Origin of the sequence: Rhodococcus tibetensis (assembly GCF_024438035.1) — a bacterium.
In the GTDB taxonomy this organism is placed as follows: domain Bacteria; phylum Actinomycetota; class Actinomycetes; order Mycobacteriales; family Mycobacteriaceae; genus Rhodococcus_F; species Rhodococcus_F tibetensis.
On record NZ_JANFQF010000003.1, the window covers coordinates 173,014 to 230,684 of the forward strand.

54 protein-coding genes (1 of these 54 running past the window's edge) are annotated in these 57,671 nt (G+C 67.0%); 13 read left to right on the plus strand and 41 right to left on the minus strand.

Translation table 11 applies throughout. The annotated features are described in order from the left end of the window. The 5 genes in view from mptB to NOF53_RS05000 are tightly spaced (at most 45 nt apart) and all read left to right on the plus strand, a layout consistent with a single transcriptional unit that may run on beyond the window. A protein-coding gene (mptB, locus tag NOF53_RS04980; RefSeq protein ID WP_255966050.1) for a polyprenol phosphomannose-dependent alpha 1,6 mannosyltransferase MptB crosses the window boundary here: on the plus strand, nucleotides 1-551 show its end. It extends 1,252 nt beyond the left edge of the window; 551 of the gene's 1,803 nt are visible here — the last part of the coding sequence; the start codon falls outside the window, past its left edge; the stop codon is at nucleotides 549-551. Between the two features lie 6 nt (nucleotides 552-557). Beyond that, complete coding sequence (locus tag NOF53_RS04985) at nucleotides 558-1,496, plus strand: ABC transporter ATP-binding protein (protein ID WP_255966052.1); 939 nt, start codon at nucleotides 558-560, stop codon at nucleotides 1,494-1,496. Beyond that, nucleotides 1,493-2,293 carry an ABC transporter permease gene (locus tag NOF53_RS04990; protein ID WP_255966054.1) on the plus strand — a complete coding sequence of 267 codons (801 nt, stop codon included), beginning with the start codon at nucleotides 1,493-1,495 and terminating at the stop codon, nucleotides 2,291-2,293. The genes NOF53_RS04985 and NOF53_RS04990 overlap by 4 nt, the downstream gene beginning before the upstream one ends. After that, nucleotides 2,293-3,738 carry a hypothetical protein gene (locus NOF53_RS04995; RefSeq protein ID WP_255966262.1) on the plus strand — a complete coding sequence of 482 codons (1,446 nt, stop codon included), beginning with the start codon at nucleotides 2,293-2,295 and terminating at the stop codon, nucleotides 3,736-3,738. The genes NOF53_RS04990 and NOF53_RS04995 overlap by 1 nt, the downstream gene beginning before the upstream one ends. Before the next feature lie 45 nt (nucleotides 3,739-3,783). After that, on the plus strand, nucleotides 3,784-4,746 hold the full coding sequence (locus NOF53_RS05000) for a COX15/CtaA family protein (RefSeq protein ID WP_255966056.1): 963 nt from the start codon (nucleotides 3,784-3,786) through the stop codon (nucleotides 4,744-4,746). Here the strand turns inward: NOF53_RS05000 and NOF53_RS05005 are convergent. After that, entirely contained in the window at nucleotides 4,743-5,108 is a 366-nt protein-coding gene (locus NOF53_RS05005) for a hypothetical protein (RefSeq protein WP_255966058.1), read from the minus strand. The genes NOF53_RS05000 and NOF53_RS05005 overlap by 4 nt on opposite strands. A gap of 75 nt (nucleotides 5,109-5,183) precedes the next feature. On the opposite strand from NOF53_RS05005, the gene NOF53_RS05010 reads away from it, so the two are divergent. After that, nucleotides 5,184-6,149: a quinone oxidoreductase family protein gene (locus NOF53_RS05010; RefSeq protein WP_255966060.1), complete on the plus strand. Its 966-nt coding sequence runs from the start codon at nucleotides 5,184-5,186 to the stop codon at nucleotides 6,147-6,149. 10 nt (nucleotides 6,150-6,159) lie between these two features. Here the strand turns inward: NOF53_RS05010 and NOF53_RS05015 are convergent, their stop codons facing one another. Beyond that, nucleotides 6,160-7,143, minus strand: a complete 984-nt coding sequence (locus NOF53_RS05015; protein WP_255966062.1) for a heme o synthase — start codon at nucleotides 7,141-7,143, stop codon at nucleotides 6,160-6,162. 215 nt (nucleotides 7,144-7,358) lie between these two features. Here NOF53_RS05015 and tkt point away from each other — a divergent pair, with 215 nt between their 5' ends. Genes tkt through pgl form a run of 5 tightly spaced genes read left to right on the plus strand, consistent with a single transcriptional unit; the run spans nucleotide 7,359 to nucleotide 13,794 of the window. Then, nucleotides 7,359-9,467, plus strand: a complete 2,109-nt coding sequence (gene tkt / locus NOF53_RS05020; RefSeq protein WP_255966064.1) for a transketolase — start codon at nucleotides 7,359-7,361, stop codon at nucleotides 9,465-9,467. A 6-nt stretch (nucleotides 9,468-9,473) separates the two neighbouring features. After that, nucleotides 9,474-10,598: a transaldolase gene (gene tal, locus NOF53_RS05025; protein WP_255966065.1), complete on the plus strand. Its 1,125-nt coding sequence runs from the start codon at nucleotides 9,474-9,476 to the stop codon at nucleotides 10,596-10,598. 3 nt (nucleotides 10,599-10,601) lie between these two features. Beyond that, nucleotides 10,602-12,146: a glucose-6-phosphate dehydrogenase gene (gene zwf / locus NOF53_RS05030; RefSeq protein WP_255966067.1), complete on the plus strand. Its 1,545-nt coding sequence runs from the start codon at nucleotides 10,602-10,604 to the stop codon at nucleotides 12,144-12,146. Next, nucleotides 12,147-13,058 carry a glucose-6-phosphate dehydrogenase assembly protein OpcA gene (gene opcA, locus NOF53_RS05035; protein ID WP_255966069.1) on the plus strand — a complete coding sequence of 304 codons (912 nt, stop codon included), beginning with the start codon at nucleotides 12,147-12,149 and terminating at the stop codon, nucleotides 13,056-13,058. After that, nucleotides 13,051-13,794 (plus strand): 6-phosphogluconolactonase, encoded by a 744-nt coding sequence (pgl, locus tag NOF53_RS05040; RefSeq protein ID WP_255966070.1) that lies wholly within the window; start codon nucleotides 13,051-13,053, stop codon nucleotides 13,792-13,794. The genes opcA and pgl overlap by 8 nt, the downstream gene beginning before the upstream one ends. A gap of 319 nt (nucleotides 13,795-14,113) precedes the next feature. Here the strand turns inward: pgl and ppc are convergent, their stop codons facing one another. The 15 genes from ppc to rpe all read right to left on the minus strand — a co-directional run bounded on the left by ppc (nucleotide 14,114) and on the right by rpe (nucleotide 30,451). Further along, nucleotides 14,114-16,876: a phosphoenolpyruvate carboxylase gene (gene ppc, locus NOF53_RS05045; RefSeq protein WP_255966072.1), complete on the minus strand. Its 2,763-nt coding sequence runs from the start codon at nucleotides 16,874-16,876 to the stop codon at nucleotides 14,114-14,116. A gap of 91 nt (nucleotides 16,877-16,967) precedes the next feature. Further along, nucleotides 16,968-17,201: a preprotein translocase subunit SecG gene (gene secG / locus NOF53_RS05050; RefSeq protein ID WP_109330234.1), complete on the minus strand. Its 234-nt coding sequence runs from the start codon at nucleotides 17,199-17,201 to the stop codon at nucleotides 16,968-16,970. A 125-nt stretch (nucleotides 17,202-17,326) separates the two neighbouring features. Beyond that, a complete protein-coding gene (tpiA, locus tag NOF53_RS05055; RefSeq protein WP_255966074.1) occupies nucleotides 17,327-18,112 on the minus strand; it encodes a triose-phosphate isomerase in 786 nt (261 codons plus the stop codon). Further along, on the minus strand, nucleotides 18,112-19,323 hold the full coding sequence (locus NOF53_RS05060; RefSeq protein WP_255966076.1) for a phosphoglycerate kinase: 1,212 nt from the start codon (nucleotides 19,321-19,323) through the stop codon (nucleotides 18,112-18,114). Before NOF53_RS05060 ends, tpiA begins: the two co-directional genes overlap by 1 nt. 17 nt (nucleotides 19,324-19,340) lie before the next feature. After that, nucleotides 19,341-20,360 carry a type I glyceraldehyde-3-phosphate dehydrogenase gene (gene gap / locus NOF53_RS05065; RefSeq protein ID WP_255966078.1) on the minus strand — a complete coding sequence of 340 codons (1,020 nt, stop codon included), beginning with the start codon at nucleotides 20,358-20,360 and terminating at the stop codon, nucleotides 19,341-19,343. 212 nt (nucleotides 20,361-20,572) lie between these two features. Then, nucleotides 20,573-21,556 carry a DNA-binding protein WhiA gene (gene whiA, locus NOF53_RS05070; protein WP_109330242.1) on the minus strand — a complete coding sequence of 328 codons (984 nt, stop codon included), beginning with the start codon at nucleotides 21,554-21,556 and terminating at the stop codon, nucleotides 20,573-20,575. Continuing rightward, on the minus strand, nucleotides 21,547-22,572 hold the full coding sequence (locus NOF53_RS05075; protein ID WP_255966079.1) for a gluconeogenesis factor YvcK family protein: 1,026 nt from the start codon (nucleotides 22,570-22,572) through the stop codon (nucleotides 21,547-21,549). The genes whiA and NOF53_RS05075 overlap by 10 nt, the downstream gene beginning before the upstream one ends. Beyond that, nucleotides 22,569-23,435, minus strand: a complete 867-nt coding sequence (rapZ, locus tag NOF53_RS05080; RefSeq protein WP_255966264.1) for an RNase adapter RapZ — start codon at nucleotides 23,433-23,435, stop codon at nucleotides 22,569-22,571. The genes NOF53_RS05075 and rapZ overlap by 4 nt, the downstream gene beginning before the upstream one ends. Nucleotides 23,436-23,479: 44 nt before the next feature. Next, complete coding sequence (uvrC, locus tag NOF53_RS05085; RefSeq protein WP_255966081.1) at nucleotides 23,480-25,702, minus strand: excinuclease ABC subunit UvrC; 2,223 nt, start codon at nucleotides 25,700-25,702, stop codon at nucleotides 23,480-23,482. A gap of 65 nt (nucleotides 25,703-25,767) precedes the next feature. Then, entirely contained in the window at nucleotides 25,768-26,217 is a 450-nt protein-coding gene (locus NOF53_RS05090; protein ID WP_255966082.1) for a PH domain-containing protein, read from the minus strand. Next, nucleotides 26,214-26,711, minus strand: coding sequence for a 6,7-dimethyl-8-ribityllumazine synthase (ribH, locus tag NOF53_RS05095; protein WP_255966084.1), 498 nt, complete (start codon nucleotides 26,709-26,711; stop codon nucleotides 26,214-26,216). Before ribH ends, NOF53_RS05090 begins: the two co-directional genes overlap by 4 nt. Further along, nucleotides 26,708-27,961: a bifunctional 3,4-dihydroxy-2-butanone-4-phosphate synthase/GTP cyclohydrolase II gene (locus tag NOF53_RS05100; RefSeq protein WP_255966086.1), complete on the minus strand. Its 1,254-nt coding sequence runs from the start codon at nucleotides 27,959-27,961 to the stop codon at nucleotides 26,708-26,710. The genes ribH and NOF53_RS05100 overlap by 4 nt, the downstream gene beginning before the upstream one ends. 80 nt (nucleotides 27,962-28,041) lie before the next feature. Continuing rightward, nucleotides 28,042-28,650 (minus strand): riboflavin synthase, encoded by a 609-nt coding sequence (locus NOF53_RS05105; protein WP_255966088.1) that lies wholly within the window; start codon nucleotides 28,648-28,650, stop codon nucleotides 28,042-28,044. Between the two features lie 46 nt (nucleotides 28,651-28,696). After that, on the minus strand, nucleotides 28,697-29,752 hold the full coding sequence (gene ribD, locus NOF53_RS05110) for a bifunctional diaminohydroxyphosphoribosylaminopyrimidine deaminase/5-amino-6-(5-phosphoribosylamino)uracil reductase RibD (RefSeq protein WP_255966090.1): 1,056 nt from the start codon (nucleotides 29,750-29,752) through the stop codon (nucleotides 28,697-28,699). 15 nt (nucleotides 29,753-29,767) lie between these two features. After that, nucleotides 29,768-30,451, minus strand: coding sequence for a ribulose-phosphate 3-epimerase (rpe, locus tag NOF53_RS05115; RefSeq protein WP_255966092.1), 684 nt, complete (start codon nucleotides 30,449-30,451; stop codon nucleotides 29,768-29,770). A 98-nt stretch (nucleotides 30,452-30,549) separates the two neighbouring features. Between rpe and NOF53_RS05120 the strand changes: the two genes are divergently transcribed. Next, nucleotides 30,550-30,888 carry an MmcQ/YjbR family DNA-binding protein gene (locus NOF53_RS05120; protein WP_255966094.1) on the plus strand — a complete coding sequence of 113 codons (339 nt, stop codon included), beginning with the start codon at nucleotides 30,550-30,552 and terminating at the stop codon, nucleotides 30,886-30,888. 177 nt (nucleotides 30,889-31,065) lie between these two features. On the opposite strand, the gene NOF53_RS05125 is transcribed toward NOF53_RS05120, so the two are convergent. The 21 genes from NOF53_RS05125 to NOF53_RS05225 all read right to left on the minus strand — a co-directional run bounded on the left by NOF53_RS05125 (nucleotide 31,066) and on the right by NOF53_RS05225 (nucleotide 53,773). After that, nucleotides 31,066-31,923, minus strand: coding sequence for a mycofactocin-coupled SDR family oxidoreductase (locus NOF53_RS05125; RefSeq protein WP_255966095.1), 858 nt, complete (start codon nucleotides 31,921-31,923; stop codon nucleotides 31,066-31,068). A 105-nt stretch (nucleotides 31,924-32,028) separates the two neighbouring features. Further along, a complete protein-coding gene (locus NOF53_RS05130; protein WP_255966097.1) occupies nucleotides 32,029-33,462 on the minus strand; it encodes an RsmB/NOP family class I SAM-dependent RNA methyltransferase in 1,434 nt (477 codons plus the stop codon). Then, complete coding sequence (fmt, locus tag NOF53_RS05135) at nucleotides 33,459-34,382, minus strand: methionyl-tRNA formyltransferase (RefSeq protein WP_255966099.1); 924 nt, start codon at nucleotides 34,380-34,382, stop codon at nucleotides 33,459-33,461. Before fmt ends, NOF53_RS05130 begins: the two co-directional genes overlap by 4 nt. Before the next feature lie 197 nt (nucleotides 34,383-34,579). After that, nucleotides 34,580-35,557, minus strand: coding sequence for an esterase/lipase family protein (locus NOF53_RS05140; protein ID WP_255966101.1), 978 nt, complete (start codon nucleotides 35,555-35,557; stop codon nucleotides 34,580-34,582). Nucleotides 35,558-35,655: 98 nt separating this feature from the next. Continuing rightward, nucleotides 35,656-36,312 (minus strand): PadR family transcriptional regulator, encoded by a 657-nt coding sequence (locus NOF53_RS05145; protein WP_255966103.1) that lies wholly within the window; start codon nucleotides 36,310-36,312, stop codon nucleotides 35,656-35,658. Between the two features lie 88 nt (nucleotides 36,313-36,400). Continuing rightward, on the minus strand, nucleotides 36,401-38,419 hold the full coding sequence (locus NOF53_RS05150; RefSeq protein ID WP_255966104.1) for a primosomal protein N': 2,019 nt from the start codon (nucleotides 38,417-38,419) through the stop codon (nucleotides 36,401-36,403). Between the two features lie 46 nt (nucleotides 38,420-38,465). Further along, nucleotides 38,466-39,680 carry a methionine adenosyltransferase gene (metK, locus tag NOF53_RS05155; protein WP_255966106.1) on the minus strand — a complete coding sequence of 405 codons (1,215 nt, stop codon included), beginning with the start codon at nucleotides 39,678-39,680 and terminating at the stop codon, nucleotides 38,466-38,468. Between the two features lie 136 nt (nucleotides 39,681-39,816). After that, on the minus strand, nucleotides 39,817-41,121 hold the full coding sequence (coaBC, locus tag NOF53_RS05160; RefSeq protein ID WP_255966108.1) for a bifunctional phosphopantothenoylcysteine decarboxylase/phosphopantothenate--cysteine ligase CoaBC: 1,305 nt from the start codon (nucleotides 41,119-41,121) through the stop codon (nucleotides 39,817-39,819). Nucleotides 41,122-41,135: 14 nt separating this feature from the next. Continuing rightward, nucleotides 41,136-41,441: a DNA-directed RNA polymerase subunit omega gene (rpoZ, locus tag NOF53_RS05165; RefSeq protein WP_213571968.1), complete on the minus strand. Its 306-nt coding sequence runs from the start codon at nucleotides 41,439-41,441 to the stop codon at nucleotides 41,136-41,138. 49 nt (nucleotides 41,442-41,490) lie between these two features. Further along, the gene (gene gmk / locus NOF53_RS05170) at nucleotides 41,491-42,105 is read right to left on the minus strand and encodes a guanylate kinase (RefSeq protein ID WP_255966111.1); all 615 of its coding nucleotides are present in this window, start codon (nucleotides 42,103-42,105) and stop codon (nucleotides 41,491-41,493) included. Nucleotides 42,106-42,113: 8 nt separating this feature from the next. Continuing rightward, on the minus strand, nucleotides 42,114-42,434 hold the full coding sequence (gene mihF / locus NOF53_RS05175) for an integration host factor, actinobacterial type (protein ID WP_005262298.1): 321 nt from the start codon (nucleotides 42,432-42,434) through the stop codon (nucleotides 42,114-42,116). A 126-nt stretch (nucleotides 42,435-42,560) separates the two neighbouring features. Then, entirely contained in the window at nucleotides 42,561-43,400 is an 840-nt protein-coding gene (gene pyrF / locus NOF53_RS05180; RefSeq protein ID WP_255966113.1) for an orotidine-5'-phosphate decarboxylase, read from the minus strand. Next, nucleotides 43,397-46,765 carry a carbamoyl-phosphate synthase large subunit gene (gene carB / locus NOF53_RS05185; protein WP_255966115.1) on the minus strand — a complete coding sequence of 1,123 codons (3,369 nt, stop codon included), beginning with the start codon at nucleotides 46,763-46,765 and terminating at the stop codon, nucleotides 43,397-43,399. Before carB ends, pyrF begins: the two co-directional genes overlap by 4 nt. Continuing rightward, nucleotides 46,765-47,925: a glutamine-hydrolyzing carbamoyl-phosphate synthase small subunit gene (carA, locus tag NOF53_RS05190; RefSeq protein WP_255966117.1), complete on the minus strand. Its 1,161-nt coding sequence runs from the start codon at nucleotides 47,923-47,925 to the stop codon at nucleotides 46,765-46,767. Before carA ends, carB begins: the two co-directional genes overlap by 1 nt. Next, on the minus strand, nucleotides 47,922-48,482 hold the full coding sequence (locus NOF53_RS05195) for a PH-like domain-containing protein (protein ID WP_255966119.1): 561 nt from the start codon (nucleotides 48,480-48,482) through the stop codon (nucleotides 47,922-47,924). The genes carA and NOF53_RS05195 overlap by 4 nt, the downstream gene beginning before the upstream one ends. Continuing rightward, the gene (locus NOF53_RS05200) at nucleotides 48,482-49,825 is read right to left on the minus strand and encodes a dihydroorotase (protein ID WP_255966120.1); all 1,344 of its coding nucleotides are present in this window, start codon (nucleotides 49,823-49,825) and stop codon (nucleotides 48,482-48,484) included. The genes NOF53_RS05195 and NOF53_RS05200 overlap by 1 nt, the downstream gene beginning before the upstream one ends. Next, nucleotides 49,822-50,766, minus strand: a complete 945-nt coding sequence (locus NOF53_RS05205) for an aspartate carbamoyltransferase catalytic subunit (RefSeq protein WP_255966122.1) — start codon at nucleotides 50,764-50,766, stop codon at nucleotides 49,822-49,824. The genes NOF53_RS05200 and NOF53_RS05205 overlap by 4 nt, the downstream gene beginning before the upstream one ends. Continuing rightward, nucleotides 50,767-51,396, minus strand: a complete 630-nt coding sequence (gene pyrR / locus NOF53_RS05210) for a bifunctional pyr operon transcriptional regulator/uracil phosphoribosyltransferase PyrR (protein WP_255966124.1) — start codon at nucleotides 51,394-51,396, stop codon at nucleotides 50,767-50,769. It abuts the gene before it with no gap. Between the two features lie 165 nt (nucleotides 51,397-51,561). Next, entirely contained in the window at nucleotides 51,562-52,071 is a 510-nt protein-coding gene (gene nusB / locus NOF53_RS05215; protein ID WP_255966126.1) for a transcription antitermination factor NusB, read from the minus strand. Then, nucleotides 52,072-52,635 (minus strand): elongation factor P, encoded by a 564-nt coding sequence (gene efp, locus NOF53_RS05220; RefSeq protein WP_255966127.1) that lies wholly within the window; start codon nucleotides 52,633-52,635, stop codon nucleotides 52,072-52,074. Nucleotides 52,636-52,669: 34 nt separating this feature from the next. Beyond that, on the minus strand, nucleotides 52,670-53,773 hold the full coding sequence (locus NOF53_RS05225) for an aminopeptidase P family protein (protein WP_255966129.1): 1,104 nt from the start codon (nucleotides 53,771-53,773) through the stop codon (nucleotides 52,670-52,672). A gap of 157 nt (nucleotides 53,774-53,930) precedes the next feature. On the opposite strand from NOF53_RS05225, the gene NOF53_RS05230 reads away from it, so the two are divergent. Further along, on the plus strand, nucleotides 53,931-54,677 hold the full coding sequence (locus NOF53_RS05230; protein WP_255966131.1) for a B-4DMT family transporter: 747 nt from the start codon (nucleotides 53,931-53,933) through the stop codon (nucleotides 54,675-54,677). 78 nt (nucleotides 54,678-54,755) lie between these two features. On the opposite strand, the gene aroB is transcribed toward NOF53_RS05230, so the two are convergent. The 3 genes from aroB to aroC form a co-directional block, all read right to left on the minus strand. Then, a complete protein-coding gene (gene aroB / locus NOF53_RS05235; protein ID WP_255966266.1) occupies nucleotides 54,756-55,868 on the minus strand; it encodes a 3-dehydroquinate synthase in 1,113 nt (370 codons plus the stop codon). 65 nt (nucleotides 55,869-55,933) lie between these two features. Continuing rightward, a complete protein-coding gene (locus NOF53_RS05240) occupies nucleotides 55,934-56,440 on the minus strand; it encodes a shikimate kinase (protein WP_255966133.1) in 507 nt (168 codons plus the stop codon). 38 nt (nucleotides 56,441-56,478) lie between these two features. Further along, a complete protein-coding gene (aroC, locus tag NOF53_RS05245) occupies nucleotides 56,479-57,666 on the minus strand; it encodes a chorismate synthase (RefSeq protein WP_255966134.1) in 1,188 nt (395 codons plus the stop codon). Nucleotides 57,667-57,671 lie beyond the last annotated feature (5 nt).

The following is a 57,671-nucleotide window of genomic DNA, read 5'->3' on the forward strand; positions in this document are numbered from 1 at the left end:
TCGGCACCGGACTCGCCGGGGTCCTCCTCGGCCTCGGCGACCACACGACTGCGGTGTTGAGTCTGACCCGGCCGATCGCGTCGGTGGTAGCTGCGTTCATCACGCTCCGCATGCTGGTGGCGGTCCTCATGGGACGCATTCACCCGGTCGGTGCGCTCGGTGTGTCGCTCGGCGCGGTGGTCCTGCTTTTTCCGGTGGTTCAGCCCTGGTATCTCCTGTGGGCAGTCCTCCCGCTCGCGGCGTGGGCGACGGCCCCCGCCTTCCGAGTGCCTGCCATCGCATTCTCCTCGGTGGTCAGCGTCATCCTGATGCCCAACGGCGGCGAGTACCAACCGTTCGTCATCGTGCAGGCCGCCATCGCGACGATCTTCACGGCGGGAACCCTGATCGTGATCACCCGCAATCGGCTTCCCTGGCGCGTCGGGACGGAACCCGCACCCACCGCAGCCGCAGCCGCAGCCGCAGCCGACACACCCTCGCAGCCCGCCGGAGACCCGGACGCCGAAAGCCGGGGCACCGGCCGGGTCACACCAGGCCAAGGCTTACGCTGATTCCCCGTGACCTCGCGAACGCCCGGATCGGCGCAACCCGCTGTACGCCTGGAAGGCGTGGTGAAGACCTTCGACGGCGTGCGAGCAGTGGACAACCTCGATCTGATCGTCGAACAGGCACAGGTCGTGGCGTTGCTCGGTCCGAATGGGGCAGGCAAGACCACCACCGTCGAGATGTGTGAGGGCTTCGTCCGGCCCGACAGTGGAATTGTCCGAGTACTCGGTCTCGACCCGATCGCCGACGCGGGGAAAGTCCGCGCCCGCATCGGGGTGATGCTCCAGGGCGGGGGCGCCTACCCCGGGTCGCGGGCCGGGGAGATGCTCGACCTCGTCGCCGCATACTCCGCCGATCCGCTCGACCCCGACTGGCTCTTGCGCAGCCTGGGGCTCGAGGAATCACGTCGTACCCCGTACCGCAGGTTGTCGGGCGGCCAGCAGCAACGACTGTCCCTGGCGTGCGCTCTGGTCGGTCGCCCCGAACTGGTATTCCTCGACGAACCGACCGCCGGACTCGACGCGCAGGCCAGGCTGATGGTGTGGGAACTGATCGACGCTCTGCGCCGGGACGGAGTCGGTGTGCTGCTGACGACGCACGTCATGAACGAAGCCGAGGAGCTCGCGGATCAACTCGTGATCATCGATCACGGGTCGGTCGTGGCGTCCGGCACTCCGAATGAGGTCACCAGTCGCGGCGCCGAGGGTCAACTCCGGCTCACCGCGCCTCCTGGTCTCGACACCGCCCGGCTCGTACTTCCGGACACGTTCCGCGTCTTCGAATCCACTCCCGGGACCTACCTCATCGAGGGTCCGATCGATCCCGTTGTAGTGGCCGCGGTCGCCTCCTGGTGTGCTGATCTCGATGCACTGATTTCCGACATCCGCGTCGACCAGCGCAGTCTCGAGGACGTGTTCCTCGAACTCACCGGCCGGGAACTGAGGGGATGACCATGAGTTCGAGCGACCGCCTGACGGATAACCGGTTCGCGCCGGGCACCTTCTCCCCAGATCCCCGTCCCAGCGCCGCCGCAGTCATGCTCCGGGCGCAGACCTTTCTCGAACTGAAGCTGCTGCTGCGCAACGGCGAACAGCTCCTGCTGACGATGTTCATCCCGATCACCTTGCTGGTCGGGCTGTGCCTGCTGCCCATCGGCGACCTCGGAGCGACCCGGGTCGACAAGGTGGTCCCTGCGGTGATGATGGTGGCCGTCATGTCCACCGCCTTCACAGGCCAGGCCATCGCTGTCGGCTTCGATCGACGCTACGGCGCCCTCAAACGGCTGGGCGCCACTCCCCTGCCGACCTGGGGAATCATCGCAGGAAAGAGCGCCGCCGTCGTCCTCGTCGTGGCCCTCCAGTCGGTCTTGCTGGGTGTGATCGGCGTGGCGCTCGGATGGCGGCCGAACCTGTGGGGTCTGGCTCTCGGTGCAGTGGTCATCGCGCTCGGCACGGTGACCTTCGCCGCCATGGGTCTGCTCCTGGGCGGAACGCTGCGGGCCGAAATAGTTCTCGCGTTGGCCAACATTCTGTGGTTCGTCATGGTCGGCGTGGGAAGCGTCGTCTTCGTCACCGGCGAGCTCTCCGCCTTCCTGCACACAGGCGCTCGGCTCATTCCGTCCGGGGCACTCGCACTCGCGTTGGACGCCGCGCTCGAGGGGTCGATCGACGTGCTCAGCGTCGTCGTTCTCCTGGTATGGGGCGTCGCGGCCGGAGCTCTCGCAGCGAGGACGTTCCGATTCACGTGATGATCCCGCTCCGTACCTCCGGTCGCCGACGTTCCGCGGTCACCGTTTTCGCAGTGCTGTGTGCGCTGCTGACCTGGTGTGCTGTTCCCGTCTCTGCCGCACCTCAGTGGGGGCCGCCCGCACCACCGAATCCGTATCTGGGCCCCCCAGGCACCTCGACCATGCATGGTGATGCGGGTTCCACCGACGTCACCCCGCTTCCCGGCCCCGGCACGGGGCCGCACTCCCTCTCCGCGTATCCGCTGGTGTCGGCGTGCCCGACACTGCTCCAAGGTTCGGACCGGCTCGTCGTCGCACTGTGCACCGCCGTGGCCGGGCAGGTTCCCACCGCCCACCTCATCGACCCGGCGGCGCCCGCTGCACCGTTCGGTCGCTCGCTTGCGCGTGTCGAACTCGCGAAGGGCAGCCTCCTCGGCGGTGTGTACGCGTTCCTCGACAACGACAATCGACTGGTCGTGGTCGACGGTAACCGGCAACTGTTGAGGCTGGGCCACTCGAAGGATTCCGCGGGTACTTGGCGGCTGACCGTCGACTCGACTGTCGACCTGTCCGGCAGCGTCCCTCCAGGCGACAATGTGACCGGCTTGACACCCGATTGGAACGGCAACGTCTGGTTCGCCACCGCAGGCGGAGTCATCGGCGCGGTCGACCGCACAGGCGTCGCCCACGCGCGCCCACTTCCCGCCGGCGAACAGGTACACAACAGCATTTCCAGTTCCCCGGCAGGAACCGCCGTCGCTACCACACACGCCCTCTACCAGTTGTCGCTCAGGGGCAACGACATTCACCTCGACTGGCGGCGCGACTACGACCGCGGAGGCGCCCGCAATCCGGGCCAGCTCAGCTGGGGTACCGGTTCCACGCCCACCTACTTCGGGCCGTCGACCGGTAGCGATTTCGTCGCGATCGTGGACAACGCCCAGCCCCGCGCGAACCTGCGCGTGTTCCACACCGAGTCCGGGGAAGAAGTCTGCACCGTGCCTGTGCTGACCGATCCCGGCGGGAGCGAGAACTCTCCGGTCGGCGTCGGCAACTCGGTGTACGTTGCCGGAACCTATGGCTACCCGTATCCGGCCGTTCCCGAGGGCGCGGGTCCGGCGGGCCCCGCAAGCGCACCCTTCGACGGCGGCATGACCCGGGTCGACATCGATCCCATCGGATGTCACGAGGTGTGGAGCAACGACGTCCGCAGCGCGGCGGTCCCCCGCCTGTCGACCGGCGACGGGCACCTGTACACGGTGATCCGGGAAGGCCCCGCGGTCGCCACACCGTTCGACGGCTTCGCCTTCGCCGTGATCGATCCCGCCGACGGGTCGATCGAGCACACCAGCCCCCTGCCGGGAACGGCCGTCAACGACACCCTGCAGATGTCCGGTCTCGTCACCGACACCGGCGACTTCTGGCAAGGCACCGTCACGGGCATCCTCCGGATTCGCGCGGAGTAGTCCCCAACGACAGCGTGTAGTTGACCGCCCTCTACCATCGACAGCGTGCTATATCGCGGGTTTTTGAGCCTGGTCGACCGTCTCCCACTTCCGTCGCTCGCCGTGCAGCGTGTCCTCGCCTTCGCGGTGATTCTCACGCAAGGGGGGATCGCCGTCACCGGCGCAGTCGTCCGGGTGACTGCCTCCGGACTGGGTTGCCCCACCTGGCCGCAGTGCTTCCCCGGAAGCTTCGTCCCGGTCGGGCACGGTGAAGTCGCGGTCCTCCATCAAGCCGTGGAGTTCGGCAATCGGATGCTCACGTTCGTCGTCGTAGTCGCGGCCGCACTGATCGTCCTCGCGGTCACCCGCGCACGCCGCCGCAAGGAAGTGCTGGTCTACGCCTGGCTGATGCCACTCGGCACGGTCGTGCAAGCCGTCATCGGCGGAGTGACGGTACTGACCGGACTGTTGTGGTGGACGGTCGCGGTGCATCTGCTCGCCTCCATGGCGATGGTCTGGGTGGCCACCGTGATGTACGCCAAAATTTGCGAACCCGACGACGGCCACGTCATCGCCGTGATCCCCGCGCCGCTGAGGTGGCTCACGGCGCTGTCCGGTGTCGCGCTCGCCGGCGTGCTGATCGCCGGAACCCTCGTCACCGGAGCCGGCCCTCACGCCGGAGACAAGAGCCTCGAGCGTGTCGTTCCCCGTCTCGAAGTCGAGATCGTGACGCTCGTTCACCTGCACTCGCAGTTGCTGGTGGGCTACCTGGCGTTGCTGGTCGGCTTGTGCTTCGGCCTGTATGCCGTGGGAGCAGACCGCGCGGTGAAGGTGCGACTGCAGATCCTGCTCGCCTTGGTGGTGGCGCAGGCACTGATCGGACTCGTGCAGTTCTTCACGGACGTTCCCGCTGCCCTCGTCGCGTTCCACGTGGCCGGGGCCGGATTGTGCACCGCGGCCACTGCCGCCGTATGGGCTGCGGGACGCACCCGGGAGCACGTTCCGCAGCCCGCTACCGCAAGGGTCTAGCGTTCGTTCCGCGCCTTCGGGAATCGGGTCTGCCGCGCGACCCAGCCGGCCATCTTCTGGAAGTGCCCCGTCCGGGGGGTCACGATGCTGGTGAGCGACCGGTCCCACTCGCCGATGGTCACGTTGTCGACGGCTGCCACCACTGCGTTGGCAGTGGCCAGGTCGTTCACCAACTGATCGCCGAGGATACCGTCGGCGCCGACGAGGGTGATCCGGACGCTGGCGAGACCGACAGGCTGGATTACGGCGCTGGCGGAGCCCCCGTGCTCGCTGACGAACTTCTTGATCGCATCGACCGTGCGTGACGGGAGCGAAGGCGCCGCGCCGGCTGACGCCTCTTCCGCGTGGGTATCGGTACTCATGCCCTGAGAATACTGGGCGGTAGCCGCCGCGTGCCCGTCAGGCCCCGAGCGGGTCGCACGTGTAGAACAGAAAGCATGCGCGCAATACAGGTTTCACGTCTCGGTGGTCCCGAGGTCCTTGAATCGATCGACGTGCCAGAACCACTGATCGGGCCGACCGATCTCCTGGTTCGGACCGACGCGATCGGTATCAATTACATCGACACGTACTTCCGCTCCGGGCTCTACCCGCGCCCACTCCCTTACATTCCCGGAGATGAGGGCTCAGGAATCGTGGAGTCGGTCGGCACCGAGGTGACCAATTTCGAGCCCGGGGACAGAGTGGCGTGGTGCACGGCCCCCGGAAGTTACGCGGAGAAGGTGCGGGTGCCCGCTGCGGCGGCAATCGCCGTCCCCGACACCGTGCCCGCGTCGCAGGCTGCGTCCGCATTGTTGCAGGGTATGACGGCGCACTATCTGGCGTATTCCACCTACCCCATCCAGAATGGGGACACCGTGTTGATCCATGCGGGAGCGGGCGGTGTCGGTCTACTGCTGACTCAGCTCGCGACCCGCCTCGGGGCGCGCGTCATCACCACGGTGTCGTCGGATACGAAGGAAGAACTTTCCCGGCGCGCAGGCGCGGAGGTAGTTCTGCGATACGACGAGGACATCGCCGCCCGGGTGCGGGAACTGACCGACGGTGGGGGCGTCGCGGCCGCCTACGACGGGGTCGGCGCCTCGACGTTCGAGGCGAGCCTGGCTTCCGTCCGCATCCGGGGCACTGTCGCGCTTTTCGGTGCGGCGAGCGGTCCGGTACCGCCACTCGACCCGCAACGGCTCAACCCGGCGGGCTCGCTGTTTCTGACCCGCCCGACGCTGGCACATCACATCCGCGACCATGCGGAGCTGACGTGGCGGGCAGGTGACGTCTTCTCGGCTTTGGCGGACGGCTCGTTGACTGTGCGGGTCGGTGCCGAATACCCGCTCGAGCGAGCGGGAGATGCGCATCGCGACCTGGAGGGACGGGCGACGACGGGATCGATTGTGCTGCTGCCCTGATCGGACCAGGTCAGGGCAGCAGGCTGCTGACTGTCTGCAGTCCGAGGACAGAATCGATAGCCAGCCCGACGAAAACGACGGCCAGGTAGTTGTTGGACTGCAGGAAGAGCCGGAGCGGCTTCACCGCCGCTCCCCCGCGGACACTGCGATACAGCTGGTGCGCCATGAGCAGGAACCAGGCGCCGGCGGCGAGGGTGACAGCGGCATACACGACGCCCGCTGCGGGGACCAGCGCGAGGGACGTGATCACCATCGCCCAGCTGTACAGCAGGATCTGCTTGGTAACGTGCTCCTCGGTCGCGATCACGGGGAGCATGGGGACGCCGGCCGCCTTGTAATCCTCCTTGTAGCGCATGGCGAGCGCCCAGGTGTGCGGCGGCGTCCAGAAGAAGATGACGAGGAACAGAACAAGAGGTTCCCAGTCGAGCGAGCCGGTGACAGCCGACCAGCCGACCATCACAGGCATGCATCCCGCCGCACCGCCCCAGACAACGTTCTGCCAGGTCCGGCGCTTGAGCACCATCGTGTAGATCAGCACGTAGAACGCGATCGTGAGAACGACCAGGCATCCGGCGAGGAGATTGGCGCGCCACCACAACCACAGGAACGACGCGACACCGAGGGTCATGCCGAACACGAACGCGTGCGAGGTGGGCACCGCTTCGCGCGCCAGCGGGCGGCGCGCGGTGCGTTTCATGACCTTGTCGATATCGGCGTCGACGACGCAGTTCAGCGAGTTCGCGCTCGCCGCACCCATCCAGCCGCCGAACAGTGTGCTCAGGATCAGCAGGATGTCGACGTTCCCTCGATCGGCGAGGAGCATCGCGGGAATGGTCGCGACGAGGAGGAGCTCGATGACCCGCGGCTTGGTCAGCGCGATGTAGGCCAGGACCTTGCCCGTCAGGCGGCCGAACACCGTGTGGGTGTTCGTCACGCGGGGGGCGGCGCTGGGGCTGCCGAAGCCGTGTCCGCTCGGCTGATGCCCTGTCCGCACGTTCTCTCCTCGCACCACGCGTAATTCCACATCTGATAGCCGGTGTCCGCCCACACGCCGTCCATGGACGGCCGGGGTCTACTACAGACGATGGTAGACCGCCCTATTGCACGAACCGAATCGACCCGGATCGGACTGGACACTAGGCTGGGGTGGCACAAGAGGCTCACGCATCCTCAGGCTCCACGTTCACCCATGTCAGGAGACTTCTGCCCGTGTCGATCACAGACGACATCCACGTCCTCACGCAACCGGTTCACCCAGCAGACTGGACCGAACTGGACACCAAGGCCGTCGACACCATCCGCGTACTCGCCGCGGACGCGGTGCAGAAGGTGGGTAACGGCCACCCCGGCACGGCCATGAGCCTTGCCCCCCTGGCTTACACGCTCTTCCAGCGCGTCATGCGCCACGACCCCACCGACGCCGACTGGATCGGCCGCGATCGTTTCGTCCTCTCCTGTGGGCACTCGAGCCTGACCCTCTACATCCAGCTCTACCTCGCCGGCTACGGCCTCGAACTCGACGACCTGAAGCAGCTTCGCACCTGGGGCTCGAAGACCCCCGGACACCCCGAGCACGGACACACCCGCGGTGTGGAGATCACCACCGGACCACTCGGTCAGGGTCTGGCCTCCGCCGTCGGCATGGCGATGGCTGCCCGCCGCGAACGCGGCCTGTTCGACCCGGAGCCCGCGCCCGGTGAGAGCCCGTTCGATCACCACATCTACGTCATCGCCTCCGACGGCGACATCGAAGAAGGCGTGACGTCCGAGGCGTCGTCGATCGCCGGCGTCCAGCAGCTGGGCAACCTCACCCTGATCTACGACGACAACAAGATCTCCATCGAGGACGACACCGCGATCGCCCTGTCCGAGGACACCGCCGCCCGCTACGAGGCCTACGGCTGGCACGTCCAGGTCGTCGAGGGCGGCGAGAACGTCGTCGCCATCGAGGAAGCGCTGCAGAAGGCCCGGGAGGTCATCGACCGCCCGTCACTGGTCCTGCTACGCACCATCATCGGCTACCCGGCACCCAACAAGATGAACACCGGTGCCGCCCACGGCGCTGCGCTCGGCGCCGACGAGGTCGCCGCAGTGAAGACAGCACTCGGCTTCGACCCCGACAAGACGTTCGAGGTCACGGACGAGGTCATCGCGCACACCCGCAAGGTGGTCGAGCGCGGCGCACAGGCGCACAAGCAGTGGCAGGCCAGCTTCGACGAGTGGGCGGTGCGCGCCCCTGAGGGCAAGAAGCTCCTCGATCGCCTCACTGGTCGCGACCTGCCCGCAGGCTGGGCCGACGTTCTGCCCACCTGGGAGCCGGACCCCAAGGGTGTCGCCACCCGTAAGGCGTCCGCAGCGGTCCTGAACGCCGTCGGTCCGGTACTTCCGGAACTGTGGGGCGGTTCCGCCGACCTCGCCGAGAGCAACAACACCACCATCAAGGGTTCCGATTCGTTCGGCCCCTCCTCGATCTCCACGTCTATGTGGAACGCCGACCCCTACGGACGCACCCTGCACTTCGGTGTCCGCGAGCATGCGATGGGGTCGATCCTCAACGGCATCGCCCTGCACGGCCCCACGCGTCCCTACGGCGGCACCTTCCTGGTGTTCAGCGACTACATGCGCCCCGCAGTACGCCTCGCGGCGGTCATGAAGACCCCGGTCACCTACGTCTGGACCCACGACTCCATCGGTCTGGGCGAGGACGGTCCCACCCACCAGCCGATCGAGCACCTCGCTGCGCTGCGCGCGATCCCGGGTCTCAACGTGGTGCGACCCGGTGACGCCAACGAGACCGCCCACGCCTGGCGCGCCGTCCTCGAGAAGGGCGCCGACGAGGCCACCCGCGCACCGTCGGGCCTGGCCCTGACCCGTCAGGATCTGCCGGTCCTTGCGGGCACCAGTTACGAGGGAGTTTCCCGCGGTGGTTACGTCCTGGCCGATGCATCCTCCGGTGTTCCCGAGGTCATCCTGATCGGCACCGGTTCCGAACTCCAGATCGCCGTCGCCGCCCGGGAGACCCTCGAGGCCGAGGGCATTCCCACGCGGGTGGTGTCGATGCCGTGCGTCGAGTGGTTCGATGCCCAGGACGAGGCCTACCGGGACGGTGTGCTGCCGCCCACCGTCAGGGCCCGCGTCGCCGTCGAGGCCGGCATCGCGATGCCGTGGTACCGGTTCGTCGGCTCGGACGGCGAGATCGTCTCGATCGAGCACTTCGGCGCCTCCGCCGATTACAAGACCCTGTTCCGCGAGTTCGGTTTCACCGACGAAGCCGTTACCGCGGCTGCGCAGCGCTCGCTCTCCCGAGTGAAGGGATAGAACGTCATGACTCAGAATGCGAATCTTCAGAAGCTCTCCGAGGCCGGAGTTTCGGTGTGGCTGGACGACCTCTCGCGTGACCGTATCGAGTCGGGCAACCTGGCCGAACTCGTCGCCACCAAGAGTGTCGTCGGTGTCACCACCAACCCGTCCATTTTCCAGGCGGCACTGAGCAAGGGCCACGTCTACGACGCCCAGGTCAACGAGCTGGCCGAACGCGGCGCCGACGTCGAGGCCACCATTCGCACGGTCACCACCGACGACGTGCGGGCCGCCTGCGACATCCTGGCCCCGCAGTACGAGGCGAGCCACGGTGTCGACGGCCGGGTGTCGATCGAGGTCGACCCGCGGATGGCGCACGACGCCGACAAGACCGTGGCGCAGGCCGTGGAGCTGTGGAAGATCGTCGACCGGCCCAACCTCTTCATCAAGATCCCGGCCACCGAGGCCGGCATCCCCGCCATCGCGAAGGTCATCGGCGAAGGCATCAGCGTCAACGTCACCCTGATCTTCTCGGTCGAGCGGTACGAACTCGTCATGGGCGCCTACCTTGACGGACTCGAGGCAGCCAAGGCCGCAGGACACGACCTGTCGCGCATCCACTCGGTTGCGTCGTTCTTCGTCTCGCGCGTCGACACCGAGATCGACAAACGACTCGAGGCGATCGGTACGCCCGAGGCACTCGAACTCCGCGGCAAGGCGGCACTCGCGAACGCACGATTGGCATACGCGGCCTACCAGCAGGTGTTCGAGGTCCAGCCGCGGTTCCAGGGTCTACTCGACAGCGGCGCTCGGCCCCAGCGGCCGCTGTGGGCGTCGACGGGTGTCAAGAACCCTGACTACTCGGACACCCTGTACGTCACCGAACTGGTGGCACCGAACACGGTGAACACCATGCCGGAGAAGACGCTCGATGCCGTCGCCGATCACGGCGACATCACCGGTGACACGGTGTCCGGCACCACAGCCGAGTCGCAGGAGGTCTTCGACAAAATTTCCGCCCTCGGTATCGACCTGACCGACGTCTTCCTCGTCCTCGAGAACGAGGGCGTCGACAAGTTCGAGGTGGCGTGGAGCGAGTTGCTCGAGGCTACGGCGGAGCAGCTCCGCGCAGCAGGGCAGAAGAGCTGATACGTGAGGGTGCCCGCAGCGTCAGACGAATGGGTTAATCCACTCCGCGACGGTAGGGACAAGCGCCTACCGCGCATTGCCGGGCCGTGCGCGCTGGTGATTTTCGGTGTTACCGGCGATCTCGCGCGGCGGAAGCTGATGCCGGCCGTCTACGACCTGGCCAATCGTGGCCTCCTTCCGCCCGGGTTCGCCCTCGTGGGGTTCGCCCGGAGAGACTGGGATGACCAGGATTTCGGCAAGGTGGTGCACGATGCGGTGCGCGAGCACTCGCGCACACCGTTCCGGGAGGACGTCTGGGAACGGCTGTCCGAGGGCCTGCGGTTCGTGCAGGGCTCCTTCGACGACCCGGCTTCGTTCTCGGAGCTCGCGTCCACCCTTCACACGCTCGACCGCGAACGCGGGTCCGGCGGAAATCACGGGTTCTATCTCGCGATTCCGCCGGCCGCGTTCCCGGTGGTTCTGAAACAGTTGTCGGAGGCCGGGCTCGCGCGGTCCGACGACGGCCAGTGGAAACGCGTCGTCATCGAGAAGCCGTTCGGCCACGATCTCGACAGCGCACGTGAGCTCAACGCCGTCGTGAATCAGGTCTTCCCCGAGGACACCGTCTTCCGCATCGACCACTATCTGGGCAAGGAAACCGTCCAGAACATCCTGGCGCTGCGGTTCGCCAATCAGTTGTTCGATCCGATCTGGAACGCCCACTACGTGGACCACGTCCAGATCACGATGGCCGAGGACATCGGTCTCGGCGGACGGGCCGGCTACTACGACGGTATCGGGGCGGCGCGAGACGTCATCCAGAACCACCTTCTCCAGCTCCTCGCCTTCACGGCGATGGAGGAACCGATCAGCTTCGAGCCGTCCGAACTACAGGCGGAGAAGATCAAGGTTCTCTCGGCCACCCGGCTCGCGGAGCCTCTCGACGAAACCACCGCCCGCGGCCAGTACGCCGGCGGTTGGCAGGGAGGGCTTCCGGTGGTCGGGTTACTCGAGGAGGAGGGCTTCGCCGCCGACTCCACCACCGAGACGTTCGCCGCGATCACGCTGGAGGTCGACACGCGGCGATGGGCGGGTGTGCCGTTCTACCTGCGAACCGGAAAGCGACTGGGCCGACGGGTCACCGAAATCGCGGTCGTCTTCAAACGCGCACCGCATCTCCCGTTCGATCAGACGATGACGGAGGAGCTCGGCCAGAACGCTCTGGTCATCCGGGTACAACCGGATGAGGGTGTGACCATGAGGTTCGGGTCCAAGGTCCCCGGGTCGAGCATGGAAGTCCGGGACGTCAACATGGACTTCAGCTACGGGCAGGCGTTCACCGAGTCTTCCCCGGAGGCCTACGAACGTCTCATCTTGGACATGCTGCTCGGTGAGCCGTCGCTCTTCCCCGTCAATGCGGAGGTGGAGCTGTCGTGGGAAATCCTCGATCCGGTGCTGGCGCACTGGGCCGCGGAGGGCAAACCGGAGCCGTACGAAGCCGGAACGTGGGGTCCGCCCTCGGCGGACGAGATGATGCGCCGCACCGGTCGCGAATGGAGAAGGCCGTAGATGATCATCGACATTCCCTCGACCACCACCGGCCAGATCAACAAGAAGCTGGTCGAACTCCGCAAGACCGGTGGTGCGGTGACGCTCGGCCGCGTGCTCACCCTCGTCGTGTGCACGCGCGACAGCAACAACTCCGAGGACATCATCGATGCCGCCAACGAGGCCAGCCGGGAGCACCCCTGCCGAGTGATCGTCGTCGCCCGCGGTGAGCGGGAAGCGGCTCCCCGGTTGGACGCCCAGATCCGTGTCGGCGGCGACGCCGGCGCCTCCGAAGTTGTCGTCCTCCGCCTGCACGGCGAGCTGGCCGACCACGAGAGCAGCGTGGTGGTCCCCTTCCTCCTGCCGGACACACCGGTGGTCGTCTGGTGGCCCGAGATCGCCCCGGCCGTTCCCGCTCAGGATCCCGTCGGCAAGCTCGCGATCCGCCGCATCACCGATGCCACGGGCCGCGACGATCCGGCGGCGGAGATCAAGGGCCGCCTCACGTCGTACACCTCCGGCGACACGGACCTGGCCTGGAGTCGCATCACGTATTGGCGGGCTCTGCTCACCTCTGCGGTCGAGCAGCCACCGCACTCGCCGATCACCTCCGCGGTGGTGTCGGGGTTGGTGGACGAACCTGCCGTCGATCTGATCGCCGGTTGGCTCGCGAGCCGGGTGGACGTGCCGGTGAGTCGCAAGGCCGGCCCGCTGTTCGTGGAACTGACCTTCGCCGACGGCGGCTCGTTGACCATCAGTCGACCCCAGACCGGAACCACCGCGACCCTGTCGCGGACCGGAAAGCCGGATGCGCTGGTCGCATTGGGCCGGCGGGAGACACGCGACTGCCTGGCGGAGGAACTGCGCCGGCTCGATGCCGACGAGGTCTACGAAGCTGCACTGTCCGGTCTGACGAAAGTGACGTATGAGTGACATCCAGGTAGAAGTTCATCCCGACACGGAGACCTTGACCGCCGCGGCCGCCCGACGTTTCGTCGACACCGTGGTGGCCGCGCAACAGTCGCGAGGTTTTGCGTCGGTGGTCCTCACCGGCGGTGGGACCGGGATCGGGATGCTCGAGAAGGTGCGGGTGAATCCCGGTGCCATCGACTGGCGCGAACTCGACATCTTCTGGGGTGACGAACGTTTCCTGCCCGCCGGCGACCCCGAGCGCAACGACGTGCAGGCGCGGGCCGCGCTCCTCGACCACGTCGATGTCGACTTCGACCGGGTCCACACGATGCCGGTGTCCGACGGGATCTACGCCGACGATCCGGAGGCCGCGGCGGTCGCGTACGCACAGGTACTCGGCGCGCATGCCGGCGGCAAGCAGGTTCCGGTGTTCGACGTCCACCTGCTCGGCATGGGCGGCGAGGGCCACGTCAACTCCCTCTTCCCCGACACCGACGCGGTACGTGAAGAACACCGCTTCGTCGTTGCGGTGAAGGACTCCCCGAAGCCGCCGCCCGTGCGCATCACCCTCACGCTCCCCGCTGTGCGCCACGCCGATGAAGTCTGGCTCGTCGTCTCCGGGGAAGCCAAGGCCGAAGCGGTGGCCGCCGCCGTCGCTGGGGCACCGCCGGTAGAAATACCGGCCTCCGGGGCGCGCGGACTGACCGCCACCCGTTGGCTGCTCGATTCGTCGGCCGCCTCCCGACTGCCGAACTGATCCGTTCACAGGATGGGGTCCTCGTCATCCTCGGCCGGCAATGTGGCCGAGGGACGAGGCTCCTTTTTCATCACAATTCGCGTCACCTGGCATGCGGTAGCGATCCGGCCACCGCGGTGCGGACTCGACCGACCTGTCCCCCTCTGTCCGACGCTCCCTCGCCAGTACTGAGGATTTCCCGCGCAACGCCCCATCCTGTCGCCTCCTTCCGCCTCGAGAAGGTCACGGTGTGTCCCGTTTCGACCTCTTTCCCCGTTTGACGCAGTGGGCGGACATTCGGTTCCCCCGGACCGGAAGTTCGTGACGAGCAGGTGCAGTGCTAGCCGCTGTTGCGCAGCGCAGTGGCCAGTCCGTTCATGGTGAGCTGGATCCCTCGGCGGGTCTGGTCGCTGTCGTCGCCGGCACGGGATCGGCGCAACAGTTCCACCTGGAGGTGGTTCAGTGGTTCGAGGTACGGGAAGCGATTGTGCACCGACCGTTCGAGCCCGGGGTTGTCGGCGAACAATGTGTCGTTTCCGGTGATCGCCTTGTACATCCGGATGGTGCGCTCATGCTCTTCGGCGATCTTCCCGAACACCCGTTGCCGCAGTCCTTCGTCGGGAACCAACTCCGAATAGCGTGCGGCCAGACCCATGTCGGATTTCGACATCACCATCGCCAGGTTGGACAGGACCGTGCGGAAGAACGGCCACTTCTCGTAGAGCCGCGACAGGGTAGCGACCTTCTCGGAGTCGCCGGCGGTCCACTGCTCGAATGCGGAACCGGTGCCGTACCACCCTGGCAGCATCACCCGGGACTGGCTCCAGGACAGGACCCAGGGGATCGCGCGCAGGTCGGCGATCGACGTCGTCTGCTTCCGCGACGTGGGCCGGCTGCCGATGTTGAGGGCCCCGATTTCCGCGACAGGTGTCGACATTTCGAAGTACTGGACGAATCCTGGTGTGTCGTGGACTAGTTCGGTGTACGCGCGGCGCGCGAGTGCCGCCAGTTCGTCGAGGATGCGGTAGGCGGGTTCGGCGGCGGCGCCGAGCCCCTCCACATCGAGCAGGGTGGCCTCGAGGGTGGCGGCGAGGAGGGTTTCGAGATTGCGTTGCGCGAGGCGGGGTTCCGCGTATTTGGCGGCGATCACCTCACCTTGCTCGGTGATGCGCAACGAACCCGCGACGGCCCCCGGCGGCTGCGCGAGGATCGCGTCGTAACTGGGTCCGCCGCCGCGTCCGACGGTGCCACCCCGACCGTGGAACAGGCGCAACCGGATTCCCGTTTTCCGGGCTGCCTCGACCAGGTCGAGCTCGGCCCGGTACAGCGCCCAGTTCGCGGCGAGATACCCGCCGTCCTTGTTGGAGTCGGAGTATCCGAGCATCACTTCCTGCGAGTCACCGCGGGACGCCACGAGCGCACGGTAAAGAGGAACCGCGAGAGTCGCCTCGAGCGTAGCTGCTCCCTGTTGCAGGTCCTCGATGGTCTCGAAGAGCGGCACGATCCCCACCGGACACGACGGGGTCTCCCCCGGCCCCGGCCCCGGATCGAACAAACCCACTTCCTTCAGCAGGATTGCTGCCTCCAGCATGTCGCTGACCGAGGTGCACATGCTGATGATGTAGTTGGGCACTGCCCCCGCACCGAGGGTCCGCACCGCTTCGGCCCCGGCTGCGAGGATCGCGAGTTCCTTGGCGGTCAATTCGCTGAACTCCGCCTTTGCTCCGGTCAGTGGGCGTCGCGTCGCCAGCTCCGCGGTGAGCAACTCCACCCGTTCATCCTCGGACAGCGACGCGTAGTCGGGATGCACGCCCGCCCAGGCGAGCAGTTCGGCGACGACGGTTTCGTGCACCTCCGAGTTCTGTCGCATGTCCAGGCCCGAGAGATGGAATCCGAATACGTCCACCGACTCCCGGAGGCGAGCGAGACCGTCGTCGGCGATCGTGCCGTCACCGCCGCGGCGAAGGGAGTCGTCGACCACATCGAGTTCGTCGAGCATCTGCCGTGGCGAATCGTAGGGCGCGAGCCCGAGGTCGAGGGCGTAGTCGGGCGTCTCCCCGAGAATGCGGAGTGCGGTGGCGGTCAGGCGGCCCCGGATTCCGCGGACTGCGCGCCGATACGGCTCGTCGGCGCGAAACGGTGATTCATCCTGCGAGGCCGCTGCCAAAAGGTCGAGGGCAGGAGTGACCGTCACGAGGCGGGCGGACATCGACAACTCCCGCTCGAGGGTCGCGAGTTCGCACAGATGACGTTCGACGGCCGTTGCGGCGGCGCGGCTCGTCGCCTGCCGGACGACGTCTGCGGTGACGTTGGGATTGCCGTCCCGGTCGCCGCCGATCCACGACCCCGGCCGAAGAATGGGTTCCCGACCGAGATCGGTCCCGGGCCACCGGGCTTGGAGGGCGGCCCGGAGTTCGGCGTTGATTGCGGGAACGACCTCGAAGAGGGCGGCGTCGTAGTAGCGCAGCCCGACTTCGATTTCGTCCTGAATACGCAAGCGGGACAAACGGATCAGGGCGGTCTGCCACAGCGTGAGGATCTGCCTCCTCAGCCGCACGTCGACGTCGGCGATCTCCGACGCAGTGAGCGCGGTCCGCTCGCGGAAACGCATCAACTCGGTGATCCGCGTCTGCGTGTCGAAGACGGTCCGCCGACGCGTTTCGGTCGGGTGGGCTGTGATCACCGGCGAGACGAGCGCCCCGCGCAGCGCATTCGCCACCACGTCGCTGTCCAGGCCGGCGGCATCGAGCTTCGCAAATGTGGCGGCGAGGGTGCTGTCGGGCGCGGGTTCACCTGCCGCCACGTGCACGGCCCGGCGGCGTTCCCGATGGATGTCCTCGGCGAGATTCGCCAGAAGGGCAAAATGACTGAAGGCGCGGATGACGGGAATGGTGTCGCCGGTAGGGACGTGCGTGAACATGTCGGCCAGTTCGGCGCGGTCGATCTCGGAACGCCGGACCCGGAACGATTCGACCCGGGCCTTCTCCACCAGATCGAAGACTTTGCCGCCGGCCTGTTCGCGCACTATCTGTCCGAGAATGCCGCCGAGGAGCCGAATGTCTTCGCGGAGTGGTTCGGTGGCTTCACGGGGGGTTTCGGTCATGGACCCAGTATCGACTGCCCCTGCAGTGTTCGCATGATGAACCCAGGGAGTCCGCACGGCGAACCTGCGGTGTCCGCACGACGAAGGCAGATCAGCCGAACTTGATCTCCAGGCCGATGCCGATGATCGAAATCAACCAGATCAGGCCGGTGAAGACGGTGAGGCGGTCGAGGTTCTTCTCGACCACGGTGGAACCGGACAGGCTCGACTGGACGCCGCCGCCGAAGAGGCTGGACAAACCGCCACCCTTACCGCGGTGCAGGAGCACCAACAGAATCAGCAGCAAGCTGGTGGCGACCAGCAAGATATCCAGAAACAGTTCCATGTCTGTCTACGTCCACCCATCGAGTAGCAACAACTACGACCTCGTACACCCTACAGGCGCTCCGCGCTCGTGCGCCTTTCCGGTGGTTGTGGCTACCAGAAAGGCGCACGAGCGCCGGAGGCGCCTCAGGGCAGAGGGCCGCCGGCAGCGATCGCGGACAGCGTGGCGAACTCGTCGGCCTTCAGTGACGCACCGCCCACGAGAGCGCCGTCCACGTCGGACTGCCCGACGATCTCGCCGACGTTCTTGGCGTTGACGCTTCCGCCGTAGAGAACGCGGACCGTGGAAGCTACCGCAGGGGTGGCCAACTCGCCGAGTGCGGCACGGACCGCGGCGCACACTTCCTGCGCGTCCGACGCACTGGCTACACGGCCGGTGCCAATGGCCCACACCGGCTCGTATGCGATGACGACCTTGGCGAGGTCGTCGGCGGACAGCCCGGCGAGCGAGCCCCGCAACTGTTCGACGTTGTACGCCACGTGCTCACCGGCCTCACGGATGTTCAGGCCCTCCCCGATGCAGACGATCGGGGTGAGTCCGTTCTTCAGTGCAGCCTTGGTCTTGGCCAGCACGGTGTCGTTGTCTTCACCGTGCAAGGTCCGGCGCTCGGAGTGCCCGACGACGACGAACGTGCACCCCAGCTTGGCCAGCATGGAACCGCTGATTTCACCGGTGAAGGCGCCCGAATCGTGCGCCGACACGTCCTGCGCCCCGTACGTGAGCAGCAGCTTGTCACCCTCTACCAGGGTCTGGACGCTGCGGATGTCGGTGAACGGTGGGATCACCGTCACGTCAACCTTGTCGAAGTACTTCTCCGGGAGGGAGAAGGCGATTTTCTGAACCAGCGCGATGGCCTCGAAATGGTTCAGATTCATCTTCCAGTTGCCGGCGATCAGCGGCTTGCGTGCCATCAGCCCTCCAGAACCGAGATACCGGGCAGTTCCTTGCCCTCGAGGTATTCGAGAGAGGCTCCACCACCGGTCGAGATGTGCGAGAACCCGTCGTCAGGGAGGTCGAGCTGACGCACCGCGGCCGCGGAGTCGCCGCCACCGACGACGCTGAAGGCGCCCTTGCCGGTGGCCTCGATGATGGCTTCGGCAACGCCCTTGGTGCCTGCCGAGAACTTCTCGAACTCGAACACGCCCATCGGGCCGTTCCAGAACACCGTCTTCGCGCTGGTGAGGATCGCGGCGAATCGGCGAACCGACTGCGGTCCGATGTCGAGGCCCATCCAGCCGTCCGGAATCTCGAGCACGGACACCGTCTTCGACTCGGCATCCGCGGAGAAGGAGTCCGCGATCACCACGTCCTGCGGGATGTGGATGACGTCGGCGTACCGGTCCAGCAGCCCCTTGCAGGTCTCGATCATCGACTCCTCGCACAGCGAGTTGCCCACCGAAACACCCTGCGCGGCCAGGAACGTGTAGAACATGCCGCCGCCGATGACGAGGGTGTCGACCTTGGGGGCCAGCGCCTCGATCACTGCCAGCTTGTCCGACACCTTCGACCCACCGAGCACCACCGCGTACGGCCTTTCGGCATCCTGGGTGAGCTTGCCGAGCACCTCGACCTCGGCGGCGACCAGGGTGCCTGCGTAGTGCGGAAGCAGCTTGGCCACGTCGAAGACGGACGCCTGCGCACGGTGCACGACACCGAAGCCGTCCGAAACGAATGCTCCGTCGTCTCCGACTAGTTCGACGAGCGCCTCGGCGAGCTTGGTGCGCTCCGCCTCGTCCTTGCTCGTCTCACGCGCATCGAAGCGGATGTTCTCCAGCAGGAGCACGTCCCCGTCGGTGAGACCCTCGGACCGCGCCAATGCATCCTGACCGACGACGTCGCCGGCGAGCTGGACGTTGCGGCCGAGCACCTCCGCGAGCTTCACGGCCACGGGTGCGAGCGAGAACTTCGGATCGGGCTTGCCGTCGGGGCGGCCCAGGTGGGCGGTGACGATGACCTTGGCACCCGCCTCTGCCAACGCCTGCAGTGTGGGGGCGGAAGCGATGATGCGGCCGGGATCGGTGATCTTGTCACCGTCGAGCGGAACGTTGAGGTCGGAGCGCACCAGCACGGTGCGCCCCTCCACCCCAGCGTTCAGCAGATCCTGGAGAGTCTGAACTGCCACTGTTATCGGACCTTCGCTCAGAGAGACTTGGCGACGAGACCGATGAGGTCGGCCAGGCGGTTGGAGTAACCCCACTCGTTGTCATACCAGGACACGATCTTCGCCTGATCCTCGATGACCTTGGTGAGGCCCGAGTCGAAGATCGAGGAGTGCGGATCGGTGACGATGTCGGAAGACACGATCGGCGCGTCCGTGTACTTGAGGATGCCCTTGAGCGGTCCCTCGGCAGCAGCCTTCATCGCGGCGTTGATGTCCTCGACGCTGGCCGACTTCCGGAGGTTCGCGGTGAGGTCGGTAACCGAACCCGTGGGGATCGGCACGCGGAGCGCGTAGCCGTCCAGCTTGCCGAGGAGCTGCGGGAGCACCAGGCCGATGGCCTTGGCGGCGCCGGTGCCGGTGGGGACGACGTTGAGAGCGGCGGCGCGGGCGCGACGCAGGTCGCTGTGCGGGCCGTCCTGCAGGTTCTGGTCCTGGGTGTAAGCGTGGACCGTGGTCATGAGGCCCTTGACGATGCCGAACTCGTCGTCGAGCACCTTGGCGATGGGGCCGAGGCAGTTGGTGGTGCACGAGGCGTTGGAGATGATGTTCTGGCTGCCGTCGTACTTGTCGTCGTTGACGCCCATCACGATGGTGATGTCCTCGCCCTTGGCCGGGGCGGAGATGATGACCTTCTTGGCGCCGGCGTCGAGGTGACCCTTCGCCTTGGCTGCGTCGGTGAAGATACCGGTGGACTCGACGACGACGTCGACGCCCAGGTCACCCCACGGAAGCGCCGCGGGGCCTTCCTTGATCGCGAGAGCCTTGATCTTCTGGCTTCCGACGACAATGGTGTCTTCGCCCTCGAGCGAGACGTCGTACGGAAGACGACCCAGGATGGAGTCGTACTTCAGGAGATGCGCCAGCGTAGCGTTGTCCGTGAGGTCGTTGACCGCCACAATCTCGATGTCGGTGGTTCCGAGCGCCTTCTGCGCATCCACCGCCCTGAAGAAGTTACGTCCGATACGGCCGAAACCGTTTACGCCTACCCGGACAGTCACAATCTGCTCCTTTGCGCATGATTCTGGTGTACAGCTCTGCTGCTCCCGCACCACTCGGAATCCACGTGTGCATGGTCGGGCGCGAGGGTCCATCGGTCGATGTGACTCTTACCCTAGTGCGCGGGATCTCCCGGCGCGCACTCCACCCACGCACAGCGCAGTCCCGTGCTCTGTGAGCCCGCAGCGCACGGTACACGCGGCGGGCCTTACGGCTATGCGTCGTCGAGAAGGTCTGCAGTGACCGCCGACTCGGTGTCGGGGATCCCGGTTTCCTTGGCTTTGCGGTCCGCCATGGACAGAAGACGCCGAATCCGTCCTGCTACAGCGTCCTTCGTCATCGGCGGGTCGGCGAGCTGGCCGAGCTCTTCCAACGACGCCTGCCGGTGCTCGACGCGCAGGTGCCCGGCCGCCGCCAGGTGGTCCGGCACTTCGTCACCCAGAATCTGCAGCGCCCGCTCGACGCGAGCGGCCGCCGCAACCGCCGCGCGGGCGGAGCGCCGCAGGTTCGCGTCGTCGAAGTTGGCCAGCCGGTTGGCGGTGGCCCGAACCTCACGGCGCATCCGGCGTTCCTCCCACACGAGGCGGGTGTCCTGGGCGCCCATCCGTGTGAGCAGCGCACCGATGGCCTCGCCGTCGCGAATGACCACGCGGTCGGTGCCACGGACCTCCCGCGCCTTCGCGGAGATACCGAGCCGGCGGGCCGCCCCGACGAGTGCCAGTGCGGCCTCGGGCCCTGGGCAGCTCACTTCGAGCGCGGAGGACCTTCCCGGTTCGGTGAGCGATCCGTGAGCGAGGAACGCACCTCGCCACGCTGCCTCCGCGTCGGCGACACTGCCGCCGACGACCTGGGCGGGAAGCCCGCGCACAGGCCGACCGCGCAGGTCGAGGAGCCCGGTCTGGCGGGCAAGGGCCTCCCCCTCCTTCGCGACACGCACGATGTACCGCGACGACTTCCGCAGTCCCCCGGCACTGAGCACGTGAACGTCGGCACTGTAGGTGAACAGGTCGAAGATCTCCCGGCGCAGTCGTCGAGCGGTCGAGCCGAGGTCGACTTCGGCCTCCACCACCACACGGCCGCCGACGATGTGCAATCCCCCGGCGAACCGCAGCAGCGACGAAACCTCGGCCTTCCGACAACTCACATGAGTGACGACGAGACGACTGAGTTCGTCTTTGACCTCTGCTGTCATTGCCACGAAGCGCTCTCCCTTTCCTCTGGTGTCTCGGCCACAACGCTCCCCCGAGACCCCGGGTCGGGGCCGCTCCAGAGCTGTTCGAGAACGGATGCAAGTTTGCCTGCATGGTGAGTGTGGGTGCCGTGTTCCGACACGTCGGCATAGACGACCCGGGCCCGGAACTGCTCCGCCGCGCGGTCGAGATGCTCACGTTCACGACCCGGGGGGACGGATGCGGAGTCGACCACCACGAAGTCGACGGCAAGCCCCGGCGCGTGCCGGGACAGTACGTGGAGGTGCCTTTCGGTGGAGAAACCCGCGGTTTCACCGGGCTCGGGAGCGAGGTTGAGTACCAGCACCTTCCGTGCGACGGTGGCGATCAGGGTGTCGAGAAGTTCGGGGACCAGGACGTGCGGGATGACACTGGAAAACCACGATCCCGGACCGAGAACCACCATGTCGGCGGCCTCGATCGCCCGCACGGCGTCGGGGCATGCCGGCGGGTTCGCGGGCAGCAGCCTCACGCGGCGCACCTTGCCCGGTGTGGTCGCGACTGCGACCTGGCCGCGGATGCAGCGGCTGACTCGCGGGTCCGCCTCGAGACCTTGTACGTCAGCTTCGATGTCGAGCGCGATCGGCGACATCGGCAGCACCCGGCCGTTGATGCGCAGCAGCCGGGCGAGTTCGTCCAGTGCGGCAACAGGGTCCCCGAGGACTTCGGTCAGGCCGGCCAGCATGAGATTGCCCACCGAATGCCCCGCCAGAGCGCCGATGCCCCCGAAACGGTGCTGGATGGTGTCCGTCCAGTCCTGGACGTCCGGATCGTCCGCAGCGAGGGCCGCCAGCGCCATCCGGAGATCACCAGGCGGGATGACGCCCAGTTCCGCGCGCAGACGTCCCGACGAACCACCGTCGTCCGCGACGGTGACGACGGCGGTGACGTCACGGCTGAGCCGGCGCGCCGCACTCAGCGTGGCGAAGAGCCCGTGGCCCCCGCCGAGCGCGACCACTGCGGGATAGGCATGCTCCTCCGTCATTCGCGCCCCAGATCACGATGGACGACACGCACACCCAGCCCGGAGTCCTTTCCGAGCCGGCCCGCCAAGGCCTCGGACATCGCGACACTGCGATGCTTACCGCCGGTGCAACCCACCGCGATGGTCATGTAACGCTTCCCCTCCCGACGATATCCCGCGATCGTCAGATCCAGCAGATGGTGATAGGTGGTCAAATAGTCGTCGGCGCCGTCCTGCGACAACACGTAGTCCCGCACGTCCGGACTCTGTCCCGTGTGCGGACGCAACTCCGGGATCCAGTGCGGATTGGGCAGGAAGCGGACGTCGCAGACCAGGTCCGCGTCCATCGGAAGACCGTACTTGAAACCGAACGACTGGACTGTCACCTGCATCGTGCGGTGCTCGGCGTCCCCGAAGGCGTCTTCGATCTTCTGCCTCAGCTGGTGGGCGGCGAGAGACGAGGTGTCGATCACCAGATCTGCCGCGGCCTTGACCTTTGCGAGTTGGTCGCGCTCGGCGGCGATGCCCTCGGAGAGGGTGCCCTGCGCGCCGCCCCCAGACAGGGGATGGCTTCGCCTGACCTGCTCGAAGCGGCGTACCAACACCTCGTCGGACGCGTCGAGGTACAGCACCCGGGTGTGCACCGCCTTACTTTCCAGCTCGGTGAGGACCCAGCCGAGGTCTCCCGTGAAGAGCCTGCTGCGCACGTCGATGACCACGGCGAGGCGTTCGAGGCGCGAATCGGATTCCAGGCTCAGGTCCACCATCCGGGAAATCAGTTCCGGTGGCAGATTGTCGGCCACGTACCACCCGAGATCTTCGAGGACCTTCGCGGCCGTTTGCAGCCCCGCCCCCGAAAGCCCGGTGACGAGAAGGAAGTCCATCGGCCGAACCGCGGGTGGACGGTCGCTCTGCGCGTGCTGATCGTTCACTCGACACCTGTCCGTTGCGAAGCGCGTTGCCCTACTGTTTCGTGCTGTGCCGGCGGCTCCTGCTCTGCTGCCGGGTCCTGCGGTGCTGCCGTGTCGTGCCGGTAGTCTGCGCCGTTCTCTTCTGTCGAGCCCGTGCCCGTGCCACCGTGATCGGGTTCATCATCCCCCACTCCTGCCACCGCCGCAGACGGTTCCCCGGCCCCGAGGGCGCTGAGGACGGCCTCGGCCGTGGCCGTGCCGATCCCGGGCACCGCCATGATCTCCTCGACGGATGCTTGCTTGAGGCGCGCAACGGAGCCGAAGTGGGTCACCAGCGCCTTGCGACGGGTGTCGCCGAGACCGCGTACGGAGTCGAGCGCCGACGCCGTCATCCGCCGCGACCTCTTGCTGCGGTGGAAGGTGATGGCGAACCGGTGCGCTTCGTCCCGTACTCGCTGCAGGAGGTACAAGGACTCACTGGTCCGTGCCAGGATGACCGGGTCCTCTTCCCCCGGTACCCAGACTTCCTCGAGTCGCTTGGCGAGCCCGATCACCGCCACATCGGTGATCCCCAACTCCTCGAGGACGGCCGACGCGGCCGCCACCTGCGGTGCTCCCCCGTCCACCACGAAGAGGTTGGGCGGGTAGGCGAAGCGTCGCGGACGGCCGGTCTGCGGGTCGATGGCCGCCTCCGGCGCGAGATCGCCGCCCTCGCCGGGGTGGGGACCGTCGCCGGCGGCTTCCGCCTCCGCCCTCAGCACACCGACATCGCGGTTGTGGCGGAGGAACCGCCGCCGGGTGACCTCGGCGATGCTCGCGACGTCGTCGGAGCGGCCGTCGCCGGCGGCCTCCTTGATGGCGTAGTGACGGTAGTCGGACTTGCGAGGCAGGCCGTCCTCGAAGACGACGAGTGACGCCACGACGTCCGTGCCCTGCACGTGGCTGATGTCGACACATTCGATGCGCAGCGGCGCCGAATCGAGATCGAGCGCCTCCTGAATGCCCTGCAGGGCCGCCGACCGGGAGGTAAAATCACCAGCGCGACGCAGTTTGTGTTGCGCGAGTGCCTCCTGGGCATTGCGCTGCACCGTCTCGGCGAGGGCCTTCTTGTCTCCGCGCTGCGGCACGCGCAGCCGGACCCCTGATCCGCGGAGCCCGCTCAGCCACTCCTGCACCTGCTCGGTGTCGGGCGGCAGGACCGGGACGAGCACTTCACGCGGGACGCCGTTGCTTTCGCTCTCGCCGTCCGCGCCACCCGCCAGAGCCGCCTGCTCCCCGTAGAACTGGGTGAGGAACTGCTCGACGAGGAGCGGGAGGTCCGAGCCCGCCGCGGAATCGACCGTTGCCCAGTCGATGACGTCCCCGGCTTTCTCGACCACCCAGCCGCGCTGCCCGCGGACGCGGCCACCGCGCACGTGGAAGACCTGGACCGCTGCCTCGAGTTCGTCGGTCGCGAAGGCGACGAGGTCGGCATCGGTACCGTCGCCGAGGACCACAGCCTGCTTCTCGAGGGCCCGCCGTAGCGCGCCGACGTCGTCGCGAAGTCGCGCCGCCAGTTCGAAGTCGAGCTCTTCGGAAGCCCTCTGCATGCGTGCCTCCAGCTCGCGGACCAGCTTGTCTGTGCGGCCGGACAGGAAGTCGCAGAAGTCCTCGACGATCTGCCGGTGTTCCGCCGCTGACACGCGCCCGACGCAGGGCGCCGAGCATTTGTCGATGTACCCGAGCAGGCAGGGTCTACCGATCTGGTTGTGCCGCTTGAACACTCCCGCCGAGCACGTTCGGGCGGGGAACACGCGGAGAAGCAGATCCAGGGTCTCCCGGATGGCCCAGGCGTGGGAGTAGGGTCCGAAATACCGCACACCTTTGCGACGCGGCCCGCGGTAGACGAACAGCCGCGGGAACTCCTCGTTCAACGTGACTGCGAGCACCGGGTAGGTCTTGTCGTCGCGGTAGCGGACGTTGAACCGCGGATCGAATTCCTTGATCCAGTTGTATTCGAGTTGGAGTGCCTCCACCTCGGTGCTCACTACGGTCCACTCGACGCTGCCCGCGGTGGTGACCATCTGCCGAGTACGCGGATGCAGCGTCGTGACATCGGCGAAGTAGGAGTTCAACCGTGAACGAAGACTCTTCGCCTTCCCCACGTAGATGACCCGGCCGTGCGGATCGCGGAACTTGTACACCCCCGGAGCCACCGGAATCGTTCCGGTCGCGGGGCGATATGTCGAAGGATCGGGCACCCCTCCACGTTAGTCGGCGCCACCGACCAACCCCGCATCCGTCACGGCAGCTGCAGACCGGTCCGTCAGGACGCGTACTCCGACGCGAGGTCGCGGAAACGGTGCACGGCGTCCACCGCGTATTCCCGGTCGTTGGACTGGATCGCCATCACCGGAACGTACTCGTCGTCGGGGAGTTCGATCCGCGCCCACGCCGCGCCGTCGGGGAACGACAGCCCCTCGTACAGGTCCCAGTCGACGATCCGTTCACCCAGAACGTTGCGGACGGCGATGCCGCGGGGACCGACTCGCAACCGCGGACGTGTGAGGAGAAGCACGGCCCCGGCGAGCAGACACCCGATGCCGACGAAGGCCACCTGATCGGCGAGCCGGAAGTAGACGCCCGTCGAGTCACCACGCAGGAGAATGGCGAACGTCACGTGGAGGATGACGAGGAAGATCGCCACGCCGATCGCGTACCGACTCGACTTGCGTGGTTTCGAAACGAACTGCCACTCGGTTTCCGAGGAGGTCATGTCAGCGCATCTTCCGTTCGGTCCCGGCGCAGCCGCGCGAGGGTGACGGCGGTGTCCAGGGCCGCAGCACACGCCTGCCCACCCTTGTCCTCCACCGCTCCGGGAAGGCCGCTCCGGTCGATCGCCTGCTGTTCGGTATCGGTGGTGAGCACACCGTTGCCGACGGGGGTGCTCTCGTCGAGCGACACCCTCGTCAGTCCCGCGGTCACCGCGTCGCATACGTACTCGAAGTGCGGGGTACCGCCGCGGATCACCACGCCGAGAGCGACCACGGCGTCATGAGTGCGGGCCAGTTCCTGCGCCACCACCGGCAGCTCGATCGCACCGGCCACGCGTACCAGGGTGACCTTCTTCACCCTCGCGTCCGCCGCCACTCGTTGGGCTCCGGCGATGAGCGCGTCGGAGATCTCCGCATGCCAGCTACCCGCAACGATCGCCAGTTCGAGATTCTCCGCCTCACCGAGTTGCAGGTCGGGCAGACCTTCACCACTCACAGCAGTTCTTCCGCTTCGAAGTCGTCGAGCCCGATCAGGTCGTGGCCCATACGATCGCGCTTGGTGCGCAGGTACGTCAGGTTCTCGGCGTTCGCGCGCAGCGGCATCGACACTCGCTCCGTGATCTGCAGGCCATACCCGTCGAGACCGACGCGCTTGGCCGGGTTGTTGGTGAGCAGCCGCATCGACGAGATCCCGAGATCGACGAGGATCTGGGCACCGATCCCGTAGTCGCGGGCATCGGCCGGGAGACCCAGCTCGAGGTTGGCGTCGACGGTGTCGGACCCGGCGTCCTGCAACTGGTACGCCTGCAGCTTGTGCATCAGGCCGATGCCGCGACCTTCGTGCCCCCGCATGTAGAGGACCACGCCGCGACCTTCCTGCGCCACCATGTCGAGCGCGGCGTCGAGCTGAGGACCGCAGTCGCACCGCAGTGAACCGAAGACGTCACCGGTGAGGCACTCCGAATGCACCCGCACCAGGACGTCGCTGCCGTCGCCGTCCGGACCCGGCAGGTCACCCCGGACGAGCGCGACGTGCTCGACGTCGTCGTAGATACTGCGGTATCCGACGGCGGTGAACTCGCCGTGCCGCGTGGGGATTCGCGCGGCCGCGACCCGTTCGACGTGCTTCTCGTGCTTGCGGCGCCACGCGATGAGGTCGGCGATGGAGATCAGCGCGAGGTTGTGGTCGTCGGCGAAGACCCGCAGCTCGTCGGTCTGGGCCATATGGCCCTCGTCCTTCTGGCTGACGATTTCGCAGATCACGCCCGCCGGACGGAGGTCGGCCATCCGGGCCAGGTCGACGGCGGCCTCGGTGTGTCCCGGACGACGGAGGACGCCGCCTTCCTTGGCGCGCAGCGGGACGACATGACCGGGTCGGGTGAAGTCCTGCGCTCCGCTCGACGGGTCGGCGAGCAGGCGCATCGTCGCGGCGCGGTCGGACGCCGAGATGCCGGTGCCGATGCCCTCACGGGCATCGACGGTCACCGTGTACGCGGTGCCGTGCTTGTCCTGATTGGTGGCGTACATCGGGGGCAGACCCAACCGGTCACAATCCGCTCCGTCGAGCGGCACACACAGATAGCCGGAGGTGTATCGAACCATGAAGGCGACCAACTCGGGGGTGGCCTTCTCCGCCGCGAAGATGAGGTCGCCCTCGTTCTCCCGGTCTTCGTCGTCGACGACGACGACAGCCTTACCTGCGGCGATATCCGCAACGGCGCGCTCGATACTGTCGAACCTGGTCACGTGCTCGGTCTCCAAAGTCTTGACTTACGCATCTTCGAATACAGCAATGGCATCCGTCGGATGCTTCTCAACAGTACGACTCAGCCGCCGGCGGCTTGCAGGCGCTCCACATACTTGGCGATCACGTCGACCTCCAGATTGACGGGACTACCGACGGCCGCCGCCCCCAGGGTGGTCAGGTTCAGCGTGGTGGGGATGAGGGAGATCTCGAAATACTCGTCACCGCGCTCACCACCGAGCTCCGACACGGTCAACGACACCCCGTCGACGGTGATCGAACCCTTCTTTACGACGTACCGGGAAATCGCGTCGGGCAGGGCGATTCGCACCACCTCCCAGTTGTCGGACGGGCTCCGGCTGATGATGTGGCCCGTACCGTCGACGTGGCCCTGGACGAGGTGGCCACCGAGCCGGCTGTTCAGCGCTGCCGCCCGCTCCAGGTTGACCCGGCTTCCGACACCGATCTCCTGCAGACTCGACCGGTTCAAGGTCTCCTGCATGACGTCGGCCGTGAACGACCCGTCGGCGAGCACTTCCACGACGGTGAGGCACACTCCATTCACGGCAATCGAATCTCCGTGCGATGCATCAGAAGTGACGACCGGACCGCGCACGGTGAACCGTGCGGCATCGCCCAGTTCCTCCTTGGCGACGACCTCACCCAATTCTTCGACGATTCCGGTGAACACGGCGGCTACTCCTAGTTTTCAGGGCTATCGGGGGGTTTCAGGGGTTTCAGGGGTTCCCGGACAGGGCCGGATCCTCGGACACTGCCGGAATCAAGCTCAACAACAGATCGGGTCCGATTGTTTCGACGGACTCGTGGTGGAACCGCAATGCGCCGTCGATCGTTGACACCCCGGCCTCCGACACCGCGGACGTGCCGGCACCGAGGACCAGTGGAGCGAGGTAGGCCTGGATCCGGTCGACCCGGCCTGCGGCGAGGAACGCACCTGCCAGCCGGGGGCCACCTTCGAGCAGCACGTCGGTGTACTCCGCGAGCGCGGCGAGGACCTCTTCCACATCGTGGGTGCGCAGCAGCAGGGTAGGCGCCGAGTCGTCGAGTACCCGGGCGTGCGGCGGGAGGTCGGTGAGGCCGACCACGACCCGCAGCGGCTGGTGGGCCGCCAGGGACCCGTCGGGTAGCCGGGCCGTAAGCCGGGGGTCGTCGGCGAGCACCGTACCCGTGCCGACCACGATGGCATCGAGTTTCGCGCGGTCGGCGTGAACCCGCCCCCGAGCGTCGGGGCCGGTGATCCAATGGCTCGTTCCGTCGGCGGCGGCACTACGGCCATCGAGAGTCGCCGCGTACTTCCACGTGATGTGCGGCCGACCGGTGCGTTGCCGGTGCAGCCAGGCCCGGAGCGGCCCGCGCTCGACGTCCTGCGCGCGCAGCCCGGAGGTCACGGCGACGCCGGCGGCCGCGAGAGTTTCCGCCCCGCCTGCCGCCTCTGGATGGGGATCGGCCACCGCGTAGTGGACGGCCACGACCCCGGCATCGATCAGCGCGGTGGAGCAGGGCCCGGTGCGGCCGTGGTGGTTACACGGTTCCAAGGTGACCACGACCGTGCCACCACGCGCCGCGTCACCCGACTCACGCAACGCCACGACCTCCGCGTGTGGACCACCCGGCGGTTGCGTCATTCCCACCCCGGCGATCCGCCCCGCGGCGTCGAGCACCACGGCGCCGACAGCGGGATTGGGGCTGGTGAAACCGCGGGCCGACTCCGCGGCGCCGATGGCAATCTGCATCGCGGCGTCGAGGTCGGCGGCGGAATTCGGCACGTTCACGGCGCGGCCGGGCCGTTACCGCGAGATGCTCAGGTGCGGTGAGACGTTGGCCGCGCTGGCCCGAAGGGCGCGCACCGCCTCGGCAGGATCGGACGCACCGTAGACGGCGGATCCGGCGACGAAGCAGTCGACTCCCGCCTCCGCGGCGGCTTCGACGGTGTCGGCATTGATGCCGCCGTCGATCTCCACGATCAGAGTGAGCTCACCGGAGTCGACCAGCTGGCGTACGGCCTTCGCCTTGGACAGCACCTCCGGGATGAAGGACTGTCCGCCGAACCCGGGCTCAACGCTCATGACGAGAAGTGTGTCGAAGTCCTTCAGGATTTCCAGGTAGGGCTCGATCGGTGTTCCCGGCTTCACGCTGAGTCCGGCCTTCGCCCCGGCTGCCCGAATGTCGCGGGCCACCGATCGCGGGTCGTCGGTGGCTTCGGCGTGGAAAGTCACGTTGTGCGCGCCTGCTTCGGCATAGGGCGGCGCCCAGCGTCCCGGGTCGTCGATCATGAGGTGGCAGTCGAGCGGAATGTCCGTCGCCGCGAGCAGGCTCTTCACCACGGGGAGCCCGAGTGTGAGGTTCGGGACGAAATGCGCGTCCATCACATCGACATGGAGCCAGTCGGCGCCGGCGACCGCGGCCGCCTCCTCGGCGAGACGAGCGAAATCTGCAGACAGGATGGACGGTGCGATCATCGGTGTTGCCACCCGCCGGAGTTTAGTCGTACGCCGCAGCGTCTCAGGTCACGCGGTCCGGCACCGGAGAAATCTCGTCGCGCACGGCACGGTTCGCCCATACTGGGGTCATGGCGACCTGGGCGGACGTGGTGGACATCGGGAGGTCACTTCCGGCGGTGGAAGAAAGCACGTCCTACCGCACACCGGCGCTGAAGGTGGCCGGCAAACTGATCGCCAGACACCGCACCGAGTCCGACGGCGGGCTGATGGTGGTGTGCGGCCTCGACGAGAAGGCCGCACTCCTCGAGGCGGGCGGCGCCTTTTACACCACCCCGCACTACGACGGTTACGGCGCGATTCTCATCCGCCTCGACGACGTCGATCCGGCACAACTCACCGAGCTACTGCAGGACGCCTGGCGGATCAAGGCCTCTACGCAGCTCCGCAAGCAGGTCGACCGTCCTTGACCGCCGAACAGTGCCGGCAACACCACCTGCGCCTGACCCGCGACCGGGTGCAGAGTTCTCGGATCGGGCAGGGCACGTGTCGACAACGAGCTTCCTTCTTCTCCCGGCCGGAACCCGGGCGCCCCGGCGATCGTAGGCCGGGGCGGTACGCCGAAGCGAGCACTCGGGTAACCAGGCTCAGACACCCAGTTTGAGACCCGCCCCGGCATCGACTCGAAGTTGCTGTCCGGTGACGAATCGGGACTCGTCGGACGACAGGTACACCACCGCGTGGGAAACATCCTCGGGTTCCACCCACGGCGTGGGCATCGCCTGCATGAAGGGGAACGTCACCTTCGCGTCCTCGGCCGTCGGGTTCTCGAGGTCGGGCCGGAACGTCCGGAACATCGGCGGGCTCTGCAGCATGTCCGTGTTGCAGTTCGTCGGATGGATGGCGTTGACGCGAATCGATTTCGGGCCCAATGTGAGCGCCAGGGAATGCGTGTACGTCTGCAGCATCTTCTTGGCCAGACCGTATCCGTCTCCACCCGGCCCCTGCAGCGCCTGCTGACCGTTGAATCCGGTCTGGGGGACGAGGCCGGCCACCGAACCGGTGGCGATGATCGAGGCACCCCCGTTCAAATGCGGGAGAGACACATGGATCGTGTTGACCACACCCAGAAAGTCGACATCGAATGCATCCACGAATCCTTCGACGGGCACCTCGTTGCCGAGCGGGGCGATACCCGCGTTGGCCACCACCACATCGAGCCGCCCGAGCTTGGCGACCGCAGCGTCGAGTTCCCGTTTCAGCGCCGCGCGATCACGCACGTCGACCTTCGCCGTAACCACGCGCCGACCCGCCTTCTCGACGAGCTTTCCGGTTTCTTCGAGGTCGGCCGGTGTCGCGAGCGGGTACTCGTTCGATGCGATGTTCTCGCAGAGGTCGAAGGCGATGATGTCGGCGCCCTCGTCGGCCAGGTGGACCGCATGACTGCGTCCCTGGCCCCGTGCGGCACCCGTGATCAGAACAACTTTCCCCGCTACCCGATTCATGGTGAGTCCTCCACTTCTCTCGTGACCTACGACCTTCGTCGCGAGAAAAGTAGAACACGTTTTAGTTAGGATTGGAACAGGTTCTAGAACACCTGGACGAGACTTTCAGTCGACCGGCTTCCGGAGCGCAGCAAGGAACATCGCGTCGGTGCCGTGGCGGTGTGGCCACAACTGCACACTCGTGCCGTCACCCATGCCGGGAACGCCGGGGACGAGTTCCCGGGTGTCGAGTGGTGTCACGCCGTGGCGGCGTACCGCATCCGACACCACCGCCACCGTCTCCGACAGGTGCGGAGAACAGGTGGAGTACACGACGACACCGCCCGGGCGGACCAATCCCAGCGCCGAGGCGAGCAACTCCCGCTGCAGTTTGGCCAGAGCTGCCACGTCGGACGGCTGCCGACGCCAGCGTGCCTCGGGACGCCGCCGCAGAGCGCCCAGACCGGTGCACGGCGCGTCGACCAGGATCCGGTCGTACCCACCGGCCAGACCGGGATCGCGGCCGTCGGCGACATGCACGTCGACCGGAAGTTCCCGCGTCGTCTTGCGAATGAGGTCGGCACGATGCGCCACCGGCTCCACCGCATCGAGTCGGCCGCCCTCGATTCCCACGAGTGCACCCAGAAGCGCGGCTTTACCACCAGGTCCGGCACACAGATCGAGCCAGCGACCTCCGTCCGCCCCCTCGAGCGGGGCCAGGGCGAGCGCCCGGGCCACCAGCTGACTCCCCTCGTCCTGCACTCCGGCCAGACCTTCACGCACGGCATCGAGCTGACCCGGGTCACCCCCGTCGAGGTACACCGCGTACGGCGAGTACTTCCCGACCTCGCCCCCGGTCGCCAAAGCCAGTTCCTCCGCCGAGATCTCGCCTGGACGTGCCACGAGGTGAACGGCCGGACGTGAGTCGTCGGCGATCAGGACATCCTCGAGTTCGCCGGCATCAGCACCGAGCGCGTCCGCGAACACCTGCGCAATCCACGCAGGGTGCGCATGCTCGAAGGCCAGCCGCCCGATCGGGTCGGACGGTGCCAACCGCTCCACCCACTCCGCCTCCGACCGCTCCGACACCCTGCGCAGTACGGCGTTGACGAACCCGGCCTTGCCCGGACCCGCCTCTGCGCGCACGAGGTCGACCGAGGTCGCAACGGCGGCGTGCGGGGCCACCCGGGTACGGAGTAGCTGGTAGGCGCCGAGCTGGAGCACGTCCAACAGCGGGCCGTCGACCTCCTCGATCGGGCGGCCCGCGCAGTCCGCGATGACCGCATCGAGCAGTCCTCTTGCCCGGGCCGCACCGTAGGCCAGTTCCGTGGCCAGCGCGGCGTCCCGGCCGTCGAGTCGCCGTTCGCGCAGCAGCCCCGGGAGGACCAGGTTCGCGTAGGCATCCCGTTCACGCACTGCCCGCAACACGTCGCGCGCCGCGAGCCGCGGCTGATCCAGGCCCGCTTGGCCGGCATCGGGCCGCCGCGCCTGGCGCGGCCGATTGTTGCTCGCGCCTGCCCCCGACCTCTTGCCGCGTGCGGGTCTTCTGGATTCGCTCACTGTGCCCGTACCTTCACGTCGAGTCGTGCGCCCCGCGCCCAATCGAGAGCGGACATCTGCTTCTTGCCTTGCGGTTGGATTCGATCGAGCCGGACTGCCTCCGTGGAGGTTCCGATCATGAAATCGCTTTTGGTGACGGAGATCTCCCCGGGCTCGAGTTTCTCGTCCGTGGGTGTGACCGGACCGATCTTGACGCGGACGTCTCCGATCGTCGTCCATGCTCCTGGCGCGGGCGTCACGGACCGGACGTGCCGGTCGACCACGGCAGCCGTTCGGTCCCAACGGATTCGGGCCGCCTCGACAGTTACCTTCGGCGCGTACGAGACGCCGTCCGCCGGCTGCGAAATCGCCGTGATCGCGCCGTCTTCCAACCCGTCGAGGACGGATTCGAGGAGAACCGCCCCGCTGTCGGCCAATCTGCCCAGAAGGTCACCGGCGGTGTCGGTCCCGCGGATTCGTTCGGTGACGACGCCGTACACGGGCCCCGTGTCCATACCGGCCTCGAGCCGGAAGGCGCTGGCACCCGTCATGTCGTCGCCGGCGCCTATCGCCGCCTGCACCGGCGCCGCACCCCGCCAGGCAGGCAGCAGCGAGAAGTGCAGGTTGACCCAGCCGTGGACCGGAATGTCCAGCACCTTCTGCGGAAGCAATGCACCGTAGGCGACCACGGGGGCGCACTCCGGCGCCAGGTCGGTCAGCCGCGCGAGGAACTCCGGGTCGGACGGCCGTTCGGGCGTGAGCACTTCGATACCGTGTGAGTCCGCGAGTGCACCGATCGGCGAACGCACCATCTTGCGGCCGCGTCCGGCCACCGCGTCCGGTCGGGTGATCACGGCGACCACGTCGTGGCGGGCGGAACGGATGAGTCGCTCGAGGGACGGCACAGCGGGTTCGGGTGTTCCGGCAAAGACTAGGCGCACGTCGGCGACCAACGCAGCTGACAGCGGACCGCGGTGCGGGCCGAAACGATACTCACGAAAAAATGCTCCCCTTGCTCGACGGTGTGGCGACCAGTCTAGGGAGTCGAGCGCGGCCGATAACACTCGGCGAACAATGCGCGAGCCGACGAAGCCCAGGGAACAGCTGGCGGAAGCCTCTTCTCCGGGCGCCGGGCACTTCAGAAGTTGCTGTCGACGATCACGTCGGGAATGTCCGCACCGATCGGAACGAACTCGCATCGCGCGACCGGAATGGCGTTCGGGTCCAATGCCGTACGAACGAGGTCGAGTGCGAACGGATCGTACGGCGCCCGGAAATGTCCCGACCCGTCCTGCGGGCACAGATCCTGGATCACGACGTTCACCGCACCGTCGCCGCGGAGCGCCATGTTCGTGTACGGCTGGATCATTTCGTCGTAGCGCGAGCTGACGGTCGTGTAGGAGACACCGGGAACCGTGTCTCCACCCGCATTCAGTTCGGTCATGAACGGTGACCCCTGCATCTGCTGACCTACCGCCACGGAGGTGATCTCCGTGACCGCCTCCGGCCCACCGGGAAGTGCCTGCATCATCGGGGCCAGGCCGTACATCACACCCCCGTAGCTCGGGGAAGCGAGCCCCACCCACTGATCGACGAAACGGGCACCGCCGAGCTTGTTCACGTAATACCTCGTGACGTTCGCTCCTTGCGAGTATCCGACCACGTCGACTTTCGCCGCTCCCGTCGACTCACGGACCCGATCGACGACACGGCCGAACGCCGCAGCGCTGTCGACGATGTCTTCGGTGCCGTACGTGTCGGCGCCCGGTGCGCCGCCGTAATTGAGAGCGAAGACGCAGTATCCGTCCGCCGCGAGGAGCGGGGAGAGCGCCGCCCAGTCGGTGTAGGCGCTGGCGTCGGTGCCGTGCGCGAGGACGACGGGTTCGGGATGTTCTGGCGTGGGCACGCAGGAGAAATTGTTGGAGCCGGCCGGCGCGCTGTTCGGGTGCGCTTTCGCGTATTCAGCGGCGGCGCTGCGCCCACTCTGCGGTATCCCGGCATCCGCGGGTACGTCGAGGGGCGACGCCGGGGTGTCGTCTGCCTGGGCTGTCGACAGTGCGGCGGAAGACAGCAGGACAACGCACACAGTGACCGTGACAACACCTCGTAGGTTCATGATCTCTCCCCGACATCGCGGCTATTCCCTGTGAACTTTCCCAGAGTGTGCCCGTGGTGTCGCGACGAGAGTGGGACCCTGCGCGCGGTGTGTCGCGTTTACGAGCCGGTCGCGTCGGTGTCGCCTGGGCCCTGGTCGTCCTCCGCGAGTAGCCGATAGAGGGCGCGCCGAGATTCGGTGAGAATCTCTCCGGCGCGCCGAAGCTGATCTTCGTTCCCCACGGCGGCCACTTGCCCCGCCGCGCCCATCAGCTGCCCGATCAGGCCGCGCAGATCTTCGGCCGGTCGGCCGACACTCTCGCGCACGTCGTCCCACGGGGTGCCGAGTTCAGCTTTGTTCGTCTCGACGAACGCCGTTCCTTCCTCGGTCAATCGAGCAGTCTTACGGCCCGCAACCTTCTCGATGAGGACGAGCCCTTCGTCCTCGAGCTGCGAGAGCGCAGGGTAGATCGAACCGGGGCTGGGTTTCCACACCCCTCCGCTGCGGTCGACGATCTGCTGAATGAGCTCGTAGCCGTGCCTCGGCTCCTCCGCGAGCAGCAGAAGGATCGCCGCGCGGACATCGCCGCGCCGTCCCCTGCCACCGCGGCCCCGCCCTCGGCCGAACGCCATGCCCGGCCCGAATCCCGGATCCCCGTCAGGACCGAAAGGCCCTCGCCGGTGCCCGTGACGGTGCGGCCCCTCGGGGCGGCCCGCCCGTTCATGTCCGAATCGTTCCCGTCGGGAACCTCGGTGTCCGAAATGAAAGTCTTGCATGTCAGCCTCCTCAGGCTTATCGGTGATGCATCAACGATATATCGACAAAGTAGCGCCCGCAACATCCTGACACGGATTTTTTCCGACATCAGCCGATGTGAATGGGGTCGATCTGGACTCGCGCGGGATGCAATTCCTTGCGGGCACTGCGGACCGCCTGCGCTGCGGACAGCGCCTCAGCCAGCGGTTTGCCCTCCCCCCGGGGTACGCGCACGAGCATCCGTTCGACTTCGGCGGGCTCCGGTGAGTCACCGGAGAACGGCAACCGCGCTCCCACCGGCAGTTCCACCGGGCCCAGCAGTTCCGCACTTTCGGGTAGGTCGGCGAGTCCCAGCAGTTCCGAGATCGCCTTTGCGCTGCCGTCGACTGCCGCCAGGTGAATTGCCGGGGGAAAACCGACCTCTGCCCGTTCTTCGTACTGCGCACGGGCGTGACCGACCGGATCCCACCGCACCAGCGCTTGAACGGTCGGGATACCCGAATCGGCGACGACCACCACCTGGCCACCCTCCCCGAACGGTTTCACCAGCGCCGAAGCCGTCATCCAGCGCCGGAGAGTTTCCTCGGCGGCACGCAGATCGGGACGCCCGAGCAGCGCCCAGCCGTCGAGGAGCAGCGCGGCGCCGTACCCGCCTGTCATCACCGGCTCGGCTCCGACGGTCGAGACCACCAGCACCGGCCCCTGCTCGACGGCATCGAGCACGTCGCTTCCCCCGGACATCCGGACCGAGACCCCGGGGAATGCGCGCCCGAGCTCCTCGGCCGTCCGGCCCGCTCCGACCACCACCGCGCGCAGCGCACGCGCACCGCAGGCCTGACAGCGATGCGCGGCGTCGGCAACACCGCACCAGCGGCAGGCTGGTGTTCCCGCTCCGTCCGGGCCGGCGGCCGACGGAAGCGCCAAGGGGCCGTTGCAGCGCCGGCACCGCGCAGGAGCGCGGCACTTGCCACAAGCGAGACTCGGGACGTACCCACGACGGGGTACCTGAACCAGCACTCCCCTGCCCGCACCGAGAGCGTCACGTGCCGCGGCGAAGGCAATGGCAGGGAGGCGGGCTGCGCGGGCCCCCGGGTCCCTTGCCAGCGCGTGATCGCTGTCCGCGAGAGCGGTGATCTTGGGCGCGCGGGCCCGGACGACGTCGCGGGACGCCACCAGGTCGTGTGCCCATCCGGAGTCGACGAGGGCCTGCCCCTCCGCTGTGCGGGCATGCCCGGCCACCACCATCGCACACCCACTGGCGTACGCCCGCAGGAGCGCCACCTCGCGGGCGTGAGGATAGGGCGCCCGCGGCTCCGAATGGTTGTCGTCACCGTCGTCCCAGATGACGATGAGCCCTGTCCGTGGCGTCGGGGCGAAGACGGAACTGCGGGTGCCCACCACGACCTTGGCCGTTCCGCGCAAGGCGGCGAGCCAACGCCGATATCGCAGCGCAGGCCCGAGGCCGGCGGCGAGTCCGACGACCCGGTCGCTGCCGAGGAGGGACTCGACCGCCGTCACCACCCGATCGAGATCGCGCTGATCGGGAACCACGACGACCGTGCTGGTGTCGGCACGGGCCGCGAGTGCGGACAGTTCTGCCAGACGTAGCGGCCAGTCCTCGCCGGGTAGCGCCTGCCAGACAGCCCGCGGATTGCGTTGCTCCGTCAGAGCCGTCAGGAATGCCTCACCGTGGATGTACTGTGCCCACGCTTCTCGGTCGACCGCGTGTTCGGGAATCGGCGGAGCTTCCGACGCGACCTCGGCTTCTGCACGCGCATGCCGGGGCGGAATGGCCAGACGCAGCACGTCCGCTCGGGTGCCCGCATACCGGGCTGCGACAAGATCCACGAGCCGGGTGATCTCGGGGGTGAGTACCCGCTCTGGCGAGATCACCCGTTCGAGCCACCCGAAACGCCCCTGGTGGTCGCTGGTCGGTGTGCGAGAAACCACGAAACCGTCCACGAGACGTCCCGCGAACCGGATGCGCACCCGCACACCCGGTCGCGCCTGCTCGTCGAGTTCGCGCGGAACAAGGTAATCGAATTCGCGGTCGAGGTGCGGCAGCGGAAGCATCGGCAGGACCCGCGCCACCGGATCCACCTCGGCCGCAACCTTGGCTGCCGTCACGACCTACCCTCTGCCGGGGAAGTGCCCGCAGCGGTGCGGCTACCGATCAGAGACCTGCGGCTGCGCGCAGTTTCTCCGCCCGGTCGACGCTCTCCCAGGGGAGATCGATGTCGGTGCGGCCGAAGTGGCCGTACGCGGCAGTCTGCGCGTAGATGGGGCGCAGCAGGTCGAGGTCGCGGATGATGGCGCCGGGACGCAGGTCGAAGGTCTCGGTGATCGCCTGCTGGATGCGCGCCGGGTCGGTCTTCTCGGTACCGAACGTCTCGACGAACAGACCGACGGGCGCAGCCTTGCCGATCGCATACGCAACCTGCACCTCGATACGGTCCGCGAGTCCCGCCGCGACCGCGTTCTTGGCTACCCACCGCATGGCGTAGGCGGCCGACCGGTCCACCTTCGACGGGTCCTTGCCGGAGAACGCTCCGCCACCGTGGCGGGCCATTCCGCCATAGGTGTCGACGATGATCTTCCGGCCGGTCAGGCCTGCGTCACCCATCGGGCCGCCGAGGACGAACTTGCCCGTCGGGTTCACGAGGAGCCGGATGTTCGACGTGTCGAGTTCCGGCATGTCGAGGTCGGCGAGCACGGATCCGAGGACCTTCTCGCGCAGATCCGGGGTGAGGAGATTGTCGAGGTCGATGTCGGCAGCGTGCTGCGTGGAGATGACGACGGTGTCGAGGCGGACGGGCTTGTCACCGTCGTACTCGATGGTGACCTGCGTCTTACCGTCCGGCCGCAGGTACGGCAGGACGCCGGACTTGCGGACCTCGGTGAGTCGACGCGACAGCCGGTGGGCGAGCGCGATCGGCAACGGCATCAGTTCCGGGGTGTCCGTGGTGGCGAACCCGAACATCAGTCCCTGGTCACCGGCCCCTTGACGGTCGATCTCGTCATCGGTCAGGCCACCGGTCCGGGCTTCGTGCGAATGGTCGACGCCCTGCGCGATTTCCGGGGACTGTGCACCGATCGCTACGTTGACGCCGCAAGAGTTGCCGTCGAAGCCTTTGGCCGACGAGTCGTACCCGATCTCGAGCACGGTGTCGCGCACGATCTTGGGGATGTCGGCGTAGGCGGTGGTGGTTACCTCTCCGGCAACGTGGACCTGTCCCGTGGTGACCAGGGTCTCGACTGCCACCCGGGCACGTGGGTCGTCCGTGAGAATGGCGTCCAGGATGGAGTCGCTGATCGCATCACAAATCTTGTCCGGGTGCCCCTCGGTCACAGACTCACTGGTGAATAGCCGACTACCGGACTGGCTCACAGAATTCCCTCTCGACAGTTGTCCTCTGGACAGCGCTTGGAAACAGCTTAGCTACCTACCACCGCGAACGACCCTAGCGCCACCCTGGTGTGAGTGACACCTTTACGGTCACAGACATCGTGCGGGGGACTCGTCCTCAGCGCGCTCGGAACAGTTGATCGACAGCATCGAGCACCCGGCTCGCCATCAATGCCTTCGAGCCGTGTTCGAGGGCCGACTCCGAACCGTCCGAACCGAGCAGCCAGCCGTCGTTGTGGTCGACCTCGAAGGCTTTGCCCTCACCGACGGCGTTGACGACCAGGAGGTCGCACCCCTTGCGTGCGAGCTTGGCTTGCGCATACGTGAGGACGTCACCGTCAGCGTCACCGGTCTCGGCTGCGAAACCGACGATCACGGTGGACGACGGAATGTCGCCCTCGGCCCGAGACTGCACGAGACCGGCCAGGATGTCCTCGTTCTTGGTCAGGGCGATGGAGTCGGGCTCGCCGGCGCCCTTCTTGATCTTGCTGGCTACCGTCGTCGACGGCCGGAAATCGGCGACCGCGGCGGCCATCACGACCGCGTCGAACTCGGGCGCGTGCTTGGCGACGGCCGCGCGCATGTCCTCGGCCGTGCGCACGTGCACGACGTCGACAGCGGCAGGGTCGGCGAGGCCCGCCGTGTAACCGGAGACCAACGTGACGTCGGCGCCGCGCTGCACCGCAAGACGGGCGATGGCATAGCCCTGCTTGCCGGAGCTGCGATTGCCGAGAAAACGGACCGGATCGAGCGGTTCCCGGGTGCCGCCGGCCGAGACGAGGATCCGACGCCCTTCGAGATCGCGAGGCAACGCGCCGGGCCGTTCGAGAAGCAACGAGGCGAGTCCGACGATCTCCTCGGGTTCAGGCAACCGACCCGCGCCGGTGTCCTTGCCCGTCAGGCGGCCGGAAGCGGGCTCGATCACCGTCACCCCACGCCGGCGCAGGGTAGCCACATTGGCGACCGTGGCAGGGTGCTCCCACATCTCCGTGTGCATCGCGGGCGCGAACACCACCGGACATCGCGCAGTCAGCAATGTCGCGGTGAGCAGGTCGTCTGCCCGGCCGGCAACGGCACGAGCCATCAGATCCGCGGTGGCAGGCGCGATGACCACGAGGTCCGCTTCCTGCCCGAGGCGGACGTGCGGCACCTGTGGAACATCGGTGAAGACACCGGTGTGCACGGGATTACCGGACAATGCCTCGAACGTCGCGCGACCCACGAATTCGAGAGCGGACTCCGTCGGGATGACGCGCACATGATGCCCGCCCTCGGTGAACGCGCGAATGATCGCGCAACTCTTGTACGCCGCAATCCCACCGCCGACCCCGACGACGATTCGCTTGCCCGCCACTGCGGAGGGAACCGATTCGGAGAGACCCGTCGCGTGCCCGAACCCGGTGCTCGCTGCCTTGTCAGGCACGGCAGTTCCTCCGCTCACTCGCCTTCGGTGTGCTCGAGCAGATCGGAGTGGATCTCACGCAGCGCGATGGACAGGGGCTTCTCCTGCAGGCCGGGCTCCACCAGGGGGCCGACGTACTCGAGGATGCCGTCGCCGAGCTGGTTGTAGTAGTCGTTGATCTGACGTGCACGCTTTGCCGAGTAGATCACCAGTGCGTACTTCGACGAGGTGCGTGCGAGCAGCTCGTCGATCGGGGGATTGGTGATTCCGAGCGGTGTGTCATAGGCAGGCAGTGCGCCGTGGCTGGGGGTTGCGGACGCGGCTGCGGGGGTGCTGCTCACTCGGTATCTCCTGAAATAGTTCTGGCTAGTGGATGTGAGAACTAGTGGTCTACCCGGACTGTTCCGGGGGTCCAACCAACAAGGATACCAACTCGTCGCACGATCGGCTGACATCCTCGTTGACGATGACCTCGTCGAACTCGTTCTGCGCCTCGAGTTCGACCCTTGCGGTGGCGAGGCGACGCTCCACCACCTCCGGCGATTCGGTACCCCGGCCGGTCAGCCGATCGACCAGCACGTCCCAGCTGGGCGGGGCCATGAAGACGAGAAGTGCCTCGGGCATCGCGGCCCGCACGGCCCGCGCACCGGCGAGATCGACCTCGACCAGCACCGGTTTGCCTTGGTCGATGGCGCGGCGGACCGGTTCTGCCGGGGTTCCCGACAGCTGAAGTCCGCCGTGGATCTCCGCCCACTCGAGCAACTCACCGGACTCGATCATGCGCTGGAACTCTTCGCGAGAGGTGAAGCGGTAATCCTTGCCGTCCACCTCGCCCGGGCGTGGGTTGCGTGTCGTCGCGGACACACTGAAGACGAGATCCGGCATCCGTTCACGCAACAGTCGCACCACGCTGGACTTACCGACAGCCGAGGGGCCAGCCAGTACAACCAGCCGACCCCTCCGCACTGCGGTCTTGCTTTCTGACACTTGTGCGTCAGCTGCCACTGTCGTGCTCAGGCCTCGAAGTCGAACCTGGCGAGCAGGGCCTTGCGCTGCCGATCGCCGAGGCCACGAAGGCGACGGGTCGGAGCGATCTCCAGCTCGGTCATGATCTCCTGCGCCTTGACCTTGCCCACCTTGGGCAGGGCCTCGAGCAACGCCGACACCTTCATCTTGCCCAAAATCTCGTCGTCCTCGGCGTCCTTGAGAACCTGCTTGAGGTCGGTGCCGCCACGCTTCAGGCGCTCCTTGAGCTCAGCCCTGGCTTTGCGGGCAGCAGCTGCCTTCTCCAAAGCAGCAGCGCGCTGCTCATCAGTCAACTGGGGAAGGGCCACGGTTCCTCCGTCTCGTCGTTGGCAAATAGTCCAAACCACTGGATAACCAGCAGCGATAGCGACCGTACTCACGCCCGGCGCCGATTGCGAACCCACCCCCCGAGGTCAGAGCCGGATTCGGGTGGGCTATGAGAGCGCGGCCTCGACCTCGTCACGAACCTTTGCAGCGGCCGCACGCAGGGCCGTCACCGACGGACCCTCACGAAGGATACCGCGAGAACTGTTCGGCAACAGTAGCTTCCGGGAATCGGGAAATATGTCCGCAAGGTCATTGGCCGTCGCACCCTGGGCGCCGAGACCGGGCGCGAGGATCGGTCCGGAAAAATTCGACAAATCCAGACCGTGTCCGCGTGTCGCACCGACGACCAGGCCGACCAGGTCGGGTTCTGCACCATTGTGCTCGACCGCCGCGTTGACCACTGACTGTGCCACCGACACTCCCCCGCCGGCCTGCGAGCTCTGCAGTTCGCTCCCCTCGGGGTTGGAGGTGCGGGCCAGCACGAACAGTCCGCGGCCCTGCTCCGCCGCCAGCGACAGGGCCGGATCGAGCGCGCCGAACCCGAGGTAGGGCGACACCGTCACCGCGTCGGACGACAACGGCGAGTGCGCGCCCAACCACGAGTGCGCGTACGCGGCCATCGTCGACCCGATGTCACCCCGCTTCGCGTCGGCGACGACGAGCGTCCCTGCCTCTCTGAGGACACAGATGGTGCGTTCGAGCACCGCGTACCCGGCAGAGCCGTACGCCTCGAAGAACGCCACCTGGGGCTTCACGACGGCCACCTCACCGACGAAGGCCTCCACGCAGATCTCGGCGAAGGCCTCGAGCCCGTCCGCGTCGTTCGGCAGGTCCCACGCGGCGAGCAGGTCCGGATGCGGGTCGATACCGACGCACAAGCGGCCGCGGTGCGCGACGGCGGCCCTCAGCCGGGCACCCCACCCGTGATCGTGGTTCCGGTGCGTCACGAGGTGAGCGAACCCGTGTCGGAACCATCGAACAACATCGGTGACCGCAGCCGGGCGTGCAGCGCCTGCAGGGACTGGACCCCGATGTCACCGCGGATCGCGGCCTCGATGCCCTGGACCGCTGCGGACGCGCCCTGCACGGTGGTGACGCAGGGAATGTTCATGCCGACGGCCGCGCTGCGGATCTCGTACCCGTCCACGCGGGGCCCGGAGTTGCCGTACGGAGTGTTGATCACCATGTCGACCTCACCGTCACGGATCTGATCGACGATGGTGCGCGCACCCTCCTCGAGCTTTTCCCCGGAGTGCTTGTGGACGTCCTCGCACACGATGCCGTTGCGGCGCAGGACTGCCGCGGTGCCCTCGGTGGCCAGAATCCGGAAGCCCAGGTCGGCGAGCCGTTTGACCGGGAAGATCAGCGAGCGCTTGTCCTTGTTCGCGACCGACACGAACACCGATCCCGATGTCGGGAGCGAACCGTAGGCAGCTGTCTGGCTCTTGGCGAACGCGGTACCGAAATCTGCGTCGATGCCCATCACCTCGCCCGTCGACTTCATCTCAGGGCTCAGAAGGGTGTCCACCCCGGTGCCGTCGGCGCGCCGGAACCGATTGAACGGGAGAACCGCCTCCTTGACGGCGACAGGAGCATCCGCCGGAGTCGAACCACCGTCACCGGTGGCCGGGAGCAGCCCGGCAACCCGCAGCTCCGCAATGGTCTCGCCGAGCATGACCCGGGCGCACGCCTTGGCGAGCTGGACGGCCGTGGCCTTGGACACGAACGGCACGGTGCGGCTCGCGCGGGGGTTGGCCTCGAGGACGTAGAGGACGTCGTCCTTGAGGGCGTACTGGACGTTGAGCAAGCCCTTGACGCCGATACCCTTCGCGAGCGCCTCCGTGGAGCGGCGGACGTTCTCGAGGTCGGCGCGGCCGAGGGTGATCGGCGGCAGGGCGCACGCCGAGTCACCGGAGTGAATTCCGGCCTCCTCGATGTGTTCCATCACTCCACCGATGTACACCTCGTTGCCGTCACAAAGCGCGTCGACGTCGATCTCGATGGCATCTTCGAGGAACCGGTCGACCAGCACGGGCCGGTCGTCGGAGATCTCGGTGGCGCGGGAGATGTAGCTCTCGAGCGAGGCCTCGTCGTAGACGATCTCCATTCCCCGGCCACCGAGCACATACGACGGTCGCACGAGCACCGGGTAGCCGATGCCTGCGGCGATGTCGCGGGCGCCGGCGAAGGTGGTGGCGGTGCCGAACTTCGGCGCCGGCAATCCCGCCTCCACCAGCACCTTGCCGAATTCGCCGCGGTCCTCGGCGAGGTCGATGGCCTCCGGGCTGGTACCGACAATCGGCACCCCCGCCGCCTTCAGCCGCTTCGCCAGACCCAGCGGGGTCTGGCCACCCAACTGGACGATCACACCGACCACGGTGCCCGACAGCGACTCCGCGCGGTACACCTCGAGCACGTCCTCGAACGTGAGCGGCTCGAAGTACAGCCGGTCGGCGGTGTCGTAGTCGGTAGAGACGGTCTCCGGGTTGCAGTTGACCATCACGGTCTCGTAACCGGCGTCGGACAACGTCAGCGCCGCATGGACACACGAGTAATCGAATTCGATGCCCTGACCGATGCGGTTCGGTCCGGAACCGAGGATGAGGACCTTCGGACGCTCGGTCTGCGGAGCCACCTCCGACTCGGCTTCGGGATCGAGCTCGTAGGTGGAGTAGTGATACGGCGTCTTGGCCTCGAACTCGGCAGCGCACGTATCCACGGTCTTGTAGACGGGGTGGATGTTCCACCGCTCGCGCATAGCCCGGACGGCATCTTCGTCGCCGAGCTCGGGTCGAAGCGCTGCGACCTGCCGGTCGGAGAACCCGTGGTGCTTGGCGCGCCGCAGCACCCGCTCGTCCACCTCGGCGACCTCGCGCAGCTCCATGCCGAGCTCGTGGATCTGCAGCATCTGGTCGAGGAACCACGGATCGATTCCGGTGGCGTCGAACAGCTGCTCGAGGGTGGCACCGAGACTCATGGCCCTCTCGATGCCATACAGCCGGCCCTCGTGCGGCACGGCGAGATCGGCGAGCAACGTGTCCAGATCCTCGGTGGCCACCTGCGGTCCGGTCCAGAAACCGGTCTGCTTGGTCTCCAGCGAGCGCATGACCTTGCCGAGCGCCTCGGTGAAGTTCCGGCCGATCGACATGGCCTCACCGACCGACTTCATGGTGGTCGTGAGGGTGGCGTCGGCCCCGGGGAACTTCTCGAACGCGAACCGGGGAGCTTTGACCACCACGTAGTCGAGGGTGGGTTCGAAACACGCCGGTGTTTCCTTGGTGATGTCGTTGACGATCTCGTCCAGCGTGTAACCGATGGCGAGCTTCGCCGCGATCTTCGCGATCGGAAAGCCGGTTGCCTTGGACGCAAGCGCACTCGACCGCGACACCCGCGGATTCATCTCGATGACGACGAGCCGGCCGTCGGTCGGGTCCATCGCGAACTGAATGTTGCAACCACCGGTGTCGACGCCGACCTCGCGCAGGATGTCGATCGACAGGTCGCGCATCGACTGGTACTCGCGGTCGGTGAGAGTCATCGCGGGGGCGACCGTCACCGAGTCACCGGTGTGCACGCCGACGGGATCGACGTTCTCGATGGAGCAGACGATGACCACGTTGTCGCGGCCGTCGCGCATCAGTTCGAGTTCGTATTCCTTCCACCCGAGGATCGACTCCTCGATGAGCACGTTGGCGGTGGGCGACGCGGCGAGTCCGCCACCGGCGATGCGGGTGAGGTCCTCGTCGTCGTACGCCATGCCGGACCCGAGTCCGCCCATCGTGAACGACGGCCGGACCACTACCGGGAAGCCGAGTTCGGCCACCGTGTCCCGGACCTCGTCCATCGTGTAGCAGACCCGCGAGCGGGCCGACTCGCCCCCGACCTTGGCGACGATGTCCTTGAACTTTTGGCGGTCCTCGCCGCGCTGAATGGCCTCGAAGTCGGCGCCGATCAGTTCGACGTCGTACTTCTCGAGGATCCCCTGCTCGTGTAGGGCGACTGCAGTGTTGAGCGCGGTCTGACCACCCAGGGTCGCGAGGACCGCGTCGATGGGGTGACCATTCGCGGCTTCGAGGGCGATGACCTTCTCGACGAACTCGGCCGTGATCGGCTCCACGTAGGTGGCGTCGGCAAACTCGGGGTCGGTCATGATGGTGGCCGGGTTGGAGTTGACGAGGCTGACCCGCAGGCCCTCCTCGCGCAGCACCCGGCACGCTTGCGTTCCGGAGTAGTCGAACTCGCAGGCCTGGCCGATGACGATCGGGCCGGAACCGATTACCAGGATGTGGGAGAGATCTGTACGGCGTGGCATTACTTCTTGACTCCCTCGAGCAGGCTGGTGAATCGGTCGAACAGGTACGCGGCGTCGTGCGGGCCGGCCGCGGCCTCGGGGTGATACTGCACCGAGAAGGCTGAGCCGTCGAGCAGACGGACTCCTTCGACGGCACCGTCGTTGGCGCAGGTATGGCTGATGACCGCCCTGCCGAAGGGGGTGTCGAACTCCTGCCCGGCCTCCCCTTCGAGCGCGAATCCGTGATTCTGTGCGGTGATCGCGATGCGCCCGGTCTCGTGTTCGATGACCGGGACGTTGATTCCGCGGTGACCGAACTTCATCTTGTAGGTGCCGAGGCCCAGCGCGCGGCCCAGAATCTGATTGCCGAAGCAAATTCCGAACAGGGGCAGGCCCTGACCGATCACTTCCTTCGTGAGATGGACGGCACCGTCCGCAGTGGCCGGGTCACCCGGGCCGTTCGAGAGGAACACGCCGTCGGCCTTCAGGTCGAGGATCTGCTCGAGCGTCGCGTCGGACGGCAGGACGTGTACTCGGATACCCCGCTCGGCGAACATGCGCGGCGTGTTGGTCTTGATACCCAGGTCGATCGCGGCGACCGTGAAGCGGGCCTCGCCCCCGGTCGGCTCGACGACATACCCACTGGTGGTGCTGACCTCACCCGCGAGATCGGCGCCGAGCATCGACGGCTGGCTCTTTACGCGGTCGAGCAACACCTCCGGTTCGGCGAGTGCGTCCCCGGAGAACACTCCGGCCCGCATCGAACCTCGGGTGCGCAGGTGCCGCACCAGGGCGCGAGTGTCGATGCCCGCGATCCCCACGACACCCTGCTTCACCAACTCGTCCTGCAGGGAACCGGTGGCGCGCCAGCTCGAGGTGCGACGCGCGGGGTCGCGGACCACGTAACCGGCCACCCAGATCTTCGACTCGGCACTGCTGCCGGTGGGACCGACGGACTCGTCGTCTTCGTCGTTCCAGCCGGTATTGCCGATCTGCGGCGCCGTGGCCACCACGATCTGGCGGTGATAGCTGGGGTCGGTCAGTGTCTCCTGGTAGCCGGTCATTCCGGTGCTGAAGACGGCCTCACCCAGGGTCTGCCCGACGGCACCGAAGGTGGTGCCCCGAAAGATCCGACCGTCCTCGAGGACCAGTACTGCCGAGTCGGTGTCATAGCCGCTCATGCGTTCTCTCCGTTCTGCTCGACCTCACCAGAGCTCGCCGCATTCGCTGAATCTTCACTGTCTGTGCTGCCGTCCGACTCGCCCGAGTTGACCCAGACGGGGTAGACGGTTTTGTCGTCGCTGCGGAATCCGGTGTCGATCTCGGTCCCGGACGGTAGTGCCCACCGGATCACCAGGAGTCCGTCCCTGCTCATGACCTTGCCGGCGAGGCCTCGCTCCGTGCGCACCGCACGGATGGAGTCCCGCGGAATCCAGATCGCCGAGGCACCGTCCCGTTCGAGCAGGATCCCGGAGTCGTATCGCGAGATCTCACCGGTGGCCCGGAAACCGAGGTCGCCGACCGCGATCCGGTCCTGCCAACTGGGTGCGAGCGTGCTACCCACATAGAGTCCGGTGACCGGCGCGATCGTCTGTTCGCCGAGCTGGGCGGGAACGGACGGCAGCTGACCGATGCGGTCGGCCTGCCGACGGGCCCGAGCGCGCCATCCGACGTACATGAGGAAGATCGCCAGCGCCCAGAACGCGGCCAGACCGACGATCCAGAGGATTCTCTCCATCACTGTCCTCCACTGCAGCGCACCGGAGTCCGGACGTCGCCGTTCCGTGCGGTGACCCGGCCGCGAAGGATCGTGGTGGTGACCCGTGCAGGCAGCGTCATCGATTCATAGGGCGTGTTGGACGCAACGCTGGCGAGGGCGGGGGCGTGCACGGTCCATTCGGCGTCCGGGTCGATCAGCACAAGGTTGGCGGGCTCGCCGACGTCGATCGGGCGACCCTGGTCGTCGAGTCCGACGATTTCGGCGGGACGTTCGCTCATGACGCGGGCCACGCCGCGCCAGTCGAGGAGGCCCGGCCGGACCATGGTCATCGCGACGATCGACAGTGCCGTCTCGAGCCCGAGCATTCCCGGACGGGCCGCGGCGAACTCGCAGCACTTGTCCTGCTCGGCGTGCGGGGCATGATCGGTGGCGACGCAGTCGATGACACCCTCGGCGAGGCCGGCGCGCAGCGCCGCGACGTCACTGGCTTCGCGCAGCGGCGGGTTCACCTTGTTGACGGCGTCGTAGGTCTCGAGACGTGAGTCGTCGAGGAGCAGATGATGCGGCGTTACCTCCGCGGTGATCGAAATTCCTTGACCACGAGCCCATTTCACCAGCTCGACGGTTCCGGCGGTGGAAGCATGGCAAATGTGGACGCGGGCGCCTGCATCCCGGGCGAGCAGCGCATCACGCGCGACAATCGATTCCTCGGCTGCGCGAGGCCAGCCGGCCAGGCCCAGTCGGGCGGCAGTCGGGCCCTCATGCGCCACGGCGCCGACGGTCAGCCGGGGTTCCTCCGCATGCTGGGCGATGAGCACACCGAGCGAACTCGAGTACTCGAGAGCGCGGCGCATGAGTAGTGGGTCGTAGACACAATGGCCGTCGTCCGAGAACATCCGGACCCGGCCGGTGCCTGCTGCCATCGTCGCCATCTCGGCGAGTTGCTTTCCCTCGAGCCCGACGGTGACGGCCCCGACCGGATGCACGTCCACGAGGCCGACCTCCTGGCCTCGACGCCAAACATGGTCGGTGACGACTACCGAGTCGGCGACCGGGCTGGTGTTGGCCATGGCAAACACGGCGGTGTACCCACCGAGCGCAGCGGCGGCCGAACCCGAATCGATGGTCTCGGTGTCCTCGCGGCCCGGCTCACGCAGATGAGTGTGGAGATCGACGAAACCGGGCAGCAGAATCTGTCCGGCTGCGTCGATGACCTCTGTGTCCGCAGCAGCGGACTCGGCGGCCTCCGCCCCGATGGCGGCGACGACCCCGTCACCGATCAGGACATCGGTGGGTTCACCCTCGCCGTACAGCAACACGTTCTTGATGAGCACTGTCTCTCCTGTTTCTGTCGAGCTCATCCGGCAACTTCCTCTGCGCCGACCAACAGACGGAACAGCACGGCCATGCGCATGTGCACACCGTTGGTGACCTGTTGCAGCACAGCGGCTCTCGGGGAGTCGGCGACTGCGGACGCGATTTCCATGCCGCGCAGCATCGGGCCCGGGTGCAGTACCACGGCATGCTCGGGCAGCAGAGCGAGGCGCTTTTCGGACAATCCGTAAGTGATCGAGTACTCCCGCTGGGACGGGAAGAATCCGCCGTTCATCCGTTCGGCCTGCACGCGCAGCATCAGGACGGCGTCGAGACCGGGGAGTTCGGCGTCGAACGAATGCGCCACCGTCACCGGCCAGGATGACGCCCCGACCGGCAGCAACGTCGGCGGCGCGACGAGAACGACCTCCGCTCCGAGCAACGACAGCAGCAGCGCGTTGGACCGGGCCACGCGACTGTGGAGGATGTCGCCCACGATGGCGATGCGTTTGCCCTCGATGTCACCGAGGCGCTGCCGCAGCGTCAGTGCATCGAGCAGAGCCTGAGTGGGATGTTCGTGGGTGCCGTCGCCGGCGTTGATAATCGCCGGTCCGCCGTCATTCTGGCCGCCCGTCCACGAAGCGATCTGGTGGGCGGCGCCCGACGCGGGATGGCGCACGATCAGCGCGTCGGCACCCGCGGCACGCAGCGTCATCGCCGTATCGCGCAGCGATTCACCCTTCGAGACCGAGGAGCTCGAGGCACTGACATTGATGACATCCGCGCTCATCCACTTGCCCGCGACCTCGAAGGACACCCGGGTCCGTGTCGAGTTCTCGAAGAAGACGGTCATGACGGTGCGGCCGCGCAGGGTCGGCAGCTTGTGTACTTCGCGTCCGAGGAGGGCCTGCTCGAAGCGCTCCGCCTCATCGAGAAGCTCGACCGCCGAATCCCGAGTCAGGTCCGCAATCGACAACAGGTGCTTCACTTAGCTCTTTCCCCCGGAGATCATGACAGCGTCACGGCCGTCGTGTTCGCCCAGGAGAACCTTGACGTCCTCGGTGCGGGCGGTGGGCACGTTCTTCCCTACGTAGTCGGCGCGCAACGGCAGCTCGCGATGACCGCGGTCGACGAGGACGGCGAGCTGGACCGCGCGTGGCCGTCCCAAGTCGCGCAGAGCATCGAGAGCAGACCGGACGGTGCGGCCCGAGAACAGCACATCATCGACCAGCACCACCAGCGCGTTGTCGACACCTCCCTCGGGGACGGAGGTCCGTTCGAGCGGGCGGTGTGGCTTGGTGCGCAGGTCGTCGCGGTAGAGGGTGATGTCGAGGGAGCCGACCGGGGGGCGTACACCGGAAAACTCTTCGATCTTCGCGGCGAGACGCGCTGCGAGGGTGGTACCGCGGGTGGGAATCCCGATGAGGACGACGCGAGGCGCTGCACCGTCGGCGGCGTCGATCGCGGTCTTCTCGATGATCTGGTGCGCGATGCGCGCAATGGTGCGGCCTACGTCGCCTGCGGACAACAACTCACGCGCGGGCTCGACTGCCGGTGACGACTCTGGTGTTGCTTCTGCCGGTTCCTCGGCAGGGCGAGACCCTTCGGGCACGCGCATACAACGACCTCCTTCTCCGCCTCACTGGACGGATCGTTAAAGGATGCCTGACGCGGCCAGCTTAGCAGCGCGCCGAATTGCGCCAGGCCGGGGCCCCGACCTCCGGTTCCCGCCCGCCGCTCAGCCGGAAGGGACGGCGCGGGACCGGAGTGGGCCAGGCTACTTCTACGAAGGTGGCTCGTCCGGCGCGTCGTTTTCCGCTTCGGCGCGACGGGAGGTGGCCGCAGCCGCCGACCGCACCTGCGGGGCGACCAGCACGACCTGGCCGAGGACGCCGTTGACGAAACCTGGCGAGTCGTCGGTGGAAAGCTGTTTGGCCAGCTCCACCGCCTCGTCCACTGCCACGACCGGCGGGACATCCGTGGCATGGAACAGCTCCCACACGGCGATCCGCAGAATCGCGCGGTCCACCGCGGGCAGACGCGCAAGCGTCCAGTCCTGCAGGTGCGAGGAGATCACCGCATCGATACGGTCGAGATTCTCCGCCACCCCGGTGACCACAGTGACGGTGTACGGAGCAACGGGCGCGACGGACTCGTCCTTGCCCGACATGTCCGCCCGCTCGGTCGCGAGATCGACCGGGTCGAGATCGCGCGCTTCCGCTTCGAAAAGGAAGTCGACGGCGCGCTTGCGGGCCTTGTGCCGGGCGCCGAGCTTCTTATGCGTACCGGACACTCAGGAATTCACACGCCCGAGGTAGTTGCCGTCGCGGGAATCGACCTTCAACTTGTCGCCGGTGTTGATGAACAACGGAACGTTGATCTCCGCACCGGTCTCGAGCGTGGCGGGCTTGGTGCCGCCGGTGGAGCGGTCACCCTGCAGACCCGGATCGGTGTGCTTGACCTCGAGCTCCACCGTGACGGGAAGCTCGACGAACAACGGGACGTCCTCGTGCACGGCCACCTGAACGGCCATGTTCTCGAGCATGAAGCGGGCGCCGTCGCCGACCGTCGCCTCGTTGATCGAGATCTGGTCGTAGGTGTCGCCGTCCATGAAGATGTAGTCGCTGCCGTCGTGGTACAGGTAGGTCATGTCGCGACGGTCGACCGTGGCGGTCTCGACCTTGACGCCGGCGTTGAACGTCTTGTCGACGACCTTGCCCGACAGCACGTTCTTCAACTTGGTCCGCACGAATGCGGGGCCCTTGCCCGGCTTGACGTGCTGGAACTCGATAATCGTCCACAGCTGGCCCTCGATCTGCAGGACCAGGCCGTTCTTGAAATCACTAGTGGAAGCCACTTGCTTCGCGTCTCCTCGATAAGGTCGAAACCGTCTACACGACAGTCAGGTCTTTGGTGGTGAGTGTGAGTAGCTCCGGCCCCTGCTCACGAACCACGAGCGTGTCTTCGATCCGCACGCCTCCGCGCCCGGAGAAATACACGCCCGGCTCGACGGTCACCGCCGCACCGTCCAGAAGTGTACCGGTGCCCAGCTTGCCGATTCCGGGTGCTTCGTGGATTTGCAGGCCGACTCCGTGTCCGAGCCCGTGCAGGAACAGCTCTCCGTAGCCGGCTTCCTCGATCACGCTGCGGGCAGCCGCGTCGACGGCGGTGACTTCGGCACCGGGCCGCAGTGCCGCACAGCCGGCCGCCTGCGACCGGGCAACCAGGGCGTAGACCTCCCGCTGCCAATCGGCTGCCTGTCCGAGGACGTATGTTCGCGTCATATCCGAGTGGTAGCCGCCGACCTCGGCGCCGAAGTCCAGTTTGACGAAATCGCCGCGCTGCAGAACGGCCGTTGTGGGGCGGTGATGCGGGATCGCCGAATTGGCGCCCGCCGCGACGATCGTCTCGAACGAAATGCCGTCTGCACCGTGATCGAGCATGAATGCCTCGAGTTCACGCCCGACCTCTTTCTCGGTGCGCCCCGGCCGGAGGCCGCCCCGCTCGAGAAGGTCGGCGAGCGCGGTGTCGGCGGCTGTGCACGCTGCGCGGAGCAACTCCACCTCGTAGTCGTCCTTCACCATGCGTAACTCCTCCACCAGCCCGGGAACCGGTTCGAGGCGGGCGTCCGGGGCGAGCAGGGACCACGCGGCGAACTCGTCCACCGTGACGACATGACTTTCGAAGGCGAGGGATGACGCCCTCCGGCGCGCGACCGACTCGACGAGATGGGCGGCGCTGGTGCGGGCGATCTCAGCCCGCAGGTCGGGAACCTGCTCAGCGACCTGGGTGAGATAGCGCCCGTCGGTGCAGATCACCGTGCGCTCCTCGGCGCCGTCGACGTCGGCCACGTCCACGAGCAGTGCGGCATTGGATCCGGTGAAGCCAGTGAGATACCGCACGTTCACCAGGTCGGTCACGAGGAGTGCGTCGAGATCGCGGGCGGCGAGGGCTGCGCGCAATGCCGCGCGCCGCGAACCATGATCAGCAGGCATGACAGCAAACGTACCGGCCCACTCCCTGCCCCGCTGACGCGGACACGCCCCCGCGACAGCGACGAAGTGGAGCGGCGCCGGTGGCGAGAACAGGTTGCAGACACCGCGTCTGTGGGTTAGACCACACGCCGCAAAACCTTCTCGTTACGCTGTGCCCATGAATGCGTGGGTGGTACGCGGCCTCGGGATGGCCCTGATACATATTTTGGTTCGTGTGATGCTCGGTGCGGCGATCACACAATGGCCCCTTCAAGGTTCGGTCCTGAGGTGGGTGGCTCTTCTGGTTGTGGTGTTGGTGGCATTGATCTGGGCGGGTATCGACGGTATCCGGGACCGACATCGCAACCCCGACCCCGACCAGGGGGCCGACCTCACCATGCTGTGGCTGAAGGCAGCGTTGCTCGGCGGAATCGTTGCGGGCATCGGCAGCTGGCTGGCCGATCTGTTGCCCTCCCTCAACGTCACGCAGAACTCGTTCTTCTTCGAAATCACCTCCGGTGCTGCGTTCACCGTCCTGCTGATCTTCGTTCCGGCGATGCTGGCCGTCTTCCTGGGCCGTTTCTTCGCCGGGCGTGATGCAAAGAAGGCGCAGCAGGGGCGTGACGACGGCCGGGCAACTACACGGGGCGCCGGTTCGGCGACAGGCGCAGCAGCGGGCGGTACGGCAGCCGCGGCCATCGCCGACGACAACGGTTACGGGCAGCACTACCCGGACGGCACGTACGAGCAGACCGGGCAGGCGGGATACGCCGACCCGGACGCCGACACCGCCGTCTTCGAACCGGTACACCACTACCGCCAGGACACCTCGGACATCGACTCCGGGGAAGGGCAGAACACCACCTGGCAGGAACCCGTCGACCTCGGCAAGCGAAACCCGGAAGAGCCGAAGCGCGGCGAGTAGCAGTCGCGGTTCATCACACCGACGCGATGCGGCGGAGGTGAGCATCGGTGCTCACCTCCGCCGCGTCGTGTCCCTGCGTCAGAGCAGCACTGCACCGCCGCGACCAGGCGACTCCTCGCGGGCCACGGCCGAATACGCCGCCACGAGCAGCGACGGGTCCGGACCCTCCAGGCGTCCCGGCTTCGCCAGTCCGTCGAGTACCACGAACCGCAGCACACCAGCGCGATTTTTCTTGTCGGTCTGCATTCCCTCGAGCAGCTGACCGAACGCGTCCGCGTCGTACGTGGTGGGGAGCCCGACCAGTTCGAGGATCCGGCGGTGCCGATCGGCGGTCTCGTCGTCGAGCCGGCCCGCCAGACGGCCGAGCTCGGCAGCGAAGACCAGTCCGACCGACACCGCGGCGCCGTGACGCCAGCGGTAGCGCTCGCGCCGTTCGATCGCATGACCGAGCGTGTGCCCGTAATTCAGGATCTCCCGCAGATCGGATTCGCGGAGGTCGGCCGCCACCACTTTGGCCTTGACTTCCACCGAACGTTTGACGAGTTCCGGCAGCACGGATCCGGTCGGGTCTAGCGCCGCCTCGGGATCGCTCTCGATGAGGTCGAGTATCACGGGGTCGGCGATGAATCCCGTCTTGATGACTTCCGCCATTCCGGCGACGATCTCGTTGCGCGGCACCGTCTCCAGCGTCACGAGGTCGATCAGCACGGCCGAGGGTTCGTGGAACGAACCGACCAGGTTCTTGCCCGCCTCGGTGTTGATGCCCGTCTTTCCGCCCACGGCGGCGTCGACCATGGCGAGCAATGTCGTCGGCACATGGATCACCCGCACTCCGCGCATCCAGGTGGCCGCGACGAATCCGGCGAGGTCGGTAGCCGCGCCGCCGCCCAGGCTGACCACGGCGTCACTGCGGGTCAGTCCGATTCGGCCGAGCACCTCCCAGCAGAAGCCGGCCACGGCCAGGTCTTTGCCGTCCTCGGCATCCGGAATCTCGATGCGGTGAGCGTCGATTCCCTTCTCGGCGAGCGCCGCTCGCACTGCCTCTGCCGTTTCGGCCAGCGGCGGCTGATGGAAGATCGCCACCGTCCTGGTTCCCGCGAGCTCGTCGACGAGCTCGCCGAGCAGACCACGCCCGATGATCACCGGGTAGGGATGTGCGGTCTGCACCTGTACACGTACCGGTTCGGTCACTGTCTGCTGCTCCGCTTCCGTCTCGTCCGATGTTCTCGGATTACCTGTTCCGCCGGGGTCGCTCGTCATCCGGCGAGTTTCGCGACCAACTGCTGCACCACCCGCGCTGGGCTGCGGCCGTCCGTGCGAATGCGAATGGTCGCCACCTCGCGGTACAACGGCCGACGTCGGCGCATCAACTCCGCGTACTTCGCACGGGGATCGCCGCCGGCAAGCAGTGGACGGGCAGTACTGGTTCCTGTCCGTTTCAAGCCCTCGCCGACACTGATCTCCAGATAGATCACCGTGTGGCCCTTCAGGAGTGCCCGGGTGCGTTCGGAGAGGATCGAGCCGCCCCCGAGTGAGACGATACCTTCGGAACTCTCGATCGCCTTGCGGACGATCTCCTCTTCGAGGGCCCGGAATGCGGGCTCGCCGTCCTCGACGAAAATTTCCGCGATGGTGCGCCCCGCTTCCTCCTCAACCGCCACATCAGTGTCGAAGAGTGGCAGGTCGAGGGCCTGCGCAAGACGTCTTCCGATGGTCGACTTACCCGATCCCGGGGGGCCGACCAGCACAGCTTTCGGTGCCACGGCCCGTCACCGCCTCGTTGCGACGGCGGATGCGCTGGTCATCGCGCGAGCCGCGCGGCGACACCGGAAGCGTAACGCTCGAAGTTCGCAGCCGTCTCGGCGATGGAGTCGCCCCCGAACTTCTCGAGTGCGGCTTGGGCCACGACGAGCGCGACCATGGCCTCGGCCACGACACCTGCGGCGGGCACGGCACACACATCGGAGCGCTGGTGAATGGCGGCAGCCTCTTCGCCGGTCGACATGTCGACTGTGGCGAGCGCACGCGGAACGGTCGAGATCGGCTTCATCGCGGCGCGGACACGCAATGCCTCACCGTTGGTCATGCCGCCTTCGAGTCCGCCGGCGCGATTGGTGGACCGGAGAATTCCGGCGGGACCCGGGCGCATCTCGTCGTGCGCCTGGCTACCCCGACGTCGGGCGGTCTCGAAGCCATCGCCGACCTCGACACCCTTGATCGCCTGAATGCCCATGAGGGCAGATGCGAGACGCGCGTCGAGGCGATCCGCACCGCTGATGAACGAGCCGAGACCGACGGGGAGTCCGTGCACGACCACTTCGACGACACCGCCGAGCGTGTCGCCGTCGCGCTTGGCCGCCTCGATCTCGGCGATCATCGATTCCTCGGCTGCCTTGTCGAAGGCGCGCACGGGACTGGCGTCGATTGCCGCGATATCGAACGCGGTCGGCTCGACACCGACATACGGCTCCGACGCACCGATGGAGATTACGTGCGAGAGCACCTCGACGCCGAAGACCTGGCGGAGGAAATTGCGAGCGAAGGTCGCGGCCGCGACGCGGGCCGCCGTTTCCCGGGCACTCGCGCGCTCGAGAACGGGGCGGGCGTCGTCGAAACCGTACTTGAGCATGCCGGAGTAATCGGCGTGCCCGGGCCGCGGACGGGTAAGGGGTGCGTTACGTGCTTGGTCGGCGAGCAGGTCGGCGTCGACCGGATCGGCGGACATGATGGTTTCCCACTTGGGCCACTCGGTGTTGCCCACCTCGACCGCGATCGGCCCGCCGAGTGTCCGCCCGTGGCGCACACCGCCGACGATGGTGACCTTGTCGGCCTCGAACTTCATACGTGCGCCGCGCCCGTAACCGAGACGCCGTCGCGCGAGTTGGGTCGAGATGTCCTGGGACGTCACTTCGACGCCAGCAACCATCCCCTCGAGCATCGCAACGAGGGCGGGACCATGGGATTCTCCGGCAGTTATCCAGCGCAGCACGACCA

Excerpts from the sequence above, each read along its gene's own strand:
- NOF53_RS04990 (WP_255966054.1), top strand. The coding sequence starts at position 1,493 with ATGACCATGAGTTCGAGCGACCGCCTGACGGATAACCGGTTCGCGCCG.
- NOF53_RS04995 (WP_255966262.1), top strand. The coding sequence starts at position 2,293 with ATGATCCCGCTCCGTACCTCCGGTCGCCGACGTTCCGCGGTCACCGTT.
- NOF53_RS05005 (WP_255966058.1), bottom strand. The coding sequence starts at position 5,108 with ATGAGTACCGATACCCACGCGGAAGAGGCGTCAGCCGGCGCGGCGCCT.
- NOF53_RS05010 (WP_255966060.1), top strand. The coding sequence starts at position 5,184 with ATGCGCGCAATACAGGTTTCACGTCTCGGTGGTCCCGAGGTCCTTGAA.
- tal (WP_255966065.1), top strand. The coding sequence starts at position 9,474 with ATGACTCAGAATGCGAATCTTCAGAAGCTCTCCGAGGCCGGAGTTTCG.
- opcA (WP_255966069.1), top strand. The coding sequence starts at position 12,147 with ATGATCATCGACATTCCCTCGACCACCACCGGCCAGATCAACAAGAAG.
- pgl (WP_255966070.1), top strand. The coding sequence starts at position 13,051 with ATGAGTGACATCCAGGTAGAAGTTCATCCCGACACGGAGACCTTGACC.
- ppc (WP_255966072.1), bottom strand. The coding sequence starts at position 16,876 with ATGACCGAAACCCCCCGTGAAGCCACCGAACCACTCCGCGAAGACATT.
- secG (WP_109330234.1), bottom strand. The coding sequence starts at position 17,201 with ATGGAACTGTTTCTGGATATCTTGCTGGTCGCCACCAGCTTGCTGCTG.
- tpiA (WP_255966074.1), bottom strand. The coding sequence starts at position 18,112 with ATGGCACGCAAGCCGCTGATCGCCGGCAACTGGAAGATGAATCTGAAC.
- NOF53_RS05075 (WP_255966079.1), bottom strand. The coding sequence starts at position 22,572 with ATGACGGAGGAGCATGCCTATCCCGCAGTGGTCGCGCTCGGCGGGGGC.
- rapZ (WP_255966264.1), bottom strand. The coding sequence starts at position 23,435 with ATGGACTTCCTTCTCGTCACCGGGCTTTCGGGGGCGGGGCTGCAAACG.
- NOF53_RS05090 (WP_255966082.1), bottom strand. The coding sequence starts at position 26,217 with ATGACCTCCTCGGAAACCGAGTGGCAGTTCGTTTCGAAACCACGCAAG.
- NOF53_RS05120 (WP_255966094.1), top strand. The coding sequence starts at position 30,550 with ATGGCGACCTGGGCGGACGTGGTGGACATCGGGAGGTCACTTCCGGCG.
- NOF53_RS05125 (WP_255966095.1), bottom strand. The coding sequence starts at position 31,923 with ATGAATCGGGTAGCGGGGAAAGTTGTTCTGATCACGGGTGCCGCACGG.
- NOF53_RS05140 (WP_255966101.1), bottom strand. The coding sequence starts at position 35,557 with ATGAACCTACGAGGTGTTGTCACGGTCACTGTGTGCGTTGTCCTGCTG.
- NOF53_RS05145 (WP_255966103.1), bottom strand. The coding sequence starts at position 36,312 with ATGCAAGACTTTCATTTCGGACACCGAGGTTCCCGACGGGAACGATTC.
- carB (WP_255966115.1), bottom strand. The coding sequence starts at position 46,765 with ATGCCACGCCGTACAGATCTCTCCCACATCCTGGTAATCGGTTCCGGC.
- carA (WP_255966117.1), bottom strand. The coding sequence starts at position 47,925 with ATGAGCGGCTATGACACCGACTCGGCAGTACTGGTCCTCGAGGACGGT.
- NOF53_RS05195 (WP_255966119.1), bottom strand. The coding sequence starts at position 48,482 with ATGGAGAGAATCCTCTGGATCGTCGGTCTGGCCGCGTTCTGGGCGCTG.
- NOF53_RS05200 (WP_255966120.1), bottom strand. The coding sequence starts at position 49,825 with ATGAGCTCGACAGAAACAGGAGAGACAGTGCTCATCAAGAACGTGTTG.
- pyrR (WP_255966124.1), bottom strand. The coding sequence starts at position 51,396 with ATGCGCGTGCCCGAAGGGTCTCGCCCTGCCGAGGAACCGGCAGAAGCA.
- NOF53_RS05225 (WP_255966129.1), bottom strand. The coding sequence starts at position 53,773 with ATGCCTGCTGATCATGGTTCGCGGCGCGCGGCATTGCGCGCAGCCCTC.
- NOF53_RS05230 (WP_255966131.1), top strand. The coding sequence starts at position 53,931 with ATGAATGCGTGGGTGGTACGCGGCCTCGGGATGGCCCTGATACATATT.